Origin of the sequence: Streptomyces sp. NPDC014733 (assembly GCF_043083385.1) — a bacterium.
Taxonomy (GTDB): Bacteria; Actinomycetota; Actinomycetes; order Streptomycetales; family Streptomycetaceae; genus Streptomyces.
Window position 1 is genome coordinate 440,758 of record NZ_JBIBYO010000005.1, and the last position, 57,671, is coordinate 498,428.

General features: G+C 73.1%; 50 protein-coding genes and 1 pseudogene (2 of these 51 only partly in view). 36 read left to right on the top strand and 15 right to left on the bottom strand.

The window, feature by feature from the left end:
• Window positions 1–1,254, bottom strand: the beginning of a protein-coding gene (gene ileS, locus ACF1BH_RS15700) for an isoleucine--tRNA ligase (RefSeq protein ID WP_391643009.1). The gene continues 1,902 nt to the left of window position 1, outside the view; only the first 1,254 of its 3,156 coding nucleotides appear in the window; the start codon lies at window positions 1,252–1,254; the stop codon falls past the left edge of the window.
• A 503-nt stretch (window positions 1,255–1,757) separates the two neighbouring features.
• Between ileS and ACF1BH_RS15705 the strand changes: the two genes are divergently transcribed.
• The 4 genes from ACF1BH_RS15705 (at window position 1,758) to ACF1BH_RS15720 (ending at window position 6,192) form a co-directional block, all read left to right on the top strand.
• Window positions 1,758–2,591, top strand: a complete 834-nt coding sequence (locus tag ACF1BH_RS15705; protein ID WP_391643010.1) for a TraR/DksA family transcriptional regulator — start codon at window positions 1,758–1,760, stop codon at window positions 2,589–2,591.
• 255 nt (window positions 2,592–2,846) lie between these two features.
• A complete protein-coding gene (gene lspA, locus ACF1BH_RS15710) occupies window positions 2,847–3,449 on the top strand; it encodes a signal peptidase II (protein WP_391643011.1) in 603 nt (200 codons plus the stop codon).
• Window positions 3,450–3,528: 79 nt separating this feature from the next.
• Window positions 3,529–4,470, top strand: a complete 942-nt coding sequence (locus ACF1BH_RS15715) for an RluA family pseudouridine synthase (protein WP_391643012.1) — start codon at window positions 3,529–3,531, stop codon at window positions 4,468–4,470.
• Between the two features lie 114 nt (window positions 4,471–4,584).
• A complete protein-coding gene (locus tag ACF1BH_RS15720) occupies window positions 4,585–6,192 on the top strand; it encodes a Na+/H+ antiporter (protein ID WP_391643013.1) in 1,608 nt (535 codons plus the stop codon).
• Window positions 6,193–6,235: 43 nt separating this feature from the next.
• Here the strand turns inward: ACF1BH_RS15720 and ACF1BH_RS15725 are convergent, their stop codons facing one another.
• Window positions 6,236–7,321 carry a mechanosensitive ion channel family protein gene (locus ACF1BH_RS15725; protein WP_391643080.1) on the bottom strand — a complete coding sequence of 362 codons (1,086 nt, stop codon included), beginning with the start codon at window positions 7,319–7,321 and terminating at the stop codon, window positions 6,236–6,238.
• A 164-nt stretch (window positions 7,322–7,485) separates the two neighbouring features.
• Here ACF1BH_RS15725 and ACF1BH_RS15730 point away from each other — a divergent pair, with 164 nt between their 5' ends.
• Window positions 7,486–8,097: a dienelactone hydrolase family protein gene (locus ACF1BH_RS15730; RefSeq protein WP_391643014.1), complete on the top strand. Its 612-nt coding sequence runs from the start codon at window positions 7,486–7,488 to the stop codon at window positions 8,095–8,097.
• An 83-nt stretch (window positions 8,098–8,180) separates the two neighbouring features.
• Here the strand turns inward: ACF1BH_RS15730 and ACF1BH_RS15735 are convergent, their stop codons facing one another.
• From ACF1BH_RS15735 to ACF1BH_RS15750, 4 genes are all read right to left on the bottom strand, one after another.
• Entirely contained in the window at window positions 8,181–9,854 is a 1,674-nt protein-coding gene (locus ACF1BH_RS15735) for an alkaline phosphatase D family protein (RefSeq protein ID WP_391643015.1), read from the bottom strand.
• Between the two features lie 103 nt (window positions 9,855–9,957).
• Complete coding sequence (locus tag ACF1BH_RS15740) at window positions 9,958–10,947, bottom strand: thioredoxin domain-containing protein (RefSeq protein ID WP_391643016.1); 990 nt, start codon at window positions 10,945–10,947, stop codon at window positions 9,958–9,960.
• Window positions 10,948–11,143: 196 nt separating this feature from the next.
• Entirely contained in the window at window positions 11,144–12,013 is an 870-nt protein-coding gene (locus ACF1BH_RS15745) for a thioredoxin domain-containing protein (protein ID WP_391643017.1), read from the bottom strand.
• Window positions 12,014–12,107: 94 nt separating this feature from the next.
• A complete protein-coding gene (locus ACF1BH_RS15750) occupies window positions 12,108–12,782 on the bottom strand; it encodes a hypothetical protein (protein WP_391643081.1) in 675 nt (224 codons plus the stop codon).
• A gap of 213 nt (window positions 12,783–12,995) precedes the next feature.
• Here ACF1BH_RS15750 and dnaE point away from each other — a divergent pair, with 213 nt between their 5' ends.
• Complete coding sequence (dnaE, locus tag ACF1BH_RS15755; RefSeq protein ID WP_391643018.1) at window positions 12,996–16,544, top strand: DNA polymerase III subunit alpha; 3,549 nt, start codon at window positions 12,996–12,998, stop codon at window positions 16,542–16,544.
• 94 nt (window positions 16,545–16,638) lie between these two features.
• Here the strand turns inward: dnaE and ACF1BH_RS15760 are convergent, their stop codons facing one another.
• The gene (locus ACF1BH_RS15760) at window positions 16,639–16,812 is read right to left on the bottom strand and encodes a hypothetical protein (RefSeq protein WP_391643019.1); all 174 of its coding nucleotides are present in this window, start codon (window positions 16,810–16,812) and stop codon (window positions 16,639–16,641) included.
• 272 nt (window positions 16,813–17,084) lie between these two features.
• Here ACF1BH_RS15760 and ACF1BH_RS15765 point away from each other — a divergent pair, with 272 nt between their 5' ends.
• The 4 genes from ACF1BH_RS15765 to ACF1BH_RS15780 all read left to right on the top strand — a co-directional run bounded on the left by ACF1BH_RS15765 (window position 17,085) and on the right by ACF1BH_RS15780 (window position 21,093).
• The gene (locus ACF1BH_RS15765; protein ID WP_391643020.1) at window positions 17,085–18,365 is read left to right on the top strand and encodes an NYN domain-containing protein; all 1,281 of its coding nucleotides are present in this window, start codon (window positions 17,085–17,087) and stop codon (window positions 18,363–18,365) included.
• A 61-nt stretch (window positions 18,366–18,426) separates the two neighbouring features.
• Window positions 18,427–19,437: an ABC transporter ATP-binding protein gene (locus tag ACF1BH_RS15770; protein ID WP_391643021.1), complete on the top strand. Its 1,011-nt coding sequence runs from the start codon at window positions 18,427–18,429 to the stop codon at window positions 19,435–19,437.
• A 34-nt stretch (window positions 19,438–19,471) separates the two neighbouring features.
• Complete coding sequence (locus ACF1BH_RS15775; protein WP_391643022.1) at window positions 19,472–20,326, top strand: ABC transporter permease; 855 nt, start codon at window positions 19,472–19,474, stop codon at window positions 20,324–20,326.
• Window positions 20,327–20,406: 80 nt separating this feature from the next.
• Window positions 20,407–21,093 (top strand): ABC transporter permease, encoded by a 687-nt coding sequence (locus tag ACF1BH_RS15780; protein WP_391643023.1) that lies wholly within the window; start codon window positions 20,407–20,409, stop codon window positions 21,091–21,093.
• A 132-nt stretch (window positions 21,094–21,225) separates the two neighbouring features.
• Here ACF1BH_RS15780 and ybaK read toward each other — a convergent pair whose 3' ends face one another.
• The 3 genes from ybaK to ACF1BH_RS15795 form a co-directional block, all read right to left on the bottom strand.
• Window positions 21,226–21,741, bottom strand: coding sequence for a Cys-tRNA(Pro) deacylase (ybaK, locus tag ACF1BH_RS15785; protein WP_391643024.1), 516 nt, complete (start codon window positions 21,739–21,741; stop codon window positions 21,226–21,228).
• Between the two features lie 72 nt (window positions 21,742–21,813).
• Window positions 21,814–22,560 (bottom strand): LON peptidase substrate-binding domain-containing protein, encoded by a 747-nt coding sequence (locus ACF1BH_RS15790; protein ID WP_391643025.1) that lies wholly within the window; start codon window positions 22,558–22,560, stop codon window positions 21,814–21,816.
• 134 nt (window positions 22,561–22,694) lie between these two features.
• A complete protein-coding gene (locus tag ACF1BH_RS15795) occupies window positions 22,695–24,320 on the bottom strand; it encodes an oxidoreductase (protein WP_391643026.1) in 1,626 nt (541 codons plus the stop codon).
• A 307-nt stretch (window positions 24,321–24,627) separates the two neighbouring features.
• On the opposite strand from ACF1BH_RS15795, the gene hisD reads away from it, so the two are divergent.
• From hisD to hisF, 8 genes are read left to right on the top strand one after another with little or no spacing between them, the layout of a single operon-like run.
• On the top strand, window positions 24,628–25,968 hold the full coding sequence (gene hisD / locus ACF1BH_RS15800; protein WP_391643027.1) for a histidinol dehydrogenase: 1,341 nt from the start codon (window positions 24,628–24,630) through the stop codon (window positions 25,966–25,968).
• On the top strand, window positions 25,965–27,110 hold the full coding sequence (locus tag ACF1BH_RS15805) for a histidinol-phosphate transaminase (protein WP_391643028.1): 1,146 nt from the start codon (window positions 25,965–25,967) through the stop codon (window positions 27,108–27,110). The genes hisD and ACF1BH_RS15805 overlap by 4 nt, the downstream gene beginning before the upstream one ends.
• Window positions 27,107–27,700, top strand: coding sequence for an imidazoleglycerol-phosphate dehydratase HisB (gene hisB / locus ACF1BH_RS15810; protein WP_384599987.1), 594 nt, complete (start codon window positions 27,107–27,109; stop codon window positions 27,698–27,700). The genes ACF1BH_RS15805 and hisB overlap by 4 nt, the downstream gene beginning before the upstream one ends.
• Window positions 27,697–27,861 (top strand): hypothetical protein, encoded by a 165-nt coding sequence (locus ACF1BH_RS15815; protein WP_030281674.1) that lies wholly within the window; start codon window positions 27,697–27,699, stop codon window positions 27,859–27,861. The genes hisB and ACF1BH_RS15815 overlap by 4 nt, the downstream gene beginning before the upstream one ends.
• Window positions 27,852–28,499 (top strand): imidazole glycerol phosphate synthase subunit HisH, encoded by a 648-nt coding sequence (hisH, locus tag ACF1BH_RS15820; RefSeq protein WP_391643029.1) that lies wholly within the window; start codon window positions 27,852–27,854, stop codon window positions 28,497–28,499. Before ACF1BH_RS15815 ends, hisH begins: the two co-directional genes overlap by 10 nt.
• Window positions 28,499–29,227 carry a bifunctional 1-(5-phosphoribosyl)-5-((5-phosphoribosylamino)methylideneamino)imidazole-4-carboxamide isomerase/phosphoribosylanthranilate isomerase PriA gene (priA, locus tag ACF1BH_RS15825; RefSeq protein WP_030281672.1) on the top strand — a complete coding sequence of 243 codons (729 nt, stop codon included), beginning with the start codon at window positions 28,499–28,501 and terminating at the stop codon, window positions 29,225–29,227. Before hisH ends, priA begins: the two co-directional genes overlap by 1 nt.
• A 23-nt stretch (window positions 29,228–29,250) precedes the next feature.
• A complete protein-coding gene (locus tag ACF1BH_RS15830) occupies window positions 29,251–29,652 on the top strand; it encodes a Rid family hydrolase (RefSeq protein ID WP_391643030.1) in 402 nt (133 codons plus the stop codon).
• Window positions 29,653–29,656: 4 nt separating this feature from the next.
• The gene (gene hisF, locus ACF1BH_RS15835; protein WP_391643031.1) at window positions 29,657–30,424 is read left to right on the top strand and encodes an imidazole glycerol phosphate synthase subunit HisF; all 768 of its coding nucleotides are present in this window, start codon (window positions 29,657–29,659) and stop codon (window positions 30,422–30,424) included.
• A 51-nt stretch (window positions 30,425–30,475) separates the two neighbouring features.
• On the opposite strand, the gene ACF1BH_RS15840 is transcribed toward hisF, so the two are convergent.
• Window positions 30,476–31,108: a TIGR03085 family metal-binding protein gene (locus ACF1BH_RS15840; RefSeq protein ID WP_391643032.1), complete on the bottom strand. Its 633-nt coding sequence runs from the start codon at window positions 31,106–31,108 to the stop codon at window positions 30,476–30,478.
• 123 nt (window positions 31,109–31,231) lie between these two features.
• On the opposite strand from ACF1BH_RS15840, the gene hisI reads away from it, so the two are divergent.
• The 14 genes from hisI to ACF1BH_RS15910 all read left to right on the top strand — a co-directional run bounded on the left by hisI (window position 31,232) and on the right by ACF1BH_RS15910 (window position 48,076).
• On the top strand, window positions 31,232–31,645 hold the full coding sequence (gene hisI, locus ACF1BH_RS15845) for a phosphoribosyl-AMP cyclohydrolase (RefSeq protein ID WP_391643033.1): 414 nt from the start codon (window positions 31,232–31,234) through the stop codon (window positions 31,643–31,645).
• Between the two features lie 11 nt (window positions 31,646–31,656).
• The gene (locus ACF1BH_RS15850) at window positions 31,657–33,195 is read left to right on the top strand and encodes an anthranilate synthase component I (RefSeq protein ID WP_391643034.1); all 1,539 of its coding nucleotides are present in this window, start codon (window positions 31,657–31,659) and stop codon (window positions 33,193–33,195) included.
• An 80-nt stretch (window positions 33,196–33,275) separates the two neighbouring features.
• Window positions 33,276–33,923, top strand: coding sequence for a TIGR02234 family membrane protein (locus ACF1BH_RS15855; protein WP_391643035.1), 648 nt, complete (start codon window positions 33,276–33,278; stop codon window positions 33,921–33,923).
• A gap of 85 nt (window positions 33,924–34,008) precedes the next feature.
• Window positions 34,009–34,248 (top strand): HGxxPAAW family protein, encoded by a 240-nt coding sequence (locus ACF1BH_RS15860; protein WP_391643036.1) that lies wholly within the window; start codon window positions 34,009–34,011, stop codon window positions 34,246–34,248.
• Between the two features lie 117 nt (window positions 34,249–34,365).
• The gene (locus ACF1BH_RS15865) at window positions 34,366–34,851 is read left to right on the top strand and encodes a DUF2752 domain-containing protein (RefSeq protein WP_391643082.1); all 486 of its coding nucleotides are present in this window, start codon (window positions 34,366–34,368) and stop codon (window positions 34,849–34,851) included.
• 150 nt (window positions 34,852–35,001) lie between these two features.
• Complete coding sequence (gene trpC, locus ACF1BH_RS15870) at window positions 35,002–35,811, top strand: indole-3-glycerol phosphate synthase TrpC (RefSeq protein WP_345083129.1); 810 nt, start codon at window positions 35,002–35,004, stop codon at window positions 35,809–35,811.
• 16 nt (window positions 35,812–35,827) lie between these two features.
• The gene (gene trpM, locus ACF1BH_RS15875) at window positions 35,828–36,121 is read left to right on the top strand and encodes a tryptophan biosynthesis modulator TrpM (protein ID WP_391643037.1); all 294 of its coding nucleotides are present in this window, start codon (window positions 35,828–35,830) and stop codon (window positions 36,119–36,121) included.
• A 356-nt stretch (window positions 36,122–36,477) separates the two neighbouring features.
• The gene (gene trpB / locus ACF1BH_RS15880) at window positions 36,478–37,740 is read left to right on the top strand and encodes a tryptophan synthase subunit beta (protein ID WP_391643038.1); all 1,263 of its coding nucleotides are present in this window, start codon (window positions 36,478–36,480) and stop codon (window positions 37,738–37,740) included.
• On the top strand, window positions 37,740–38,567 hold the full coding sequence (trpA, locus tag ACF1BH_RS15885) for a tryptophan synthase subunit alpha (RefSeq protein ID WP_391643039.1): 828 nt from the start codon (window positions 37,740–37,742) through the stop codon (window positions 38,565–38,567). The genes trpB and trpA overlap by 1 nt, the downstream gene beginning before the upstream one ends.
• Window positions 38,568–38,689: 122 nt before the next feature.
• Window positions 38,690–39,499: a DsbA family protein gene (locus tag ACF1BH_RS15890; protein WP_391643040.1), complete on the top strand. Its 810-nt coding sequence runs from the start codon at window positions 38,690–38,692 to the stop codon at window positions 39,497–39,499.
• A gap of 114 nt (window positions 39,500–39,613) precedes the next feature.
• On the top strand, window positions 39,614–40,615 hold the full coding sequence (lgt, locus tag ACF1BH_RS15895; protein WP_391643041.1) for a prolipoprotein diacylglyceryl transferase: 1,002 nt from the start codon (window positions 39,614–39,616) through the stop codon (window positions 40,613–40,615).
• A 369-nt stretch (window positions 40,616–40,984) separates the two neighbouring features.
• Entirely contained in the window at window positions 40,985–41,725 is a 741-nt protein-coding gene (locus tag ACF1BH_RS15900) for a VIT1/CCC1 transporter family protein (protein WP_391643042.1), read from the top strand.
• A gap of 290 nt (window positions 41,726–42,015) precedes the next feature.
• A complete protein-coding gene (gltB, locus tag ACF1BH_RS15905) occupies window positions 42,016–46,623 on the top strand; it encodes a glutamate synthase large subunit (protein WP_391643043.1) in 4,608 nt (1,535 codons plus the stop codon).
• Window positions 46,616–48,076: a glutamate synthase subunit beta gene (locus tag ACF1BH_RS15910; protein ID WP_391643044.1), complete on the top strand. Its 1,461-nt coding sequence runs from the start codon at window positions 46,616–46,618 to the stop codon at window positions 48,074–48,076. The genes gltB and ACF1BH_RS15910 overlap by 8 nt, the downstream gene beginning before the upstream one ends.
• A 164-nt stretch (window positions 48,077–48,240) precedes the next feature.
• Here ACF1BH_RS15910 and ACF1BH_RS15915 read toward each other — a convergent pair whose 3' ends face one another.
• Window positions 48,241–48,726: a PPOX class F420-dependent oxidoreductase gene (locus tag ACF1BH_RS15915; protein WP_391643045.1), complete on the bottom strand. Its 486-nt coding sequence runs from the start codon at window positions 48,724–48,726 to the stop codon at window positions 48,241–48,243.
• A 214-nt stretch (window positions 48,727–48,940) separates the two neighbouring features.
• A complete protein-coding gene (locus ACF1BH_RS15920) occupies window positions 48,941–49,459 on the bottom strand; it encodes a hypothetical protein (RefSeq protein WP_391643046.1) in 519 nt (172 codons plus the stop codon).
• A 129-nt stretch (window positions 49,460–49,588) separates the two neighbouring features.
• Between ACF1BH_RS15920 and ACF1BH_RS15925 the strand changes: the two genes are divergently transcribed.
• The 3 genes from ACF1BH_RS15925 to ACF1BH_RS15935 all read left to right on the top strand — a co-directional run bounded on the left by ACF1BH_RS15925 (window position 49,589) and on the right by ACF1BH_RS15935 (window position 54,715).
• A complete protein-coding gene (locus ACF1BH_RS15925; RefSeq protein ID WP_391643047.1) occupies window positions 49,589–50,332 on the top strand; it encodes an MBL fold metallo-hydrolase in 744 nt (247 codons plus the stop codon).
• 215 nt (window positions 50,333–50,547) lie between these two features.
• Window positions 50,548–51,357: a S1 family peptidase gene (locus ACF1BH_RS15930; RefSeq protein WP_391643048.1), complete on the top strand. Its 810-nt coding sequence runs from the start codon at window positions 50,548–50,550 to the stop codon at window positions 51,355–51,357.
• Window positions 51,358–51,631: 274 nt separating this feature from the next.
• Window positions 51,632–54,715, top strand: coding sequence for an endo-alpha-N-acetylgalactosaminidase family protein (locus tag ACF1BH_RS15935; RefSeq protein WP_391643049.1), 3,084 nt, complete (start codon window positions 51,632–51,634; stop codon window positions 54,713–54,715).
• Window positions 54,716–54,760: 45 nt separating this feature from the next.
• Here ACF1BH_RS15935 and ACF1BH_RS15940 read toward each other — a convergent pair whose 3' ends face one another.
• Entirely contained in the window at window positions 54,761–56,527 is a 1,767-nt protein-coding gene (locus ACF1BH_RS15940; protein WP_391643050.1) for a beta-galactosidase family protein, read from the bottom strand.
• Window positions 56,528–56,662: 135 nt separating this feature from the next.
• Here ACF1BH_RS15940 and ACF1BH_RS15945 point away from each other — a divergent pair.
• Window positions 56,663–57,532, top strand: a pseudogene (locus ACF1BH_RS15945) (helix-turn-helix domain-containing protein); the annotation flags it as partial.
• 3 nt (window positions 57,533–57,535) lie between these two features.
• Here ACF1BH_RS15945 and ACF1BH_RS15950 read toward each other — a convergent pair.
• On the bottom strand, window positions 57,536–57,671 hold the 3' portion of the coding sequence (locus tag ACF1BH_RS15950) for an MFS transporter (protein ID WP_391643051.1). It continues 1,283 nt past the right edge of the window; only the last 136 of its 1,419 coding nucleotides appear in the window; the start codon falls outside the window, past its right edge; its stop codon occupies window positions 57,536–57,538.

The following is a 57,671-nucleotide window of genomic DNA, read 5'->3' on the forward strand; positions in this document are numbered from 1 at the left end:
GGCGGTGGTGCGGATGTACCAGGACGGCTGCGCGTAGTAGAGCAGCGCGGTGTGGCAGCGCCAGCAGTGCGGGTAGCTGTGCTCGTAGGCGAGGTGACGGAAGAGCAGGCCGCGGGCGTCGAGGTCGGCGACGAGCGCCTCGTCGGCCTTCTTGAAGAACTCGCCGCCGACGAGCGGCAGCTCCTCGGCGAAGGTGCCGTCGGGGCGGACCGGGTTCACCACCGGCAGGCCGTAGCTCTTGCAGACCTTGAGGTCGTCCTCACCGAAGGCCGGGGCCTGGTGGACGAGGCCGGTGCCGTCCTCGGTGGTGACGTACTCGGCGTTGACGACAAAGTTGGCGCCCTCCAGCTCGACGAGGTCGAACGGGCGGCGGTAGGCCCAGCGCTCCATCTCGCGGCCGGTGAACGACCGGCCGGTGGCGGTCCAGCCCTCGCCGAGCGCCTTCTCCAGCAGCGGCTCGGCGACGACCAGCTTCTCCCGGCCGTCGGTGGCGACGACGTAGGTGACGTCCGGGTGGGCGGCGACCGCGGTGTTGGAGACCAGCGTCCAGGGCGTGGTCGTCCAGATGAGGAGGGCCGCCTCACCGGCGAGGGGGCCGGAGGTCAGCGGCAGCCGGACGTAGACGGACGGGTCGACGACCGTTTCGTAGCCCTGTGCCAGCTCGTGGTCGGACAGGCCGGTGCCGCAGCGGGGGCACCAGGGGGCGACGCGGTGGTCCTCGACCAGCAGGCCCTTGGAGAAGATCTCCTTCAGCGACCACCACACCGACTCGATGTAGTCGGGGTCCATGGTGCGGTACGGGGCGTCGAGGTCGGTCCAGTACCCCATGCGGGTCGTCAGCTCGGCGAAGGCGTCGGTGTGCCGGGTCACCGACTCACGGCACCTGGCGTTGAACTCGGCGATGCCGTACGCCTCGATGTCCTTCTTGCCGTTGAAGCCCAGCTCCTTCTCGACCGCCAGCTCGACGGGGAGGCCGTGGCAGTCCCAGCCGGCCTTGCGGTCGACGTGGTAGCCCTGCATCGTGCGGAAGCGGGGGAAGACGTCCTTGAAGACGCGGGCCTCGATGTGGTGGGCGCCGGGCATGCCGTTGGCGGTCGGCGGGCCCTCGTAGAAGACCCATTCGGGCCGGCCCTCGGACTGCTGGAGGGTGCGGGCGAAGACCTTCTGTTCCTGCCAGAAGTCGAGCACGGCGTGCTCAAGGGCGGGTAGGTCGACCTGCGCGGGCACCTGGCGGTACTGCGGCTGCTCACTCATCGGGTTCCTCCGGCGGACACCTGCTGCGTTCTCCGTCCGGAGGGACGAGAGCGCTGCTCCCGCGGTACCACCCTCCTTGGCGGTGGGCCTGCCACCGCCCCCTCATTGGGGTCGCGCTGCCGGTTCTACTCGCCCACGGCACTGCGCGGGCTTTCTTCCGGCGGCTCCGGGGTGATCTTCACGTCGCGCACGCCTCCGGGCTCCCACCGTCCCCGGATCGCTGCTGGCTGCCTACGACGCTACTCGTCCCATCGACGCCTGTCGCTGCGCCCAGTGTACGGGGCGACCGGAACGGTGACCGACCGGATTTCCGGTGGGCCCGGCCGCCGGGGCCACCCGAACGCGGCCGGGGCGGGCGGGCGGCCGGGTCCCGTGGTGCGCCGGGCGGGGACGGGGCGGAGCGGGGGTACGGGCGGTGCGTCCCATTGCCGCGGCCCGTGCGGCGATTTATCGTTCCCGTCACGATTCGCGAACTAAATCACATATGTGAAGGGGTCGCGGCCATGGTGGCGAAGAAGTCCGCCGCGAAGAAGAGCACGGCACCCGCCGAGGAGCCCGGTACGGCACGTCCCGCGGCTCCCCAGGAGGCCGGTGCGCCCGTTCCGGGCACCCCGGAGAAGCAGGCCCCGGCCAAGAAGGCCGCGGCCGGGAAGAGTACGGCGAAGAAGACCGCGGTGAAGAAGGCCGCGGCGAAGAAGGTCGCAGCGAAGAAGGCCGCGGTGAAGAAGACCGCGGCGGAGAAGGCCCCCGCCGGGAAGGCGGCGGCCGCGAAGAGCACGGCGCGCAGAACGGCCGCGGCCAAGGCCCCGGCGAAGAAGGCGACCGCCGCGAAGGCGACGGCGAGGAAGACGGGAGCCAAGACGGTGGTGGCGAAGAAGAGCGCGGCCGCGGCGCACGGCACGGACCCGGCGGTACCCACGGCGCTCGTGGCCGCCGGCCCCGACGACCTGGCCGTCCGGCCGGGCGAGGACCCCTGGACACCGGAGGAGGTCGACGAGGCCCGGACCGGGCTGCAGGGCGAGGCGGTGCGGCTGCGGGCCGAGATCGCCGCCTCGGAGGACGCCATCGCGGGGCTGATGCGCGACTCCGGGGACGGCGCGGGCGACGACGAGGCGGACACCGGCACCAAGAACATCACCCGCGAGCACGAGCTGGCGCTGGCCTCCAACGCCCGCGAGATGCTGCTCCAGACCGAACGCGCGCTGGGCCGTCTGGACGCGGGAACGTACGGCCTCTGCGAGAACTGCGGCAAGCCGATCGGCAAGGCCCGGATGCAGGCGTTCCCCCGGGCCACCCTCTGCGTGGAGTGCAAGCAGAAACAGGAGCGGCGGGGCTGAGGGGCGCGGGCACCCGGCGCCCCTCGGCGGCCGTCCCGCACACCCCGTGAGCGGCGGCCGCCGGACGCCGGGAGCGGGGCCGGGGCCTGGCCGTGGGGGCCGGGCGCCGTACCCGGACCGCCCCGGTCTCCCCGCCCCGCGCACGCCTGTCGCCCGGTGCCCCCGGCCCCGGCGCCCCGCCAGGTGCGTGTCGTACCCTCGTTCCTCAGCCAGGCGTGGCCTGGCGGGGACGTTACGGGCTGAGGGACGCACACAGTGGCAGAGGCGGAACGCATCACCGGTACGCCGGAATCCGGATCGGGTTCCGGGGTGGAGTCCGACGCGGGTTCGGAGGGGGGACGTCCGGCGGAGCCGGGGCAGGGGGAGCGCCGCGGCAAGCGGCGCATCCCGGCCCTGCTGCTGATCGCCCTCGTCGCGTACCTGCTGGACCTGGGCAGCAAGCTGCTGGTGGTCGCGAAGCTGGAGCACCATGCGCCGGTCGAGGTGATCGGGACGCTGCTGCAGTTCGAGGTGATCCGTAACCGCGGGGCGGCGTTCAGCATGGGGGAGGCGCTGACGATCTTCCTCACCATCATCGCGGTGGCGGTGATCGTGGTGATCTTCCGGATCGCGCGCAAGCTCTACAGCCTGCCGTGGGCCGTCGCACTGGGGCTGCTGCTCGGCGGCGCCTTCGGCAACCTCACCGACCGGCTCTTCCGCTCCCCGGGCGTCTTCGAGGGCGCGGTGGTCGACTTCATCGCCCCGGCGCACTTCGCGGTCTTCAACCTCGCCGACTCCGCGATCGTCTGCGGCGGCATCCTGATCGTGATCCTCTCCTTCCGGGGGCTGGACCCGGACGGCACGGTCCACAAGGACTGAACCGCCTCTGCGGCGGGGCCCCGGCGGCCGCCGCCGGGCGCCGGGCGGGCCACCCCGGTCGGACTGCCATACTCGTGGGGTGAGCACGCTTCCCGATATCCGCACCCTGCCCGTACCGGACGGCCTGGAGGGCGAGCGCGTCGACGCCGCGCTGGCCCGCATGTTCGGCTTCTCCCGTACGAAGGCCGCCGAACTGGCGGCCGCCGGCAAGGTCCGGGTCGACGGCTCCGAGGTGATGAAGTCCGAGCGGGTGCACGGCGGCGCCTGGCTGGAGGTCGAGATGCCGCAGGCCGCGGCACCGGTCGAGATCGTCGCCGAGCCCGTCGAGGGCATGGAGATCGTCCATGACGACGACGACGTCGTGGTGATCGTCAAGCCCGTCGGCGTCGCCGCGCACCCCAGCCCCGGCTGGACCGGCACCACCGTCATCGGCGGGCTGGCCGCCGCCGGCTACCGCATCTCCACCTCCGGTGCCGCCGAGCGCCAGGGCATCGTGCACCGCCTGGACGTCGGCACCTCCGGCCTGATGGTCGTCGCCAAGTCCGAGCGCGCCTACACCCTGCTCAAGCAGCAGTTCCGGGAGCGGACGGTCGACAAGCGCTACCACGCGCTGGTGCAGGGCCACCCGGACCCGATGAGCGGCACCATCGACGCCCCCATCGGCCGTCATCCGCAGCACGACTACAAGTGGGCGGTGACCGCCGAGGGCAAGCCGTCGGTCACCCACTACGACCTCATCGAGGCGTACCGCGCCGCCAGCCTCCTCGACATCAAGCTGGAGACCGGCCGCACCCACCAGATCCGGGTGCACATGTCCGCCCACCGCCACCCCTGCGTCGGCGACCTGACCTATGGCGCGGACCCGACGCTGGCCAAGCGGCTGGGGCTGACCCGGCAGTGGCTGCACGCGATGCGGCTCGGATTCGAGCACCCTTCGGACGGCCGCTGGGTCGAGTTCGAGAGCGCCTATCCCGAGGATCTCCAGCGGGCGCTGGACACCGTGCGGGACGAGAGTTCCTGACGGTCCGACGGGTGCCGGGCCCGGTCAGCAGCGGAAGGTGACCGTCCGCTTTCTGTCCGGGCATGGCAGGCTTGGGGCGGAAAGTGATCGGTTTCGACCCCGGAGCGTAACCCCGTGGATCAGCTCGCCCTGCTGTTCGTGCTTCTCCTGGGGGCGGTGGTCACGGTCCCCCTCGGTGACCGGCTGGGCCTGCCCTCGCCGGTGCTGATGACCCTGGCCGGTGGTGTCCTCGCGCTCCTGCCGTTCGTCCCGAACGTCGACATCCCACCCGAGTACATCCTTCCGCTGGTGCTGCCGCCGCTGCTCTACGCGGCGGTCCAGCGCACCTCCTGGCGCCAGTTCACGGCGAACATCCGCCCGATCTTCCTGCTCGCCGTCGCGCTGGTCTTCGCCACCACCGCGGCGGTCGCCGCGGTCGCCCAGGCCGTGGTGCCGGGGATGCCGCTGGCCGCCGCCGTGGTGCTGGGCGCGCTCGTCGCCCCGCCCGACCCGGTCGCCGCGACCGCGGTCGCCGGCAAGCTGGGACTGCCCCGCCGCATGGTCTCCATCCTGGAGGGCGAGGGCCTCTTCAACGACGTCACCGCGATCGTCCTCTACCACGTCGCCCTCGCCGCGGCCGTCAGCGGCACCTTCTCCGCACCGGGGGCCGTCAGCTCCCTGGTCCTCTCCGCCGTCGTCGCCGTCGCCGTCGGCCTGGTCATCGGCTGGGTCGCCAACAAGCTGATGGGCATACTGGGCGACCCGACGCTGCAGATCGGCCTGACGCTGCTGGTCCCGTTCGTCGGCTACGTCGTCGCCGAGGAGTTCCACGGCTCCGGTGTGCTGGCCGTGCTGACCTGCGCCCTCTTCCTCGCCGAGTACGCGGTCGACGCCGACGACGTGATGGGCCGGCTGGCCGGCTACACCTTCTGGGAGATCGTCGACACCCTCGTCACCGGCGTCGCCTTCGGCCTGATCGGCCTGGAGCTGCACAACGTCGTCGGCGCCGCCTCCGGCCACTGGACCGAACTGCTGCGGGCCGGTGCCGCCGTCGTCGCCGTGGTCGTCGTCGTCCGGTTGCTGTGGCTGCTGCCCGCCGCCTGGCTGGCGAAGCGGATGCACAGACGCCGCGACATCGACGAGGACATCCCGATGTCGTGGCGGGAGACGCTCATCATGTGGTGGTCGGGGATGCGCGGGGTGGCGTCGGTGGCGCTGGCGCTGGCCATCCCGTACACCGTCGACGACGGCGGGGACTTCCCGGCGCGCGAGGAGATCCTCTTCATCGCCTTCGCGGTGGTGCTCACCACCCTCATCGTGCAGGGCCTGACGCTGCCGTGGCTGGTGCGCAAGCTGCGGGTGAAGGCCGACACGGAGGCCGAGGAGGAGCTGGAGCGGGCGCTGGCGCTCCGCGTCATCAAGGCGTCCAAGCACCGCCTCAAGGAGATCCTGGAGGTCGAGGAGCTGCCCGAGGAGGTCAACGAGCAGCTGGCCCGCCGGGCGTACGACATCGGGGCGCGGATCTCGCCGGACATCGTCGACGAGGACCGGCGGGAACACTTCGAGAAGCGCATCACCCGCATGAAGAAGGTGCAGCGCATCCAGAACGAGATGCTCTCCGCCGCGCGCCACGAGGTGCTCGCCGCCCGCAACGAGCCGGGCGCCGACCCGGAGATCGTCGACCGGGTGCTGCGCCAGCTCGACATGCGCAGCCTGCGCAGCACGCCGGAGGTCCACGAGTGATCCCCGCGGGGCCCGGTCCGGGAGCGGCCCGGGCCCCGCGCGGTCAGTCCTCCTCGCGGGTGCGCTGCCGGACCGGCCCCAGCGGGTGGTCGGCGGGCGCCGCCGCCGTGGTGGTGATCCTCGGCAGCGCGTAGGGGTGTTCGGCCGCGAGCCAGGTGACCAGCCGTTCGCGGACCCGGCAGCGCACCTGCCACAGCGCGTCCGAGTCGCGGGCGGTGACCAGCGCGCGGACCACCAGTGTCGACGGGGTCGTGTCCGTCACCAGCAGGCTCCAGGCGCGGCCGTCCCACTCCGGGCACTCCTGGAGGATCTGGTGCAGCTGCTCGCGCATCTTCTCCAGCGGCGCGGTGTGGTCGAGATGGAGGAAGACGGTGCCGGTCAGCTGGGCGCCGCCGCGCGACCAGTTCTCGAACGGTGTGCCGGTGAAGTACGACACCGGCATGGTGATCCGCCGCTCGTCCCAGGTCCGAACGGTCAGGAACGTGAGGGTGATCTCCTCGATCGTGCCCATCTCGCCGTTGACCACGACCGTGTCGCCGATGCGCACCATGTCGCCGAAGGCGATCTGCAGCCCGGCGAAGAGATTGCCCAGCGTGGACTGGGCGGCGACACCGGCGACGATGCCCAGCAGTCCGGCCGAGGCCAGGACGGAGGTGCCGACCGCCCGCATCGCCGGGAAGGTCAGCAGCATCGCCGCGGCCGCCACGATGATCACGATCGCGCTGACCACCCGCTGGATCAGCGTGATCTGCGTCCGCACGCGTCGCACCCGCGCCGCGTCGTGCGCATTGGCGGCGTAGCGCGAGTACGACGACTGGACGATGGCCGCCGCGGCGCGCACCGTCAGCCACGCGGATGCCGCGATCAGCACCAGGGTCAGCGTCCGGCCGATGCCCACACGGTGGTCGCGCACCAGGTCGAGACCGGTCGCGTCGTACGAACCGCGCAGCAGTGCCGCGCAGAGCAGCACCTGGAACGGGATCCGGCAGCGCCGCAGCGCGCCCCACAGCGGGGTCTCCGGATGGGCGGCGTCGATCCGGCGCAGCACGCGGTCGGCGAGCCAGCCCAGGACGGCCGTGACGACGACCGAACCGCCGATGACGCTCAGCGGGCGCAGGACGTCCTCCAAGGACACGTCGCGATTCCTCCTCGGCTCGGGGTGCCCGTCAGCCGTACCCGGGTGGGCCGCGTACGGCATCAGGGCACGGTACGGCACCCGGCGCGGGGCGGCTGTGACGGGGGCCGGGACCCGGCCTGGCAGGATGGGAGGCTGCCGTCCGAGACAGGGAAGTGATGTACGTGCCGCCCACCACCGAGCCCGCCACCAGCGGTTCCTCGACGATTGTGCTGTTCCACTCGGTGTGCGGGCTGCGCCCCGCGGTGCATGCGGCCGCCGACCGGCTGCGGGCCGCGGGCCATGAGGTCGTCGTTCCGGATCTGTTCGACGGGCGGACCGCGGACTCCGTCGGTGGCGGCATGGAGATCAAGGAGGAGATCGGCAAGGAGACGCTGCTGCGGCGCGCGGTCACGGCGGCGGCGCCGTACTCCGACCGCGGGCTGGTCTACGCCGGTTTCTCCTTCGGCGGCGCGGTGGCGCAGAATCTGGCGCTCGCCGACGAGAAGGCCCGCGGGCTGCTGCTGATGCACGGCACCTCGGACATCGCCGAGGACACCACCGCCGACGACCTGCCGGTTCAGCTGCACGTCGCGGACCCGGACCCGTTCGAGCCGCACGACTGGCTGACCGCCTGGTACCTCCAGATGCAGCGGGCCGGCGCCGACGTCGAGATCTACCGCTACCCGGGCGCCGGCCACCTCTTCACCGACCCGGACCTGCCCGACCACGACGAGGAGGCGGCGGAGAGCGCCTGGCGGACAGCGCTCGGCTTCCTGGAGACGCTCTGAGCAGGTAGGCCGAAACGACGCGCCTCGGGCGGGTGCGCGGTCGTGCGTGCGGGGCGCGTCACCACGCCCCGCACGCCCCCGGCTCATCGCACCGGCGTCTCGCTCCGCTCCACCCGCTGGGTGCCCGACAGCGTCCGGTAGGAGCGCACCAGTGTGCTGGTGGCCGCCGGGTCGCGCTTGTCGGAGACCGCGAAGTAGTCCATCTGCGTCCGCTCCGCGTCGACGTCGACGACGCCGTAGCCGTGCGCGTCCATGTCCAGCCACTTCACATGGCGGTTGGCGGCGCGGACGGCGCCCGCCGCGGGCAGCGAGAGCGTCCCCGGGGCGACGTGCAGGATGTCGTCGAGGTTGTCCGAGGTGACGGAGGTGACCACGAACTCCGTCGCCACCGGGGCGGTCGCCGGGTACGTCGCCGCCTTCATCGGGACGTCGTTGGCCCACGCCATGTGGATGTCTCCGGTCAGGAAGACGGTGTTGCCGATGCCGCGGTCGCTGAGGTGGCTCAGCAGCTCGCGGCGGTCGTCGGTGTAGCCGTCCCACTGGTCGGTGTTGACGGCGATGCCCTCCTTGGGCAGGCCGAGGAGTTCGGCGAGCGGCTCCAGCAGATGCGCGGGCACGGAGCCGAACGCCACCGGGGAGATCATCACCGAGGTGCCGACCAGCCGCCATGCGGTGTCCGAGCGCTCCAGCCCCGCCTTGAGCCAGTCCAGCTGGGCCCGCCCGGTGAGGGTGCGGCCCGGGTCGTCGACGGCGCCGCTGCCCGGCTTCGCCTGCTCGTCGCGGAACGACCGCAGATCCAGCAGGTGCAGATCGGCGAGGGTGCCGAAGCGCAGCCGGCGGTAGGTGGTCCCGGCGGTCGACGGGCGGACCGGCATCCACTCGAAGTACGCCTGCTTCGCCGCCGCCATCCGCTGCGCCCAGGGGCCCTCGGAGTCCGGCTGGTGGTTGACCGCCCCGCCCTTCCAGGCGTTGTCGGCGAACTCGTGGTCGTCCCACATCGCGATCACCGGGTGCGCGGCGTGCATCGCCGCGGCGTCCGGGTCGGTCTTGTGGACGCCGTGCCGGACGCGGTAGTCGGCGAGCGTGAGGAGTTCGTGGGCGGGGGAGTGCGGCCGGACGACCTCCTTGAACTCCGGGTACTCGCCGGACTTGTACTCGTAGAGGTAGTCGCCGAGGTGCAGCACCGCGTCCAGGTCCGCGCGGGCGGCGAGGTGGCGGTAGGCCGAGAAGTAGCCGGACTCCCAGTTGGCGCAGGAGACCACCCCGAAGCGGACGTGGCCGGCGGCCGCGTCGGGGGCCGGGGCGGTCCGGGTGCGGCCGACCGGGGAGGTGCGGCCGCCCGCGGTGAAGCGGTAGAAGTACGCGGTGGCCGGGCGCAGTCCGCGGACGTCGGCCTTGACGGTGTGGTCGGTGGCCGCGGCGGTCCGTACCGTGCCGTGCGCCACGATCCGCGCGAAGCCGCGGTCGGTGGCCACCTCCCACGTCACGTCGGTGGCCGCGCCCCGGCCCGAGCCGGGGACCGCGTCCGGGTCGGGCGTGACCCGGGTCCACAGCAGGATGCCGTCGGGCAGCGGGTCGCCGGACGCGACACCGTGCCGGAACTCCGGCGGGGCCGCCGCCGCGCCCTTGCCGGGCGCGGCGGACGGGGCCCGGGACGCGGCGGAGGCGGGCGCGGCCGCGGCGAGCGGCAGCAGGGCGGCGGTGGCGGCCGCGGCCGTCACGGCGGTACGGCGCGAGAGCTGGTCATGATCGGTCACGGCCGCTCACCCTACTGGCCGGTACGGGCGGCGGGGAGCCTCCGGACGCGCCACGGTCGGAAATTCTTTCGCCCGCCGCCTGCCGGACACCCGTCACGCCTGCTCAGCGCGCGTTCGGGTCCTTCTCGCCCTTGGCGATGCCGGGGGCGCCGCCGTCCTTGCCGCTGGGGTCCTTCTCGCCCTTCGCGATGCCGGGGGCGCCGCCGTCCTTGCCGCTGGGGTCCTTCTCGCCCTTGGCGACACCGGGGCCGGCCTCCGCCGGGCCGAACTCCTTGTCGATCATCTTCTTGAAGTTGGCGTCGGCGAGCTGGTCGTACTGCTCCCGCGTCATCCGCTGCTGCGGCACCGGCGGCAGCACCAGCTTCTTGTCGCCGTGCAGGAACGTCGGGGTGCCCTTGACGCCCTTGCGGCCGAACTGCGCGGTCATGTCCATCGCCCAGCGGTCGTAGGTGCCCTTCTTGACCGCCTGCTCGAAGCCCTTGTTGTGCGCCAGCTCCGGCACCTCGGACGCGATCTTGAGGAGGACGGAGTCCTTGGCGAACGCGTCGTCCTGTTCCTCGGGGTGGTTCTTCAGCGAATAGAGCGCCGACTTGTACTTGAGGAACGCCTCCGGGCCGACGTTCAGCGCCGCGCCGAGCGCGCTGAGCGCGTTCTTGGAGCCCTCGCCGCCCTGGGCGCCGTCGAGGAAGGTGTAGATCGTGAAGCGGACCTTGTAGCGCCCGTCCTCGATGTCCTTGATCAGGGAGGCGCCGGAGGACTGCTCGAACGACGCGCACATCGGGCAGCGCAGGTCCTCGAAGACCTCCAGGGTCTGCTTGGCGTTCTTGTCGCCGATCAGGATCTCGGTGCCGTTCTTGCCCTGGGTGTGCGCCGGGGCGACCGACCTGGCCTCCTTCGCGGCCTCCCACCCGGTCGGCGCGGTCGCCTTCACCACGGCGTACCCGGCGCCGCCCGCGACGACCAGCACGCCGGCCACGACGGCGCCGACCGTCAGCTGGCGGCGTATCCGGTCCTTCTTCTTCTGCCGCTCCCGCTCGGCGCGGATCCGCTCACGGGCGGCCGACGGGGCCTTCTGGCTGGTGCCGTTGCTCATCTCTGTCCCGATCCCTCGGTGCTGCGGCTGGCAGTTACGTCGACGGCGTACGCACCGGACGGCGGTGGGCCGCGGTGCGGCAGGCAGCGGATCGGGAAGAGCGTGGGGGGCATGCCGGGAGTCTGCCATGTGCACGGCAGACTCCCGGGTCAAGATTTGGCATCGGGCTACGGACGCGGGCCCGCCGCCCGGCGCGTTACTTCACGCCCTCGTCGACGAGGCGGTTGAAGTCGGCCGGGGTGGACGGGGCGACCTTGTTCGGGCCGCTCTGGATGCCGATCTCCTTGCCGTCGAGCTTGAGCGTCGGGGTGTTGTTGACGTCCTTGTGCGAGTTGAACTCGACGGACATCTCCAGCGCCCAGCGGTCGTAGACGCCCGACTTCACGGCCTTCTCGAAGTTCTTGTTGCCCTTCAGCGCGGGCACCGTGTCGGCGACCTCGATCAGGTAGTTGTCGTCGGCGAACTTGTCCGGACCCGTCTCGTCCGGGTGGAACTCCTTGGAGTACAGGGCTTCCTTGTACTTCAGGAACGCGTCCGGGCTGACGTTCAGCGCGGAGCCCAGGGCGCTCAGCGCGTTCTTGGAGCCGGTGCCCCTGAGGTTGTTGTCCAGGAAGGTCGCCAGGTGGAACCTGGCCTTGTACTTGCCGTCCTTGATGTCCTTCTGGACGGTCTCGCCGACGTTCTGCTCGAAGTTGGCGCAGCCGGGGCAGCGCGGGTCCTCGAACAGCTCCAGGGTGTGCTTGGCGTCCGCCTTGCCGATCACGAGCGTGGTGCCCTTGTCGCCGGAGGTGTTCGCGGGCGTGACCAGCTTGGCCTTGGCCGCCTTGGCCCACGCCTTGTCGTTGCCGGCCATGTCCTTCACGGTGGCGTTGGCGCCGGAGCCGCCGTCGCCGCCGGACTTGGCGACCATGACGCCGATGCCGCCGGCGATCGCCAGCACCGCGACGATCGCGCCGCCGACGGTCAGCTGCCGCCGCATCTTGTCCTTCTTCGCCTGCCGCTCACGCTCGGCACGCAGCCGCTCGCGCGCCGCCTGCTTGTTGGCCTGGGTGTTCCGGTTGCTCATGAGATGTCTCCGTGGAAGTCCGTGGAAAAGGGTGCGGTGCGTCCGGCGCGTACGCCCCGGGGAGGGCGGTACGCGTGCTGTGGCCCCGTGGGGCTCAGGCAGCGAGCACGCAGGGCGGTCCACGGCGGACGACGGAGTGCACCAGCAGCGGCGGACGGGGCGTGGGCGGGCCGTCGGCGGCGCGGCGGGCGGCCGGGCGCTCCGGGGCGGGCACCCGCACCGCCATCGCGACGGCGGCCAGCAGCGGCCGGAACGCGAAGTGGGCGACCGCGCCGAGCAGCTGCGCCAGGGCCGCCTCGCCGCGGCGCAGCCAGGCGGCGGCCACCAGCCCGACCAGCAGATGCGCGACGAGCAGCAGCCAGCCGGACCCGGCGGGGAAGGCGAGCAGCGGCCCGGCGCCGTGGCCGGAGAACTGGGCCAGCGGGGTGCCGACGTCACCGCCGCCGCAGAGCAGATCGATGCCCAGAGTGTGCAGCGGACCGGTCACCGGGCCGCCGGAGCGGCCGTAACAGGCGTGCTGGCCGTAGCTGAAGACCGCGTCGGCGGCCAGTTCCAGCGGCAGCAGCAGCGCGGCGATCCGCCCGAAGCTGCGCTCCCCGCCGGCCAGTGCGTAGGCGAGGGCGAAGACCCCGGCCGAGACGGCGGCGACGGTGGTCAGCGGCAGCGGCATCCGGGTCAGCAGCACATGGGACGCCGCGGACAGCGCCACGCACAGCGCTGTGAAGAGCGCCGCACGCACCGCCCGCAGGTGTGCCGCCGAGATGTCCATTGCCAGCGAGTCTGCCATGAACCCGCGCGGGTGTTCCCCGAGGGTGCGGGGACGGCACCGGAAGGCCTCGCTCCGGGTCGCGGCGGAGCCGCGTTGTCGGCGCCGGGTCGTAGACTTCGAAGCTGCCCACACCATCCGCGGTGCGGCGCCCCGGGCGCCGTCCGTCCCCTCGCCGTGCCCTCGTCCGCCGCCCATCTCCGGAGGTCTACCGCCGTGGCCAAGCCGCCCTTCACGCACCTGCACGTCCACACCCAGTACTCGCTGCTGGACGGTGCCGCGCGGCTCAAGGACATGTTCGCCGCGTGCAACGAGATGGGCATGACGCACATCGCCATGTCCGACCACGGCAACCTCCACGGCGCGTACGACTTCTTCCACTCCGCGCAGAAGGCCGGGGTCACCCCGATCATCGGTATCGAGGCGTATGTCGCCCCGGCCTCCCGTAAGCACAAGCGCAAGATCCAGTGGGGCCAGCCGCACCAGAAGCGCGACGACGTCTCCGGTTCGGGTGGTTACACCCACAAGACCATCTGGGCGGCGAACAAGACCGGTCTGCACAACCTCTTCCGCCTCTCCTCGGACGCCTACGCCGAGGGCTGGCTCCAGAAGTGGCCGCGGATGGACAAGGAGACCATCGCCCAGTGGTCCGAGGGCCTGATCGCCTCCACCGGCTGCCCCTCCGGCGAGCTCCAGACCCGCCTGCGGCTGGGCCAGTACGACGAGGCGAGGAAGGCCGCCGGTGAGTACCAGGACATCTTCGGCAAGGACCGGTACTTCCTGGAGCTGATGGACCACGGCATCGACATCGAGCGCCGGGTCCGCGAGGACCTCCTCAAGATCGGCAAGGAGCTGGGCATCCCGCCGCTGGTCACCAACGACTCGCACTACACCTACGCGCACGAGGCCACCGCCCACGACGCGCTGCTGTGCATCCAGACCGGCAAGAACCTCTCCGACCCCGACCGCTTCCGCTTCGACGGCACCGGCTACTACCTCAAGTCCACCGACGAGATGTACGCCATCGACTCCTCGGACGCCTGGCAGGAGGGGTGCCGCAACACCCTCCTGGTAGCTGAGCAGATCAACACCGACGGCATGTTCGAGAAGCGCGACCTCATGCCGAAGTTCGACATCCCCGAGGGGTACACCGAGGTCACCTGGTTCCAGGAGGAGGTCCGGCGCGGCATGGCCCGCCGCTTCCCCGGCGGCGTCCCCGACGACCGCCAGAAGCAGGCGGAGTACGAGATGGACATCATCATCCAGATGGGGTTCCCGGGGTACTTCCTCGTCGTCGCCGACTTCATCATGTGGGCGAAGAACAACGGCATCGCGGTGGGCCCGGGACGGGGCTCCGCGGCCGGTTCGATCGTCGCGTACGCCATGGGCATCACCGACCTCGACCCGATCGAGCACGGGCTGATCTTCGAGCGGTTCCTCAACCCCGAGCGCGTTTCCATGCCCGACGTCGACATCGACTTCGACGAGCGCAGGCGCGTCGAGGTGATCCGGTACGTCACGGAGAAGTACGGCGCCGACAAGGTCGCCATGATCGGCACCTACGGCAAGATCAAGGCGAAGAACGCCATCAAGGACTCCGCCCGCGTCCTCGGCTACCCGTACGCGATGGGCGACCGCCTCACCAAGGCCATGCCCGCCGACGTCCTCGGCAAGGGCATCGACCTCTCCGGCATCACCGACCCCAAGCACCCCCGCTACAGCGAGGCGGGCGAGATCCGCTCGATGTACGAGAACGAGCCGGACGTCAAGAAGGTCATCGACACCGCCAAGGGCGTCGAGGGCCTGGTCCGGCAGATGGGTGTGCACGCGGCGGGCGTGATCATGTCCAGCGAGCCGATCGTCGACCACGCCCCGGTCTGGGTCCGCCACACCGACGGCGTGACCATCACGCAGTGGGACTACCCCCAGTGCGAATCGCTCGGCCTGCTGAAGATGGACTTCCTGGGCCTGCGCAACCTCACCATCATGGACGACGCCGTCAAGATGGTGGAGGCCAACAAGGGCATCAAGCTGGACCTCCTGGAGATCCCGCTGGACGACCCCAAGACGTACGAACTCCTCTGCCGCGGTGACACGCTCGGCGTCTTCCAGTTCGACGGCGGTCCGATGCGGTCGCTGCTGCGCCAGATGCAGCCCGACAACTTCGAGGACATTTCCGCCGTCTCGGCCCTGTACCGCCCGGGCCCGATGGGCATGAACTCCCACACCAACTACGCCGAGCGCAAGAACGGCCGCCAGGAGATCACCCCGATCCACCCGGAGCTGGAGGAGCCGCTCAAGGAGGTCCTGGGCCTGACCTACGGCCTCATCGTCTACCAGGAGCAGGTGCAGAAGGCCGCCCAGATCGTCGCCGGGTACTCGCTCGGCGAGGCCGACATCCTCCGCCGCGTCATGGGCAAGAAGAAGCCCGAGGAGCTGGAGAAGAACTTCGTCCTCTTCCAGGCGGGCGCGAAGAAGAACGGCTTCAGCGACCAGGCGATCCAGGCGCTCTGGGACGTCCTGGTCCCGTTCGCCGGCTACGCCTTCAACAAGGCGCACTCCTCCGCGTACGGCCTGGTCACCTACTGGACCGCCTATCTGAAGGCCAACTACCCGGCCGAGTACATGTCCGCGCTGCTCACCTCGGTCCGCGACGACAAGGACAAGTCGGCGGTCTATCTGAACGAGTGCCGCCGCATGGGCATCAAGGTGCTCCCGCCGAACGTCAACGAATCGCTGGCCAACTTCGCCGCCCAGGGCGACGACGTGATCCTCTTCGGCCTCACCGCGGTCCGTAACGTCGGCCAGAACGTCGTCGATTCGATCATCCGCTGCCGCAAGTCCAAGGGGAAATACGCCTCGTTCCCCGACTACCTCGACAAGGTCGACGCGGTCGTCTGCAACAAGCGCACCACCGAATCGCTGATCAAGGCGGGCGCGTTCGACGAGATGGGCCACACCCGTAAGGGCCTCATCGCGCAGTACGAGCCGATGATCGACAACGTCGTCCAGGTCAAGCGCAAGGAGGCCGAGGGGCAGTTCGACCTCTTCGGCGGCATGGGGGACTCCGCCGACGGGGGTTCCGACGGCCCCGGCTTCGGTCTCGACGTCGAGTTCTCCGACATCGAGTGGGACAAGACGTACCTGCTCGCCCAGGAGCGCGAGATGCTCGGCCTGTACGTCTCCGACCACCCGCTGTTCGGTCTGGAGCACGTCCTCTCCGACAAGGCGGACGCCGCCATCGCCCAGCTGACCGGCGGCGACTACTCCGACGGTTCGATCGTCACCATCGGCGGCATCATCTCGGGCCTCCAGCGGAAGATGACCAAGCAGGGCAACGCCTGGGCCATCGCCACCGTCGAGGATCTCGCGGGCTCGCTGGACTGCATGTTCTTCCCCGCCACCTACCAGCTGGTCTCCACCCAGCTCGTCGAGGACGCGGTGGTCTTCGTCAAGGGACGCCTCGACAAGCGCGAGGACGTACCGCGGCTGGTCGCCATGGAGATGATGGTCCCCGACCTCTCGGAGGCGGGCGCCAACGCCCCGGTGACGATCACCATCCCGACGCTGAAGGTCACCCCGCCGCTGGTGGAGAAGCTCGGCGAGGTGCTGACCAGCCACCGCGGCTCGACCGAGGTGCGGATCAAGCTCCAGGGCACCCGCAAGACCACGGTCCTCCGCCTCGACCGGCACCGCGTCACGCCCGACCCGTCGCTCTTCGGCGACCTGAAGGTGCTGCTCGGCCCGTCCTGCCTGGCCGGCTGAGCCCGCCGAACCCCTTGAGGGGCGCGCCCGGTGCGGGCGCGCCCCTCAACTTCCGTGCGGCGGCGTCCGTGAGACACCGCCGGCCGCGGCCGGGTCAGTTGTGCCCGAAGCGCCGCTGGTGCTTGCGCGCGACGTCCGCCGGGCTGCCCTGCGCAGCCGGCTGCCGCTGCTGGATCGCCTCGATCGTCGACTTCTGCGCGTCCTCGCGACCCTGCTGGGCCGGGCCGCCCCGCTGCTGCTTACTTCGTTCCTTCTTGTGCTTGGCCATGACCGTGCCTCCTGAGGGGGATCCTGTGATCGGGCCGTGACCAGACTTACACGCGGGACGAAAGCGTGCATTTCCGGCAATTACCATGAGTGAGAAGGGGATCCGCACCCCACGCCCGCGCCCTCCGCACGCGCTTCCGCGCCATCCGCCACGCCGAAGATCGAGTTCCGGCAGTTAACCCCCGTACGGTCGGGCAGACTCGATGGAAAGCCGAAGGAAACTCGCACCGGGGGGCGATCGGACTTCAGCACCTCCAGGGAAGAGGGTGGATCGTGGATCGCTGCGTCGTCCTGGTGGACGCCGGTTACCTGCTCGGCGCCGCCGCCAGCCTGCTTGCCGGAGAGCCGGCCCGGTCCCGGATCACCGTGGACCACGCGGCCCTCATCCAGGGCCTGCGCCGCCGCGCCGAGGCCGACACCGAACGCCCGTTGCTGCGGATCTACTGGTTCGACGGCGCCCCCGACCGCGTCCCCCAGCCCGAACACCGGCGGTTGCGGGTCATGCCCCGAGTCACCGTCCGGCTGGGCGCCCTGACCCGCAGCGACGGCCGCTGGGCGCAGAAGGGGGTGGACGCCGCCATGCACGCCGAGCTGACCGAACTCGCCCGCAACCGCGCCTGCTCCGACATCGTGCTGGTCACCGGCGACGGCGATCTGCTGCCCGGCCTGATGTCCGCCAAGGAACACGGCGTCGCCGTCCACCTCTGGGCCGTCCAGGCCGCCGACGGCGACTACAACCAGTCCGAGGACCTGGTCGCCGAGGCCGACGAGCGCCGGGTCCTGGACCGTGCCTGGATCACCCGCGCGGTCCGCGCCAAGGAGCTGGGCGGCCCCTGCGCCCCGCCGCCGGTGCCCCGCCCGGAGATCGCCGCGATCCTCTCCGCGCCGCTGCCCGAGTCCGCGGTCGCCGCCGCTGCCGCCGCGGCGTCCGCCCCCGACACCGCCGACCGGCCCCGCGACACCGACGGCGCGGCGGCGCCCGCACCCGCCCGGTCCGGCGGCCGCGAGTCCGCCCCCGCCGACACCAACGGCTCGGGCGCCGCCAAGGTCGTCCCCACCCCCAAGGACCTCGCCGGTCTCGGCCGCGCCCACGGCACCGCCGCGTCGTCCGCCCCGCAGCCGCCCACCGCGAGCGCCACCCTCCGCTGGTCGTCCGACCGCGGCTGGGTCGAGCGAGGCGGCCCCGCGGGCGAGCCCTCCGAGACCGCCTCGCTGCCCACCCTCGCCCAGCTCACCAGCGCCGAACAGCGCTGGGCCGACCGGGAGGAGGACATCACCGCCGTCAGCGGCGACCCCTTCGAGGTCGGCCAGGTCTTCGCCCGCCGCTGGACCGACCGCCTCTCCGACACCGTCCACCTCCAGCAGCTCTCCACCGAGTACCCGCGCATCCCGCACCGCATCGACGGTGAACTGCTGCGCTACGCCGCCCGCTTCGGCCTCCTCGCCCACAAGGACGACCAGATCGACGAGCACGACCGGTACGCGATCCGGGCCGGGTTCTGGCGCGAGGTGGACCTGCGCACCGCCGCCGGACACACCGCCGCCGCCGACTGATGCCGCCCGGCCGCCGCCCCGCGGGCCGGGCGCGGCCCGCGGGCGCGTACCCTCGTAGCTCGTGAGCACGGGCACGAAACAGGCGGAGCGCGGCGGAACGGTCTGCGCCGTGCGGGACCTGATCAAGACGTACCCCGCGGTGCGCGGGCGCCGCGGCGCGGCCGGCACGCCCGCTCTGCGCGCCAACGACGGCATCACCCTCGACGTCCACCGCGGCGAGATCTTCGGGCTGCTCGGCCCCAACGGCGCCGGGAAGTCCACCCTGGTCCGCCAGCTCACCGGCCTGCTGCGGCCCGACTCCGGCAGCGTTCACGTCCTCGGCCACGACGTGGCCCGCCACCCCGAGCGCGCCGCCCGCCTCCTCGGGTACCTCGGCCAGGAGGCGACCGCGCTCGACGAGATGACCGTCGCACTGGCCGTGGAGACCACCGGCCGGCTGCGCGGCCTGGGCCCCCGCGAGGCCCGCGCCGAGCGCGACGCCGTCCTCGCCGAACTCGCCCTCGACCCGCTCGCCGACCGCCCGCTGAAGAAGCTCTCCGGCGGTCAGCGCCGCCTCGCCTGCTTCGCCGCCGTCCTCACCGGCGACCGCCCGCTCCTCGTCCTGGACGAGCCGACCACCGGCATGGACCCGGTCGCCCGCCGCGCCGTCTGGGCCGCCGTCGACCGCCGTCGCGCCGAGCGCGGCGCCACCGTGCTGCTGGTGACCCACAACGTCCTGGAGGCCGAGACCGTCCTGGACCGCGTCGCGGTGATCGACCGCGGCAAGGTCATCGCCTGCGACACGCCCGCCGGGCTGAAGGAGCGGGTCAGCGACGAGGTCCGCCTCGATCTGGTCTGGCGTGACCGGCCGCCGCTCGACGTCCCCGAGGTCGCGGCGCTGGAGCCCGCCGCCCACGTCGCGGGCCGCCGCTGGACCCTGCGGCTCCCCGCCGACCGGGCCCGCGCCGCCGTCGCCGACGTCACCTCCGGCGCGGCCTTCGCGGCGCTGGACGATTTCACCCTCGCCACCCCGAGCCTGGAGGATGTCTACCTCGCACTCGGCGGCCGCGCCGAGGGACTGGTCAAGGCGTGAAGGGCCGCGCCGCACCGAAAGGCAGAGTGAACGCGTGAGTGGGGTTTCGGCGCAGGCCGTGGCCGGGGCGGCAGCGACGGACGGGCGGGCCCGGCCCGGCGCCGCCCCGGACGCGCCCGACCGGGAGGCGTGGCCCGCCCCGCTGGCGCCGCGCGCCCGGCTGCTGCCCGCGCTCGGCGCCGTCTACCGCGCCCAGCTCTCCCGCGCCCGGGTCGCCCGCATCCCGCTGCTCTTCGTCGCCACCTTCCAGTCCGTCGGGATCATGGTCCTGATGCGCGGGGTGGCCGACGGGCCCACCGAGGCGCGCGCCGTGGTCGCCGGCTCCAGCGTGCTGGTCGTCGCGTTCGTCGCCCTCAACCTCCTCGCCCAGTACTTCGGACAGCTGCGGGCCGGCGGCGGGCTCGACCACTACGCGACGCTGCCGGTGCCGCCCGCCGCGGTGGTCCTCGGCGCGGCCGCCGCGTACGCGTCGTTCACCGTCCCCGGCACGGTCGTCACGGCGGTCATCGGCTGTCTGCTGTTCCAGCTGCCGATGGCGCATCTGTGGGTGCTCGCCGCCGTCCTGCCGCTGGCCGGTGCGGCGCTCGCCGGGCTCGGCGCGTTCCTCGGGCTGCTCGCGCCGCGCCAGGAGCTGGCGACGCTCTGCGGCCAGCTCGGCATGTCGGCGGCGCTGCTGCTCGGCGTGTTGCCGGCCGAGCGGCTGCCCGCGCTCCTGGACCTCGCCCGTGACCTGCTGCCGTCGACGTACGGCGTGGAGGCGCTGATCCGTACCTTCGACGCGGACCCGGACTGGCTCGCGGTCGCCGCCGACCTGGGCGTCTGCGCCGGGGTGGGGCTGCTCGCGCTGACCGCCGCGACCTGGGCGTTCCGCCGCGCGGCGACCCGCTGACCGGCGGCCGGCGGGCCGTCGGCGCACCCACGCACCGTCCTGCCGCCGGAGTCACCCCGCCCACCTGGCACGATGACGGGGTGACCGCACCGCTGACGCCACGCGACAACCAACCGTCCGAAGAGCCGCACACCCCGCCGACCGCCTCCGGCGCCGGCTCGTCGGCCGAGCCGCCCGCGCATCCGCCGACCGACGAGGCGCCGGTCGATCCGCCGCTCGGCCAGGAGCTGCGGGAGGCCGCGCTGACCGTGCTCGTGCTCGCGCTCGTCGGCGCGCTGCTCGGCCTGCTCTGGCTCTGGCTGGCCCCCCGGATCCCGCTGGTCGCCGACGCCCACAACGTCTATCTCAAGGACACCGAGGGCGAGGAGGCGATCGGCGCCGACGGCGTCTTCCTGCTGCTCGCGGCCGGTTTCGGCATCGTCTCCACCGCCGTGCTCTTCCGGCTGCGCCGCCGCGGCGGCGTCCCGCTGGTGGTCTCGCTGGTGGTCGGCGGACTGCTCGGCTCCGTCCTGGGCTGGCAGCTCGGCATGGTGCTGGGCCCGACCGACGACCTCGCCGCCCACGCCGCGCAGGTCGGCCCCGGCGTCGTCTTCGACGGGCCGCTGCGCCTCCAGGCCATGGGCGTGCTGCTGGCCTGGCCGATCGCCGCGATGGCGACCCAGCTGGCGCTGACCGGCCTCTTCGGGCCGCGCGACGAGGAGCCGCAGCTGCCGGGCACACCGGTGCCGGGCGCGCCGGACCTGACGAAGGACGACCCGACGGCCTGACGCGCGCGGGCACCGGCGAGCACCGGCCGGAAACCGCCGCTCCCGGGACGGGGCGCCGCGCGACCGGGAGCGGCCGGACGCGGCGCCCCGGTTCCGTGGCGCCCGGCCCCGTAGAGCCCCGCCCGGCTCCGCTCAGTCCCGGCCGATCGGCGCGATCACGGCGCCGGTGAGGGTGACGAGATCCGCCGGGGCCAGTTCGACCTCCAGGCCGCGGCGGCCGGCCGAGACGCAGATCGTGGGGCGGCCCTCGGCCGAGGCGTCCACGACCGTCCGCAGCCGCTTGCGCTGGCCCAGCGGGGAGATGCCGCCGCGGACGTAGCCGGTGGAGCGCTCGGCGGCGGCCGGATCGGCCATCGCCGCCCGCTTGCCGCCCACCGCGGCGGCCAGCGCCTTGAGGTCGAGGGAGCCGGAGACCGGCACCACCGCGACGGTCAGCGCACCGTCGACATCCGCCAGCAGCGTCTTGAACACCTGCTCGGGCGCGACCCCGAGCGCCTCGGCGGCCTCCTCGCCGTACGAGGCGGCGGCCGGGTCGTGGGTGTAGGCGTGCACGGTGAAGGGCACGCCCGCGGCGGTCAGGGCGACCGTCGCCGGGGTACCGCCCGCCGCGGACTGCGCACCCTGGGCCTTCTTCGACTTCTTGGACAACTCGTCGGCGCCTTGCGTCTCGGGAACGGGGGACGGGCCGGCGGACCGGTGCCGGGGCCGCGCGGCCCGGTGTCAGTTGGGGCTGGTCGGCCCGCGGGTCAGCTCCACGGCCGGCAGCGACGGGAGCTTACCGAGCACCGCCGACTCCTGGCGCAGCATTTTCAGCTCCTGAGCGAGCCGGTCCGCGGTGTCCGGCGCCGCCAGCAGCCGCTGCTTGGCCGGGACGTCCAGCACCGCCGCCGCGGCGACCAGGTACGACAGCACCGACGGATCGCCGGGCAGATCCTGCCCGCCCGCCAGCGTCCGCTCGTTCGCCCAGGCCAGCCGCTTCTGATAGGTGCGGAACGCCCGGACCACACCGGAGGCGAGCGCCCCGGCGCCCTCGCCGCCCTCCTCCGTCAGCTCCTCCACCTCGGCGGTCAGATACTCCCCGGAGGCGTCGACCGAGAGCAGCCGGAAGCGGGTGGTGCCGGTGGCCAGCACCTCGTAGCCGGAGTCCGCCTCGTCAGACTTGGCCCGGATCGTCGTCGCGTCGGCGACACAGCCGATGGTGTGGAACGCGGCCATCGGGTCGTCGCCGAACCCGGCGCCGGGCCCGCCCGCGGCCGGCAGCGTGGCGTCCGGCATGCCCTGGGCGGTCGGCGCGACCTCACGGCCGTCGCGGATCGCGATCACCCCGAACCGGCGCTCGTCCTCGGGCCGCTCGCCGAGGTCGCGCATCAGCGCCCGGTAGCGCGCCTCGAAGACGTTCAGCGGGAGAACGAGTCCGGGGAAGAGCACCGAGTTGAGCGGGAACAGCGGCAGGCGTACGGAGGTCACAGCCGGTAAGCCTAGAGGCTGGGCCGTGCCGCCCGGAGGCTGGGGCGTGTCCGCAAAGTCCCGGCCCCGTGTCACCGGGGCGAAACCCCCGGTGACACGGGGCCCGGGCACCGCCCGCCCGCCGTCCCGCCCCGCTACTGCCGCCGCAGCAACCGCGAGGCGCCCGCCGCCACCGTCGTCGCCAGGATCCACCCCGCGATGACCAGCACCGCCGCCACCCACTGCGCCCCGCCCCGCGGGTTCCACGCCCCGCGCTGGTTCAGGTCGATCACCGGGACCAGCAGATCCAGGACGTACAGATACGGATTCCACGGCGGCGCCTCGTCGGCCTTGAGCGGCGGGGGCGGCGAGGAGGTGAAGAAGACCGTGCCCAGCGCCCACAGGATCGCCATCCACAGCGTGGCCCGCCCCGGGCGGTAGCCGTACGCCACCGTCCAGTCCTGGAGGTAGCCCCACGCCTTCCCGGCCACCGGCAGCGTCTCGCGCCGCCGCCGCTGCTTGGCCAGCAGCACCACCCGGGCATCCGCGTCCTCGCCGCTGGAGCGCAGCGCCGTGGCCAGCATCTCGTACGGCTCCGGCGCGTACTCCGGCGTCGCCGCGGCCACCCACTGCAACCGCGCCGCCAGCGGGAAGTGCCCCCGGGGTATCAGCGTCTCGTAGGTGAACCCGGCCATCTGGAGGCCGCCGGCGCCGGGCCAGCTGGCGGAGCGGTCGACGAGGTTGACGACCCGGGCGCCCGAGACGATCACCCGTCCGCGCTGCGGCCGCTCCCCGAGGAAGCGCAGCTCGGGCGTCTGGATGCGGCGCAGCGACAGCTCCTGGTCGGACTCCATCACGAACCGCGCGTGCTCCAGATCGACCGCGTCGCCGAACCGCCCGTCGTCCAGCCGCATCCCGCCCTCGCACTCGAACCGCTGCATCCGCGTCCCGCGCGGCGGGGTGGTGACCGTGCCGTACGCCGGGGTGTGGACGGTGCCGAACGGGGGAGTGGCGCCGGAGGCGAACGGGGAGTTGGCCAGGCCCGCGGCGGTCAGGTGCAGGGTGCGCTCGACGGTCAGCTGCGGGGCGTTCAGCGCGCGGCGGCCGAAGGGGTTGCTCAGCCGGCTGCCGCGCAGGCTCAGCGACCCGCCGATGGTCGCCCCGCGCAGCGACAGCTCGCCGTACGACTCCAGCATCTCGGCCTGGAGGTCCTGGGTGACGGTCAGTCCGTCCGCCACGATCGAGCGGCCCTGGCGGTCCTTGTGCACCACCGCCTGGCTCAGCAGCAGATCCGTGCCGATGTGCGCGTCGGTCAGACGGACGCCGGAGAGCACCACGCACCGCGGCAGATGGAGATCGCCCTCGGTGGTCAGCCGCGCCGCCTCCAGCCGGGGCAGCGCGCAGTTCACCAGCCGCACCGTCGTGAAGTGCGCCTCGGGTAAGACGACCTCGCCCTCGAACCGGCAGTCCCGCAGCTCCACGTATGGCTTGATCGCGCCCCCGGCGACGTCGAGGATGTCGGTGATGTACGCGCCGGTGACCTTCAGCGCCGAGACCCGCCCGGGCTGCGCCGGCGGCCCGTCGAGCAGCAGCAGTGCCAGCACCCGCGCGCGTATCCGGCGCTCCGGGCCCCACAGGTACCGGCCGTGCGGATCGTCCCGGGCCGGATCTCCGATGTGCAGGTCGCAGGTGCTGCCGTTGCGGAACGCCTGCCACATGCTCCATTCCGCCGATGTCAGCTGCAGGTCCGCCGGTGCGTCCCCGTCCCCGGGCTCGATCACTGTCGTGTCCCCCCTCCGTCTCTGTCTTTCCGTCTCTGTCCGGATGCGCCCGCGTGTCGGCCGCCGTCCGCGCGCCACACCGGTCCGCGGAGCGCGCCACACCGGTCCGCGGAGCGGGAACCGGAGGGCGGGCGGCGGGACACGCCGAAGCCGTCACCGGGCCTTTGCCCGCCCCGTGACCTGTTGAACACGCGTGGTCAGGGCCAACTCCGGTCAACTTCACGGGCCCGTCCGGAGCGCATTGTGCGGTGTATCACTGGGTGATACGGCGGGCCGGACCCGGGGGCGGGTCTGAGACACTGGGAGGGTGATCTCCCGAATCGATCTGCGCGGTGCCGCCCTTCCCGAGGGTGGCGCCCTGCGCGACCTGCTGCCCCGTGCCGAGTTCGACGTGGAAGCCGCCCTGGAGAAGGTGCGGCCCATCTGCGAGGACGTGCGCCATCGCGGCACCGCCGCGCTGATCGAGTACGCGCGGCGGTTCGACGGTGTCGAGATCGAGCGGGTCCGGGTCCCCGCCGAGGCGCTGGAGCGCGCCCTGGCCGAGCTGGACCCGGCGGTCCGCGCCGCACTGGAGGAGTCCATCCGCCGCGCCCGCCTCGTCCACCGCGAGCAGCGCCGTACGGACACCACCACCAAGGTCGTCCCCGGTGGCACGGTCACCGAGCGCTGGGTGCCGGTCGAGCGGGTCGGGCTGTACGTCCCCGGCGGCCTCGCGGTCTACCCGTCGTCCGTCGTGATGAACGTCGTCCCGGCCCAGGAGGCGGGCGTCGAGGGCGTCGCGGTGACGTCCCCGCCGCAGAAGGCCCCTTTCAACAGTGAGTGGGGCGGCGGCCTGCCGCACCCGACGATCCTCGCCGCCTGCGCGCTGCTCGGCGTCGACGAGGTCTACGCCGCCGGCGGTGCCCAGGCCATCGCGATGTTCGCGTACGGCACCGACGAGTGCCGCCCGGTCAACCTCGTCACCGGCCCCGGCAACATCTTCGTCGCCTCCGCCAAGCGCCTGCTCAAGGGCCGGATCGGCATCGACGCCGAGGCCGGCCCCACCGAGATCGCGGTGCTCGCCGACGCCACCGCCGACGCCCGCCACGTCGCCGCCGACCTGATCAGCCAGGCCGAGCACGACACGCTCGCCGCCGCCGTCCTCGTCACCGACTCCGCCGAGCTGGCCGAGGCGGTCGAGGCCGAGCTGAAGACGCAGACCGCCGCGACCAGGCACGTCGAGCGGATCACCGAGGCGCTGGCCGGCCGGCAGTCCGCGATCGTCCTGGTCGACGGTCTCGACGAGGGCCTGACGGTCGTCGACGCGTACGGCGCCGAGCACCTGGAGATCCAGACCGCCGACGCCTCCGCCGTCGCCGCCCGGGTCCGCAACGCCGGAGCGATCTTCGTCGGCCCCTACGCCCCGGTCTCCCTGGGCGACTACTGCGCCGGCTCCAACCACGTCCTGCCGACGGGCGGCTGCGCCTGCCACTCCTCGGGGCTGTCCGTGCAGTCGTTCCTGCGCGGCATCCATGTCGTGGACTACTCCCGCGACGCGCTGGCCGAGGTCGCCCACCATGTGGTGACCCTCGCCGAGGCCGAGGACCTCCCGGCCCACGGCGCCGCGCTGAAGGCCCGGTTCGACTGGAAGGTCCCGCAGAGCAAGTGACGAACAGCTCCGACGCGTTCCCCTGGGACGCGCTCCCCATCCGGGACGAACTGCGCGGCAAGACCCCGTACGGCGCCCCGCAGTTGGACGTACCGGTCCGGCTGAACACCAACGAGAACCCCTACCCGCTCCCCGAGGAGCTGGTCCGGCGGATCGCCGAGCGGGTCGCCGACGCCGCCCGCGACCTCAACCGCTACCCGGACCGCGACGCCGTCGAGCTCCGCACGGAGCTGGCCCGTTACCTCACCCGCACCGGTGGCCACCCGGTCACCGCGGAGCAGGTCTGGGCGGCCAACGGCTCCAACGAGGTCCTCCAGCAGCTGCTGCAGACCTTCGGCGGCCCCGGCCGCGCGGCCCTCGGCTTCGAGCCCTCGTACTCCATGCACGGGCTGATCTCCCGCGGCACCGGCACCGAATGGATCTCCGGACCCCGCAACGACGACTTCACCGTCGACGTCGCGGCGGCGACGGCGCTGATCGCCGAGCGCCGTCCCCATGTGGTCTTCGTCTGCTCGCCGAACAACCCGACCGGCACCGCCGTCGACGCGGAGACGGTCCTCGCGCTGTACGACGCCGCGCAGGCCGCGCGGGCGGAGAGCGGCGGCGCGCTGGTGGTGATCGACGAGGCGTACGGCGAGTTCAGCCACCGCCCGTCGCTGCTGCCGCTGATCGGGGGACGGCGCAACCTCGTCGTCTCGCGGACGATGTCCAAGGCGTTCGGCGCCGCCGGGCTGCGCCTGGGCTACCTCGCCGCCGACCCGGCCGTGGTCGGCGCCGTCCAGCTGGTCCGGCTGCCGTACCACCTCTCCGCGGTGACCCAGGCGACGGCGCTGGCCGCCCTGGAGCACACCGACACCCTGCTGAAGTACGTCGAGCAGCTGAAGGCCGAACGCGACCGCCTGGTGACGGAGCTGCGCGCGGCGGGCTGCGAGGTCGTCGACTCCGACGCCAACTTCGTGCAGTTCGGCCGGTTCGACGGCCCGGGCGGTGCGCACGCCGCGTGGCAGGCCCTCCTCGACCGGGGCGTCCTGGTCCGGGACAACGGCGTGCCGGGCTGGCTGCGGGTGACCGCGGGCACCCGGGACGAGAACGACGCGTTCCTCGAAGCGGTACGCGAACTGATGAAGGAGCAGAGCGCATGAGCCGCGTCGGACGCGTCGAGCGCACCACCAAGGAAACCTCGGTGCTCGTCGAGATCGACCTCGACGGCACCGGCCAGGTCGATGTCGCGACGGGTGTGGGTTTCTACGACCACATGCTCGACCAGCTCGGCCGCCACGGCCTCTTCGACCTCACCGTCAAGACCGACGGCGATCTGCACATCGACACCCACCACACCATCGAGGACACCGCCCTCGCGCTCGGTGCCGCCTTCCGGCAGGCGCTCGGCGACAAGGTGGGCATCTACCGCTTCGGCAACTGCACCGTCCCGCTCGACGAGTCCCTCGCGCAGGTCACCGTCGACCTCTCCGGCCGCCCGTACCTCGTGCACACCGAGCCGGAGAACATGGCGCCGATGATCGGCACCTACGACACGACGATGACCCGCCACATCTTCGACTCGTTCGTCGCCCAGGCGCAGATCGCCCTGCACATCCACGTCCCGTACGGCCGTAACGCCCACCACATCGTGGAGTGCCAGTTCAAGGCGCTGGCGCGGGCGCTGCGGTACGCCAGCGAACGCGATCCGCGCGCCGCCGGAATTCTCCCGTCCACGAAGGGTGCCCTGTGAACGGCCTGTCGACCGCCTTCATCCTGGTCGGTCTCTTCCTCGTCGGCGGCATCTACTCCTTCTGGAAGCAGAAGATGCCCCGCAGCCTGATCACGCTGCTGTCCATCGGCGCGGCGATGTGCCTCGTCGCCGGCGTGATGCGGCTGGAGGTGTGGAATTGACGGCCGCGAAGAAGGTCGTGGTCTTCGACTACGGCTTCGGTAACGTCCGCTCCGCCGAACGCGCGCTGGCCCGCACCGGGGCCGAGGTGGAGATCACCGGCGACTACGACCGCGCGATGAACGCCGACGGGCTGCTGGTCCCCGGCGTCGGCGCGTTCGCCGCCTGTATGCGGGGGCTGCGCGACGCCCGCGGCGACTGGATCGTCGGCCGCCGGCTCTCCGGCGGCCGACCGGTGATGGGCATCTGCGTCGGGATGCAGATCCTCTTCGCCCGCGGCATCGAGCACGGTGTGGAGACCGAGGGCCTGGACGAGTGGCCCGGCACGGTCGGTCCGCTCAAGGCCGACGTCGTCCCGCACATGGGCTGGAACACCGTGGCGGCGGCCGAGGGCTCCCGCCTCTTCGCCGGTCTGGACGCGGACGCCCGCTACTACTTCGTCCACTCGTACGCGGCGCACGACTGGGAGCTGGAGATCGGCAACCCGCACATCGCCGCCCCCAAGGTCAGCTGGGCCACTCACGGTGCGCCCTTCGTGGCCGCGGTCGAGAACGGCCCGCTGTGGGCCACGCAGTTCCACCCCGAGAAGTCCGGCGACGCCGGAGCCCAGCTGCTGAGCAATTGGATCGAGACCCTGTGATGGCCCACCCGAAGCTCGAACTCCTCCCCGCCGTCGACGTCCGCGACGGCCAGGCCGTCCGTCTGGTGCACGGCGAGTCCGGCTCCGAGACCGCCTACGGCGACCCGCTCCAGGCGGCGCTGGCCTGGCAGCAGGCCGGTGCCGAGTGGCTGCACCTCGTCGACCTCGACGCGGCGTTCGGCACCGGCGACAACCGCGCGCAGATCGCCGAGGTCGCCCGCGCCATGGACATCAAGGTCGAGCTGTCCGGCGGCATCCGCGACGACGCCTCGCTCGCCGCGGCGCTCGCCACCGGCTGCCGCCGCGTCAACCTCGGCACCGCCGCGCTGGAGTCCCCCGAGTGGGTCGCCAAGGTCATCGCCGAACACGGTGACAAGATCGCGGTGGGTCTGGACGTCCGCGGCACCACGCTCCGCGGCCGCGGCTGGACCCGCGACGGCGGCGACCTCTACGAGACGCTGGCCCGCCTCGACTCCGAGGGCTGCGCCCGCTACGTCGTCACCGACATCAACAAGGACGGCACGCTCCAGGGCCCCAACGTCGAGCTGCTGAAGAACGTCTGCGCGGCCACCGACCGCCCGGTCGTCGCCTCCGGCGGCGTCTCCTCCCTCGACGACCTGCGGACGCTCGCGTCGCTGGTGCCCGAGGGCGTGGAAGGTGCGATCGTCGGCAAGGCGCTCTACGCGAAGGCGTTCACCCTGGAAGAGGCACTGGCAGCAGTGGCCTGACCGGACGACCGAAAGGCGGCGTGATGACCATCGAGCGGGTACGGACCAGAAGTCCCTGGGAGGAGACGATCGGCTTCGCCCGCGCGGTGGCCGTTGGTGACCGGGTGCTGGTCGCCGGCACGCTGCCCTTCACCGACGACGGTGTGCTCCAGGGCGAGGGCGACCCCTACGAACAGGCCGCGGCGGCCTTCGGGAACGCCCTGGCGGCCCTGGAGCCGTTCGGCCTGGACGCCTCCGCCGTCCTGCGCACCCGGATGTATCTGACCCATGTGCGGGACGTGGACGCGGTGGCCCGCGCCCACCGGGAGATCTTCGGCGCCGCGCCGCCGGCCGCGACGCTGGTCGTGGTCTCCGGCTTCGTCGACCCCCGCGTGCTGGTCGAAGTAGAACTAGAAGCCTTCAAGCAACCCTCCGAAGGAGCCTGACGCCATGACCCTGGCGGTCCGTGTCATCCCCTGCCTGGACGTCGACAACGGCCGGGTCGTCAAGGGCGTGAACTTCCAGAACCTGCGCGATGCGGGCGACCCCGTCGAGATGGCCCGGATCTACGGCGAGGAGGGCGCCGACGAGCTGACCTTCCTCGACATCACCGCCTCCTCCGGCAACCGCGAGACCACCTACGACGTGGTCCGCCGCACCGCCGAGCAGGTCTTCATCCCGCTGACCGTCGGCGGCGGCGTGCGCAGCGCCGAGGACGTCGACAAGCTGCTGCGGGCCGGTGCGGACAAGGTCGGGGTGAACACCGCGGCGCTGGCCCGGCCCGAGCTGATCCGGGAGATCGCCGAGCGGTTCGGCAGCCAGGTGCTGGTGCTCTCCGTGGACGCCCGCCGGGTGGTCGCGGCCGACGGCACCACCTCCTTCGAGGTGACCACGCACGGCGGGCGCCGCTCCGCCGGGGTCGACGCCGTCGAGTGGGCGCACCGCGCCGCCGAGCTGGGTGCCGGGGAGATCCTGCTGAACTCCATGGACGCCGACGGCACCAAGGACGGCTACGACACGGAGATGATCGAGGCGGTCCGCAGGCATGTCTCCGTACCGGTCATCGCCTCCGGCGGCGCCGGCCGGCTCGCCGACTTCGCGCCCGCGGTCGCCGCGGGCGCCGATGCGGTGCTCGCCGCCTCCGTCTTCCACTTCGGTGACCTGCGCATCGGCGAGGTCAAGGGGGCGTTGCGGGAGGCCGGGCACCCCGTTCGCTGACGAGGGGCGCGAGGGCGGGACCCGCGGTCCGGCCCTCGCGCGGCCCGTGCCTCAGATCCCCAGCGCCGCCTGCCGGGCCCCCGCCACCGCCTCCGGGTCGCCCTCCAGCTCCACGTCCGCGTTCTGCTGGCGGCCGTAGGCGAAGAGGGTCAGCTCACCGGGCTCGCCGACGACCGTCACCACCGGTGCGCCGCGCTGGGCGACCGCGGTGCGGCCGTCCGGGCGTCGCAGCACCAGGCCCACCGGCGACTTCCGGCCCAGCAGCTTCGCCATCTTCTCCAGCCGGGACCACAGCGCGTCCGCGAAGACCGGGTCCAGCTCCCGCGCCGACCAGTCCGGCTGCGCCCGCCGCACGTCCTCGGTGTGGACGTAGAACTCGACGGTGTTCGACGCCTCGTCGATCTGCTTCAGGGAGAACGGCGACATCCGCGGCGGACCGCTGCGGATCAGCCCCAGCAGCTCCTCGTACGGCTTCGCGGTGAACTCCGCCTGGACCCGCTCCAGGCGGGCCGCCAGCGGCTTGAACAGCAGGCCGCCCGCCGCGTCCGCCCGGCGCTCGCGCACCACCACATGGGCGGCCAGATCGCGGGTGCGCCAGCCCTCGCAGAGCGTCGGCGCATCGGGGCCGACGCTCTCCAACAGGTCGGCGAGCAGGAGCCGTTCACGCTTCGCATGGGTCGACATGCGGCCAGCCTACGGCCGGCCCCGCCGCCCTGCCACGCCGCGGCCCGCCCTCCGGGGCGGTTTCCCGGCCTCCCCGGGGCCGCGGCGCCCCGCCTCCCGTCCCCCGCACGGCACAATGGCCCCATGACCAGCCGCGCCACCGACACCACAGCCCTCGCGCCGGACGGCCCCGCCGCCCCCGGCAGCACCGCCCTCGACCCCGCCGTCGCCGCCCGCCTCAAGCGCGACGCCGACGGTCTCGTCCCGGCCATCGCCCAGCAGTACGGCACCGGCGAGGTCCTCATGCTGGGCTGGATGGACGACGAGGCGCTGCACCGCACCCTCACCACCGGCCGCTGCACCTACTGGTCGCGCAGCCGCCGTGAGTACTGGGTCAAGGGCGACACCTCCGGCCACGTCCAGCGCGTCCGTTCGGTGGCCCTGGACTGCGACGCCGACACCATCCTGGTCACCGTCGAACAGACCGGCGCCGCCTGCCACACCGGGGCCCGCACCTGCTTCGACGCCGACGTACTGCTCACGGACGGCGACCAGTAGGCTCCGCTGCCATGACCACGGGAACCACCGGAACCGCCACACCGGACCTCGACAGCTTCCGCACCCTCGCCAAGGACCGCCGGGTCGTCCCCGTCACCCGGCGCCTGCTGGCCGACGGCGACACCCCGGTGGGGCTCTACCGCAAACTCGCCGGTGAGCGGCGCGGCACCTTCCTCCTGGAGTCCGCGGAGAACGGCCGTACGTGGTCGCGGTACTCGTTCATCGGCGTGCGCAGCGCCGCCACCCTCACCGTCCGCGACGGTCAGGCGCACTGGCTGGGCACCCCACCGGTCGGCATGCCCACCGGCGGCGACCCGCTGGCCGCGCTCCGCGCCACCGTCGAGGCGCTGCACACCCCGCGTGACCTGCTGGAGGACGCCGGTCTGCCGCCGTTCACCGGCGGCATGGTCGGCTACCTCGGCTACGACGTCGTCCGCCGCCTGGAGAAGATCACCGAGCGGACCGAGGACGATCTCGGGCTGCCGGAGCTGACCATGCTCCTCACCTCCGACCTCGCCGTCCTCGACCACTGGAACGGCACCGTCCTGCTGATCGCCAACGCGATCAACCACAACGACCTCGACACCGGCGTCGACGAGGCGTACGCGGACGCCGTCGCCCGCCTCGACGCGATGGCCGACGACCTCGCCCGCCCGGCGCCCGCGAGCGCCGCGGCGCTGCCGCCGTCCGCGCTCCCGCCGTTCACCGCCGAGTGGGGCGGCGCCGCGTACCAGGACGCCGTCGAGGACATCAAGGAGCGCATCCGCGCCGGTGAGGCGTTCCAGGTGGTGCCCTCGCAGCGCTTCGAGACGGCGTGCACCGCGAGCGCCCTGGACGTCTACCGGGTGCTGCGGGCCACCAACCCCAGCCCGTACATGTACCTCTTCCGCTTCGCGGGCGACGGTGAGCGCAGCGGTTTCGACGTGGTCGGCTCCAGCCCCGAGGCGCTGGTCAAGGTCGAGGACGGCCGGGCCATGGTGCACCCCATCGCCGGGACCCGCCCGCGCGGCGCCGGTGTCCAGGAGGACCAGGCCCTCGCCGACGAGCTGCTGGCCGACCCCAAGGAGCGCGCCGAGCACCTGATGCTCGTCGACCTGGGCCGCAACGACCTGGGCCGGGTCTGCGAGCCGGGCAGCGTCGAGGTCGTCGACTTCATGTCGGTGGAGCGCTACAGCCACGTCATGCACCTGGTCTCCACCGTCACCGGCACCGTCGCCGAGGGCCGCACCGCCTTCGACGTCCTCACCGCCTGCTTCCCCGCGGGCACCCTCTCCGGCGCGCCCAAGCCGCGCGCGCTGCAGATCATCGAGGAGCTGGAGCCGACCCGCCGCGGGCTGTACGGCGGCTGCGTCGGCTATCTGGACTTCGCCGGCGACTCCGACACCGCCATCGCCATCCGCACGGCGCTGCTGCGCGACGGCACCGCGTACGTCCAGGCCGGTGCGGGCGTCGTCGCCGACTCCGACCCGGTCGCCGAGGACACCGAGTGCCGCAACAAGGCCGCCGCCGTGCTGCGCGCCGTGCACACCGCCAACCACCTCGGCGGCTGACCCCGGTGCCTTCCGCACCGCCCGCGGCGACCGGCCACCCCGTGGCCCGGCCACCGCGGGCGGTGCGCGATAGTGGGGGAGTGAGTGCCGCAACCCAGCCCCCCGCCGCCACCGCGCCCGCGCCGTCCGCCCGGCCCCGCAGCGCCCGGCGCAGCCTCGCCGCCGCACTGCTGCTGGGCGCCGCCGGTTCCGCCCTCGCCCTGCTGGCGTCCGGCCGCGTCTGGTCCCGCGGCACCGCCGCCCTCGCCCAGGGCGATCTGCCGCGCCAGGTGACCGGCTCCGACGTCACGGGCGTCCCCGCCGCGCTGGCCGTCGTCGGCCTCGCCGCGCTGGTCGCGGTCTTCGCGGTGCGGCGCGTCGGGCGGTACGCCGTCGCCGCCCTGCTCGCCCTCAGCGGCGCGGGCACCGCGCTCGCCGCGGCGGCCGGTTACGGCGACACCTCCGCGCTGCGCGAGCAGGCCGCCACCGCCGTCGGACTGAGCGGCACCGATGTGCATCACGTCACGCACAGCGTCTGGCCGTGGGTCTCCGTCGCGGGCGGTGTGCTGCTGCTGATCGCCGGCCTCCTCGCGCTGTTCTCCGGCCGCCACTGGCCCGCGATGTCGGGCCGTTACGAGCGCACGCCGGGCGGCGCCCGCACCCCGCGCCGGGCCGCCGCGCCGGTGGACCCGGACCGCCCGGAGGAGCTGTGGAAGTCGCTGGACCGCGGTGAGGACCCCACCCGGTAACGGTGTTTCCCCCGGCATCGGTGACAATGGACGGCGAGGTATCACCGCGCCCCGATCCGGCGCGACAGAGCTACGAGGAGCACTCATGTCGAGCAGTGGCCACGGACACACCCCCGCCGCCTGGACCGGCGTCATCATCTCGTTCATCGGCTTCTGCGTCGCGGGGGCCTTCATGGTGCTGGGGAACGTGCCCGGCTTCTGGGCCGGCATCGTCCTCACCGGTCTCGGTGCGGTCGTCGGCGGTGTGATGCGTCTCGCCGGTCTCGGCTCGGAGCCCAAGCGCTCGGCCGCCCCGGCCGCCGTGGCCCAGCCTCAGGAGGGCTGACCCCGTGGCGCCGGCTCCCGGCGCCACCCCCGCAACTCCGAAGGCGCCGCCTCCCGGTCGCCGTCCGTACCCCGTACGGAGCCCGGGAAGCGGCGCCTTCGCGTATCCCCCGGGACAATCGGCGGGGTGAACGCACCCGTGGCCGCGCCCCGGCCCGCCGCCCCGCGCCCCCCGGCGCCGCCCGCCGGCCGTGGCCGGGGGCGGCGACCGCTGCGCCGGCTCGCCGCCCCGCTGGGCACGGCCGCCGCGGCGGTCGCCGCCTTCGGCTACGTCGGCGCGGTCGACCCGAACCACCCCGGCCACTACCCGGTCTGTCCGCTGCTGCATCTGACCGGCATCTTCTGCCCGGCCTGCGGCGGTCTGCGCAGCGCCCACGCGGTGGCCCACGGCGAGCTGTCCGCCGCGCTCGGCGCCAACGCCGTGGCCGTCCTCGGGTACGCCGCCTGTGCGGTGTTCTGGGTGGTCTGGACGGTCCGCGCGGCGCGCGGGCTGCCGACCGCCGGGCCGTGCCCGCGCCCCGTCCACCGGTGGGCGCTCACCGCCCTCCTCACCCTCTTCACCCTCGTCCGCAACCTCCCCTTCGGCGCCTTCCTGCACCCCTGACCTGGGCGGCCGCTGTCCAGCTGATGGGACCGACGGCGGCCGGGTGCGGGACCTCGGGCCCCGGCCGGATACCATCGGGAGTGCCAACGGTGAGCAGCGCTCACCGCCCGGCGCCCGTCCCCTCCACCGCTTCAGAAGGAGGCCGCTCGCGTGAGTGTGCTCGACGAGATCATCGACGGAGTCCGCGCCGACCTCGCCGAGCGACAGGCGCGCGTCAGCCTCGACGAGCTGAAGGAGCGCGCCCGCGCCGCCCGCCCGGCCAAGGACGGCGTCGCCGCCCTCAAGGGCGAGAGCGTGACGGTCATCTGCGAGGTCAAGCGCTCCAGCCCGTCCAAGGGCGCACTCGCCGCCATCGCCGACCCGGCGGGCCTCGCCGCCGACTACGAGGCCGGTGGCGCCGCGGTCATCTCCGTCCTCACCGAGCAGCGCAAGTTCGGCGGCTCGCTCGCCGACCTCGAAGCGGTCCGCGCCCGGGTCGACATCCCGGTGCTGCGCAAGGACTTCATCGTCACCGCCTATCAGCTGTGGGAGGCCCGTGCGTACGGTGCCGACCTCGCGCTGCTGATCGTCGCCGCGCTGGAGCAGGAGGCGCTGGTCTCGCTCATCGAGCGGGCCGAGTCGATCGGCCTGACGCCGCTGGTCGAGGCGCACGACGAGGAGGAGGTCGCCCGCGCGGTCGACGCCGGCGCCAAGATCATCGGCGTGAACGCGCGCAACCTCAAGACCCTGGAGGTCGACCGCGGCAACTTCGCCCGGATCGCCCCCGAGATCCCCGACCACATCGTCAAGATCGCCGAGTCGGGCGTCCGCGGCCCGCACGACCTGATCGCGTATGCCAACGACGGCGCGGACGCCGTCCTCGTCGGCGAGTCCCTGGTCACCGGCAAGGACCCGCGCACCGCCGTCGCCGATCTGGTCGCGGCCGGCTCGCACCCCGCCATCCGGCACGGCCGGGCCTGAGGACGGACGCGCCCCCATGACCGCCACCGGCAGCCACCGCACCGCCCGGGACCCGTTCCCGGGCGCGTCCGGCGTGCCCGCCGGTGCGCCCGCCGGGCCGGACGACCTGCCCGGCCACGGCCCCGCCGCCCTGACGTCCCGGGCCCGCCGTGCCCCGCGCCGCGCGGCGGTCCGCTGCGCGCTGCCGCCCTGGCACCGCGGCTGCCGGGCCCCCGCCCGCCGGGTGCGCGGCCGCCGGGTCAGGTACCACATCGGCTCCGAGCCCGGTCAGACCAACGGCATGCGATGGCGCCGGGGGCCCGTGCGCTGATGCGTGCGCGCCCCGGCGGACGGTGCGGCGGTGTGCCGCTCCGGCCTGCCGGGACACCGTCCGGCGGGCGGCCGTAACGATCATCAGGTCGGCGGCCCTCAACCGGTGCCCTCGCGGGCCGGTTGCTCGTTAGGCAGGGCGCGGCGCTCCCACGGCCCGGCGGATGGTCAACGGCCGTACGGCGACCGGAGTCTCCGGCGGCCGGATCCGCCGGCGTACCGCGCGCCCCGCGCAACGCCCGCGCGGGCGGCGCACGCCCCCCTTGCTTCTCCACACCCCTCCCACCCTTCCCATCCCTTTCTCACCTTTCCGACAGACCCAGTCCGGGGCGAGGCCCCGGCAGAGGAGTGCGTCAGATGTCCTCCGATTTCTTCGTGCCCGACCCGGAGGGGCTGGTTCCCGGCCCCTCGGGTTACTTCGGCGCCTTCGGCGGCAAGTTCATCCCCGAGGCGCTGGTCGCCGCGGTCGACGAGGTGGCCGCCGAGTACGAGAAGGCCAAGGCCGACCCGGCGTTCGCCGCCGAGCTGGACGAGCTGATGGTCAACTACACGGGCCGGCCCAGCGCCCTCACCGAGGTGTCGCGGTTCGCCGAACACGCCGGTGGCGCCCGGGTGTTCCTCAAGCGCGAGGACCTCAACCACACCGGCTCGCACAAGATCAACAACGTGCTGGGGCAGGCGCTGCTCACCAAGCGCATGGGCAAGACCCGCGTCATCGCGGAGACCGGCGCCGGTCAGCACGGCGTCGCCACCGCCACCGCCTGCGCCCTCTTCGGCCTCGACTGCACCATCTACATGGGCGAGATCGACACCGAGCGGCAGGCGCTGAACGTCGCCCGGATGCGGATGCTCGGCGCCGAGGTCATCGCCGTGACCTCCGGCAGCCGCACCCTGAAGGACGCCATCAACGAGGCGTTCCGCGACTGGGTCGCCAACGTCGACCGCACCCACTACCTCTTCGGCACGGTCGCGGGCCCGCACCCCTTCCCCGCGCTCGTCCGCGACTTCCACCGCGTCATCGGCGTCGAGGCGCGGCGGCAGATCGTCGAGCGCGCCGGGCGGCTGCCGGACGCCGCGGTCGCCTGCGTCGGCGGCGGCTCCAACGCCATCGGCCTCTTCCACGCCTTCCTGCCCGACGAGAGCGTGCGGCTGGTCGGCTGCGAGCCCGGCGGCCACGGCATCGCCACCGGCGAGCACGCCGCGACCCTCACCGAGGGCAGCCCGGGCATCCTGCACGGCTCGCGCTCGTACGTCCTCCAGGACGAGGACGGGCAGATCACCGAGCCCTACTCGATCTCCGCCGGTCTCGACTACCCGGGCATCGGCCCGGAGCACTCGTACCTCAAGGACAGCGGGCGGGCCGAGTACCGCGCGGTCACCGACGACGCGGCGATGCAGGCGCTGCGGCTGCTCTCGCGCACCGAGGGCATCATCCCGGCCATCGAGAGCGCCCACGCGCTGGCCGGCGCGCTGGAGCTGGGCCGTGAGCTGGGCCCCGACGGCCTGCTGCTGGTCAACCTCTCGGGCCGGGGCGACAAGGACATGGACACCGCGGCCCGCTACTTCGGGCTGTACGACAACGCGGGCGGCCACGCCGGCACCGGCGAGGGGGAGAAGTGATGACGGGCACGACGGGCAACATCGCCCTGCTGGACTCGGTGCTGGCGACGGCGCGCGCGGAGAACCGTGCCGCGCTGGTCGGCTACCTCCCCGCCGGTTTCCCGACCGTGGACGGCGGCATCCGGGCGGCGACCGCGATGCTGGAGGGCGGCTGCGACATCGTCGAGGTGGGCCTGCCGCACAGCGACCCGGTCCTCGACGGGCCGGTCATCCAGACCGCGGACGACATCGCGCTCCGCGGCGGCGTGCGGATCCCCGATGTGATCCGCACGGTCGGCGAGGCACACGCGGCCACCGGCGCGCCGGTGCTCTGCATGACGTACTGGAACCCGGTCTACCGCTACGGCGTCGAGCGGTTCGCCGCCGAGATGGCCGCCGCGGGCGGCGCCGGGTGCATCCTGCCGGACCTGCCGGTCCAGGAGGCCGCCGAGTGGTGTGCGGCGGCGGAGAAGCACGGTCTGGCGACCGTCTTCGTCGTCGCGCCCAGCACCCGTGACGCCCGCCTCGCCGAGATCACCGCGGCGGGCAGCGGCTTCGTCTACGCGGCGTCGCTGATGGGCGTCACCGGCACCCGTGAGTCGGTCGGCCACGAGGCGCAGGAGCTGGTCCGCCGCACCCGCGCCACCACCGACCTGCCGGTCTGCGTCGGCCTCGGGGTCTCCAACCCCGAACAGGCCGCGGAGGTCGCACAGTTCGCCGACGGCGTCATCGTCGGCTCGGCGTTCGTGCAGCGGATGCTGGCCGACGAGCACGATCTGGAGGCCGGGCTCGCCGGGGTCCGGACGCTGGCCGGGGAGCTGGCCGCCGGGGTACGCAAGCGCTCCTGAGGCCGCCGTCGGCCGGGGCGGGCCGCGGGCACGTGTGTGCGGCGCGGCGGGTTCCGTCCCCCGATAGGGCGAACATCGGTGCGGAGGGGTGCGGCAGCGCCCCTCCGCTTCGTTTTCCTGGGGTGAGCCAGAAGAACGATGACGGTAAGAGCAACGCCCGTGAGCGGCTGAAGGCACAGCGTGAGAAGGAGAAGGCCCGGGCCCGGCGCAACCGCCAGGCGATCGTCGGCGGAGCGGTGGTACTGGTCCTCGCGGTGGCCGGCGGCATCGCCGCCTGGGTGTCCAACTCCGGCGGGGACGAGGAGAGCGCCAAGCCGCTGGCGGTGCCGAAGGGCGCGCGCGGCGGCGACAGGCCGGCGGTGCCGGTCGGCTCGGCCGGTGCCCCCTCCACGCTGACGGTCTGGGAGGACTTCCGCTGCCCCGCCTGCCAGCAGTTCGAGACCGGCTTCCGCCCGGTCATCCACGAACTGGAGGACACCGGGCAGCTGAAGAGCGAGTACCACCTCGTCACGATCATCGACGGCAACGGAGGCGGCACCGGCTCCCTCAACGCCGCCAACGCCGCGCTCTGCGCCCAGCACGCCGGTCACTTCCGCGCGTACCACGACGTCCTCTACAGCAACCAGCCGCCGGAGCAGCAGGACGCGTTCGCCGACAAGAAGAAGCTGATCCAGCTCGCGGACAAGGTTCCGGGGCTGGCCGGCGACGCGTTCACGCGGTGCGTCGAGTCCGGTACGTACAACGACTTCGTCAAGCGGTCCAACGACGCGTTCACCAAGACCGGGTTCCGCGGCACCCCGACCGTGCTGCTCAACGGCAAGGATCTGGCAAAGGAGAAGAACGGCCAGTTCACGCCCGCGGACTTCAAGAAGATGGTGCTCGACGCCAACAAGGGCAAGCAGCCGGCGAAGCCCGCCACGCCGGTGCACTGACCGCGCGGCGCCGGGGCCCGCCCGGGTCGGTCGCAAAGGTGTGACGGTCGTTACGCAGCCGTTGCCGGGCGGGTTGCCGCCGACCCCGTCCGGCGGGGTAGCGTCGTGACTGCCATGGACCTCGCATTCATTCCCAGCCCGTCGGTCGGCGTCGTGCACCTCGGCCCGATCCCGCTCCGGGGCTACGCGTTCTGCATCATCATCGGTGTCTTCCTGGGCGTCTGGCTCGGCAACAAGCGCTGGGTGCAGCGCGGCGGCCGGTCCGGCACGGTGGCGGACATCGCCGTCTGGGCGGTGCCCTTCGGCCTCGTCGGCGGACGGCTCTACCACGTCATCACGACGTACGAGCCGTACTTCGGCAAGGGCGGCCACCCGCTCGACGCCTTCAAGGTGTGGGAGGGCGGTCTCGGCATCTGGGGCGCGGTGGCGCTCGGCGCGGTCGGCGCCTGGATCGGCTGCCGCCGCCGCGGTATCCCGCTGCCCGCCTACTGCGACGCGCTCGCCCCCGGCCTCGCCATCGGCCAGGCCATCGGCCGCTGGGGCAACTGGTTCAACCAGGAGCTGTACGGCCGTCCGACCGATGTGCCGTGGGCGCTGAAGATCAGCGACGACCCGGCGATCGGCCGCATCGGCGGCACCTACCACCCGACGTTCCTCTACGAGTGCCTGTGGTGCCTGGGCGTCGCCGCGCTGGTGATCTGGGCCGACAAGCGCTTCCGCCTCGGCCACGGCCGCGCCTTCGCGCTGTATGTCGCGGCGTACTGCGCGGGACGGGCCTGGATCGAGGAGATGCGGGTCGACGAGGCGCACCACATCCTGGGCCTGCGGCTCAACGTCTGGACCGCGCTGATCGGCCTGGTCCTCGCCGTCCTCTACATGATCATTTCGTCCCGGCGGGTCCCGGGCCGCGAGGAGGTCGTCGAGCCGGGCGCCCAGGAAGCCCTGGCCGGCGCGGACGCCGACGGTGCGCCGGAGGGCGCGAAGGAGGCGGCGGACGGCTCCGTGGAGAAGGAGCCCGATACCGCAGGCAAGGACGCCGAGGCCGAGGGGGAGGACGCGACGTCCGGCGCCGAGGGCGGGGCGAAGACCGCCGGGAGCGGCGGCAAGAAGAGCTGAGACCGCGCCGTCGCCCCGGGCGGCGGCCGTACCCCTCCACCGCGCCGGGCGGAACCGTGACAGGTTCCGCCCGGCGCGGTGTCGTGTGCGCCCACGGCGGTGCGCGCCGCCCGCGCCCGGCGCCCGCCCGCACTCGGTGCTGCCGCCGCTCACGCCACCCGAACAGCGTCGCGCGGGGCGTCGCAACGGTGCGCCCGTAGCGGCCTGTGAGCGGGATCTCATGACCGCCGTCCGGACAAAACCGCAGGTCAGATAGGTAAGTTCGGCCTTCCTTGCTAGCGGTGGAGGGGGCGTCACACATAGTTTCGAGGCGTTGGAGGGGAAAGTGCCGAACAGCGGCCCACACCTCGTCGAAGGGAGTAGGTCCCTATGTCCGTCACCGATGTCATGGATGCCTCGGCGCCGACCCACGTCGCCCACCGGGACAACCACACCCACCGCGATGTCAACGGCGGCTGGCTGCGTCCCGCCGTCTTCGGCGCCATGGACGGTCTCGTCTCGAACCTCGCGCTGATGACCGGCGTCGCCGGCGGCGCGGTCTCCCAGCAGACGATCATCATCACCGGGCTTGCCGGGCTGGCCGCCGGCGCCTTCTCGATGGCCGCCGGTGAGTACACCTCGGTCGCCTCCCAGCGGGAGCTGGTCCTCGCCGAGCTGGACATCGAACGCACCGAGCTGCGCAAGCATCCGAAGGACGAACGGGACGAGCTGGCGGCCCTCTACGTCTCGCGCGGGGTGGAGCCGGAGCTGGCCCGGAAGGTCGCCGAACAGCTCTCCCGCGACCCCGAGCAGGCGCTGGAGATCCATGCCCGTGAGGAGCTGGGCATCGATCCGTCCGACCTTCCGTCGCCCACCGTGGCGGCCGTTTCCTCCTTCGGATCCTTTGCGCTGGGCGCGCTGCTGCCCGTACTTCCTTACCTGTTGGGCGCCTCCGTGCTCTGGCCCGCGGTGGTGCTGGCGCTGCTCGGACTCTTCGCGTGCGGCGCCGTCGTGGCGCGGGTGACGGCCCGTTCGTGGTGGTTCAGCGGGGTGCGGCAGCTGCTCCTCGGTGGCGCGGCCGCGGGTGTGACGTACATCCTGGGAACGGTGTTCGGAACCGTCGTAGGGTGACGCTCCCATGCGGGGGCTCGCATAATTATTGAGTTACCCGGCGGTTTCGTATAGCTGACCGCCGGGCATAAGGCCGGGGCGCCACACGGGCAATGTCGCTCGGTGGGCGCCCCGTTTCCGGACCGGGTTGTCCGTCCGCGACCTCGCACACCGCACTCGCGGTGTCCGCATGTTGGAAGGCTCTATCCGCTTCCCGAGAAGCGAGCCATCCTGTAACCTGCACGAAATTTCGCGGAGGGCCAACGTCGTCCCTCGGCAGTTCCTATGCCACGACGACGTTGGGAGAGCCGATGCGTTCCGCGTCCACGCACTCCGCGGCCATCGCCGGCGCCACCCGCGCCGCCTGGTCGCCCACGGACGGGCGCCCCGCCCCGCAGGGGATGTACGACCCGCGCAACGAGCACGACGCCTGCGGCGTCGGCTTCGTGGCCACCCTCACCGGCGAGCCCGGTCACGCGCTGGTCGAGCAGGCGCTCACGGTGCTGACCAACCTGGAGCACCGCGGTGCCACCGGCTCCGAGCCCGATTCGGGCGACGGTGCGGGCATCCTCCTCCAGGTGCCGGACGCGTTCCTGCGCGAGGAGGTCACCTTCGATCTCCCCGAGGCCGGCGGATACGCCGTCGGCATCGCCTTCCTGCCCGCCGAGGCCCAGCAGGCGGCCGCTGCCGTCTCGCAGATCGAGACGATCGCCGACGAGGAGGGCCTGACGGTCCTCGGCTGGCGCGTCGTCCCCGTCGCCCCGGCGCTCCTCGGCAACGGCGCCCGCGCCACCATGCCGGCCTTCTCCCAACTGTTCGTCTCGGACGGCGAGAGCACCGGCCTGGCGCTGGACCGCAAGGCGTTCGCGCTGCGCAAGCGCGCCGAGCGCGAGGCGGGCGTCTACTTCCCCTCGCTCTCCGCCCGCACCCTCGTCTACAAGGGCATGCTCACCACCGGGCAGCTGGAGCCGTTCTTCCCGGACCTCTCCGACCGCCGTTTCGCGTCGGCCATCGCGCTGGTCCACTCGCGGTTCTCCACCAACACCTTCCCGAGCTGGCCGCTGGCCCACCCGTACCGCTTCGTCGCGCACAACGGTGAGATCAACACCGTCAAGGGCAACCGCAACTGGATGCGGGCGCGTGAGTCGCAGCTTGCCTCCAAGCTCTTCGGCGACCTGGACACGGACCGGCTCTTCCCGGTCTGTACGCCGGACGCCTCCGACTCCGCCTCCTTCGACGAGGTCCTGGAGCTGCTGCACCTGGGCGGCCGGTCGCTGCCGCACGCGGTACTGATGATGGTCCCCGAGGCGTGGGAGAACTCCCCGTCGATGGACCCGGCCCGGCGCGCGTTCTACCGCTACCACTCCACGATGATGGAGCCCTGGGACGGCCCGGCGTGCGTCACCTTCACCGACGGCACGCAGGTCGGCGCGGTCCTCGACCGCAACGGGCTGCGCCCCGGCCGCTACTGGGTCACCGACGACGGCCTGGTCGTGCTCTCCTCCGAGGTCGGCGTCCTCGACATCGACCCCGCCAAGGTCGTCCGCAAGGGCCGCCTCCAGCCGGGCCGGATGTTCCTCGTCGACACCGCCGAGCACCGCATCATCGAGGACGACGAGATCAAGGCGGAGCTGGCCGGCGCCCACCCGTACCAGCAGTGGCTGGACGAGGGGCTGATCGACCTCGCCGACCTGCCCGAGCGCGAGCACATCGTGCACACCCACGCCTCGGTCACCCGCCGTCAGCAGACCTTCGGCTACACCGAGGAGGAGCTGCGGGTCCTGCTCGCGCCGATGGCGAAGTCCGGCGCCGAGCCGATCGGTTCGATGGGTACGGACTCGCCGATCGCCGCGCTCTCGGCCCGTCCGCGGCTGCTCTTCGACTACTTCACCCAGCTGTTCGCGCAGGTCACCAACCCGCCGCTGGACGCCATCCGCGAGGAGCTGGTCACCTCGCTGATCTCCTCGCTCGGCCCGCAGGGCAACCTGCTGGAGCCGACCGCGGACTCCTGCCGCAGCGTCACCCTGCCGTTCCCGGTGATCGACAACGACGAGCTGGCCAAGCTCATCCACATCAACGCCGACGGCGACATGCCCGGCATGAAGGCCGTGACGCTCTCCGGCCTCTACCGCGTCGGGGGCGGCGGTGAGGCGCTCGCCGCACGGCTGGCGGAGATCTGCGCGGAGGCCGCCGCCGCCATCGAGGCCGGCGCCCGGCTGATCGTCCTCTCCGACCGGCACTCCGACGCCGAGCACGCCCCGATCCCGTCGCTGCTGCTCACCTCGGCCGTCCACCACCACCTCATCCGCACCAAGCAGCGCACCCAGGTGGGGCTGCTGGTCGAGGCCGGGGACGTCCGCGAGGTGCACCATGTCGCGCTGCTGATCGGCTACGGCGCCGCCGCGGTCAACCCGTACCTGGCGATGGAGTCCGTCGAGGACCTGGTCCGCGCCGGGACCTTCCTGCCCGCGGGCACCGACCCCGAGGACGCCATCCGCAACCTCATCAAGGCGCTCGGCAAGGGCGTCCTGAAGGTGATGTCCAAGATGGGCATCTCGACCGTCGCCTCCTACCGAGGCGCGCAGGTCTTCGAGGCGGTCGGCCTGGACGACGCGTTCGTCGACACCTACTTCCACGGCACCACCACCAAGATCGGCGGCGCGGGCCTGGACATCGTCGCCGAGGAGGTCGCAGCGAGGCACGCCAAGGCGTACCCGGCGTCCGGCATCGCCGCCAGCCACCGCGCGCTGGAGATCGGCGGCGAGTACCAGTGGCGCCGCGAGGGCGAACCGCACCTCTTCGACCCGGACACCGTCTTCCGGCTCCAGCACTCCACCCGCGCCCGCCGCTACGACATCTTCAAGCAGTACACGGACCGGGTGAACGAGCAGTCCGAGCGGCTGATGACGCTGCGCGGCCTCTTCGGCATCAAGGCGGACCGCCCGGCGGTGCCGATCGAGGAGGTCGAACCGGCCTCCGCGCTGGTCAAGCGGTTCTCCACCGGTGCCATGTCGTACGGCTCCATCTCGCAGGAGGCGCACGAGACGCTGGCCGTCGCGATGAACCGGCTGGGCGGCAAGTCCAACACCGGTGAGGGCGGCGAGGACCCGGAGCGGCTGTACGACCCGGCGCGCCGCTCGGCCATCAAGCAGGTCGCCTCCGGCCGCTTCGGTGTGACCAGCGAATACCTCGTCAACGCCGACGACATCCAGATCAAGATGGCCCAGGGCGCCAAGCCCGGCGAGGGCGGTCAGCTGCCCGGCCACAAGGTCTACCCGTGGGTGGCGAAGACCCGGCACTCGACGCCCGGCGTCGGCCTGATCTCCCCGCCGCCGCACCACGACATCTACTCCATCGAGGACCTCGCGCAGCTGATCCACGACCTCAAGAACGCCAACCCGGCGGCGCGGATCCACGTGAAGCTGGTCTCCGAGGTCGGCGTCGGCACCGTCGCCGCGGGCGTCTCCAAGGCGCACGCGGACGTCGTCCTCATCTCCGGCCACGACGGCGGTACGGGCGCCTCCCCGCTCACCTCCCTCAAGCACGCCGGTGGCCCCTGGGAGCTGGGTCTCGCCGAGGCGCAGCAGACGCTGCTGCTCAACGGGTTGCGCGACCGGATCGTGGTACAGACCGACGGGCAGCTGAAGACCGGCCGGGACGTGATCATCGCGGCGCTGCTGGGCGCCGAGGAGTTCGGTTTCGCGACCGCGCCGCTGGTCGTCTCCGGCTGCGTCATGATGCGCGTCTGCCACCTCGACACCTGCCCGGTCGGCATCGCCACCCAGAACCCGGTGCTGCGCGAGCGGTTCAGCGGCAAGGCCGAGTACATCGTCAACTTCTTCGAGTTCATCGCCGAGGAGGTCCGTGAACTCCTCGCCGAGCTGGGCTTCCGCACCCTCGACGAGGCGATCGGCCACGCCGAACTCCTCGACACCACACGGGCGGTGGACCACTGGAAGGCCCAGGGCCTCGACCTCGCGCCGCTGCTGCACGTCCCCGAGCTGCCCGAGGGCGCGGTGCGCCACCAGGCCACCACCCAGGACCACGGACTGGCGAAGGCGCTGGACAACGAGCTGATCCGGCTCGCCGCCGACGCGCTGTCCGCGGAGACCGCCGAGGAGGCGCAGCCGGTCCGGGCCCAGCTCGCGATCCGCAACATCAACCGCACCGTCGGCACCATGCTCGGCCACGAGGTCACCAGGAAGTTCGGCGGCGCCGGACTGCCCGACGACACCATCGACCTCACCTTTACCGGCTCCGCGGGCCAGTCCTTCGGCGCGTTCCTGCCGCGCGGCATCACGCTGCGCCTGGAGGGCGACGCCAACGACTACGTCGGCAAGGGCCTCTCCGGCGGCCGCGTCGTGGTCCGCCCGGACCGCGGCGCCGACCATCTCGCGGAGGACTCCACCATCGCCGGCAACACCCTCGCCTACGGCGCCACCGGCGGTGAGCTGTACCTCCGTGGCCGGGTCGGCGAGCGGTTCTGCGTCCGCAACTCCGGCGCCACGGTGGTCTCCGAGGGCGTCGGCGACCACGGCTGCGAGTACATGACCGGCGGCAGCGCGGTCGTCCTCGGCGAGACCGGCCGCAACTTCGCCGCCGGGATGTCGGGCGGGTCCGCCTACGTCGTCGACCTCGACCCCACCCACGTCAACAAGGAGCTGGCCGGGGCGGTGCGTCCGCTGGACGACGCCGACAAGGAGTGGCTGCACACGGTGGTGCGCCGCCATCAGGAGGAGACCGGCTCGACCGTCGCCGCCACCCTCCTCGCCGACTGGGACGCCGCCGCTGCCCGCTTCAGCAAGGTCGTCCCGCCCACCTACCAGGCAGTGCTCGCCGCCAAGGAAGCCGCCGAGCAGGCCGGACTCTCCGAGTCCGAGACCCACGAGAAGATGATGGAGGCGGCGACCCATGGCTGACCCGAAGGGCTTCCTCAACCACGACCGCGAGGTCGCCACGGCCCGCCCCGTCGGCGAGCGCGTCCAGGACTGGAACGAGGTCTACCGGCCCGGCGCCCTGCTGCCGATCATCAGCGAGCAGGCGTCGCGCTGCATGGACTGCGGCATCCCGTTCTGCCACAACGGCTGCCCGCTGGGGAACCTCATCCCCGAGTGGAACGACTACGCCTGGCGCGACGACTGGAGCGCCGCATCCGAGCGGCTGCACGCCACCAACAACTTCCCGGAGTTCACCGGGCGCCTGTGCCCGGCGCCCTGTGAGGCGGCGTGCGTGCTCGGCATCAACCAGCAGCCGGTGACCATCAAGAACGTCGAGGTCACGATCATCGACAAGGCCTGGGACAGCGGCGACGTCACCCCGCAGCCGCCCGAGCGGCTCTCCGGCAAGACCGTCGCCGTCATCGGCTCGGGCCCGGCGGGCCTCGCCGCCGCCCAGCAGCTGACCCGCGCCGGGCACACCGTCGCCGTCTACGAGCGGGCCGACCGCATCGGCGGGCTGCTGCGGTACGGCATCCCCGAGTTCAAGATGGAGAAGCGGCACATCAACCGCCGGATCGAGCAGATGCGGGCGGAGGGCACCAAGTTCCGTACCGAGACGGAGATCGGCCGCGACATCGACGCGAAGAAGCTGCGCAAGCGGTACGACGCCGTCGTCATCGCCGCGGGCGCCACCACCTCCCGGGACCTGCCGGTGCCCGGCCGGGAGCTGAACGGCATCCACTTCGCGATGGAGTACCTGCCGCTCGCCAACAAGGTGCAGGAGGGCGACCTGACCGTCGCCCCGATCACCGCCGCGGGCAAGCACGTCGTCGTCATCGGCGGCGGCGACACCGGCGCGGACTGTGTCGGCACCGCCCACCGGCAGGGCGCGGCGTCCGTCACCCAGCTGGAGATCATGCCGCGACCGGGCGAGGAGCGTTCCGCGGGCCAGCCCTGGCCGACGTTCCCGATGCTGTACAAGGTCACCTCCGCGCACGAGGAGGGCGGCGAGCGCCTCTACTCGGTCTCGACGACCCACTTCGAGGGCGACGAGGACGGCAACGTCCAGTGGCTGCACCTGACCGAGGTGGAGTTCACCGACGGCAAGCCGGCGCAGAAGCCCGGGACCGAGCGGAAGATCCCGGCGCAGCTGGTCACCCTCGCGATGGGCTTCACCGGCACCGACCGGGAGAACGGGCTGGTCGAGCAGTTCGGCCTGGAGCTGGACGCCCGCGGGAACATCGCCCGCGACGCGGAGTTCGCCACCAACGTCCCCGGCGTGTTCGTCGCCGGTGACGCGGGGCGCGGCCAGTCGCTCATCGTGTGGGCCATCGCCGAGGGCCGCTCGGCCGCCCGCGGGGTGGACCGCTTCCTCACCGGCGCCAGCGCCCTGCCGGCGCCCATCAAGCCGACGGACCGCGCACTCGCCGTGTGACGGTACGTCCCTTCCTGTCCCGTACAACGGCGTACGGCGGCATGGGTCCCGGGAGCGATACCGGGGCCCATACCGCGACGCCTGCCTGATTCCCCGACCGGCAGGCGGGCGTCGCGCGTCTCTTGGCGGGCGGCCCGCCCCGGCGCGGGGCGGGCCGCCCGTACTCACTGCCCGGACTCACCGTCCCCGGCGGCCAGCCGGGCGGGGAAGCCGCCGGTGGCGACCGGGCCCCAGCGCCGCGGGACCACCCGGATCAGGGATTTGCCCTGGTCACGCATTGCCTGGCGGTACTCGTCCCAGTCCGGGTGCTCACCGGCGATGTTGCGGTAGTACTCGACCAGCGGCTCGATGGACTCCGGTACGTCGAGCACCTCGGCCTCGCCGTCGATCTGCACCCACGGACCGTTCCACTCGTCGGACAGCACGATCACGCTGACCGACGGCGCCCGGCGGGCGTTGCGCACCTTGGCGCGCTCGGGATACGTCGACATGACCAGCCGTCCGTCGTCGTCCACCCCGCAGGTCAGCGGCGAGCCCTGCGGAGTGCCGTCGGAGCGGCGGGTCAGCAGGATCGCGCGGTGCCGGGGGCGGACGAACTCCAGCAGCTCGGGCAGTTCGACTCGGGTGTTACGGGCGATGGAGGGGCTCATGGCGCGAGCCTAGGGGGTGTCCTCCCGATCCGCGTGGAGCAGGCCGTGGCGTCCGGTGCCGGACCCCGTCGCCCCCGGAAAAAGGGGCCGGGGCGGGCCGGTGGGGGTACCGCGGCGCCCCACACGCCGCGGTGCCCCTACCGCCCCGCCCCGGCCCGGCGTCCGCCGCGGCGCCGCGGGGAGTGGCGCGCCGCCGTGCGGACGGTCGGGGGTTTCAGCGGTGCGAGGCCAGCGGCTTGCCGGTGGCCGCGTCGACGAGGGTGCGGTGCCCCAGCGGCTTCTTGAGGTCCAACGTCACCTTGTCGGTGGCCAGTTGGGCGGTGCACATCTTCTTGTCGTCCTTCTTACGGCTCCAGCCGGAGACCACGACCAGCTTCTCCGACTCCCGCACGTGCGCGCCGTACTTCGCGTCGCAGGCGCCGTGGCCGACGGTCACCGTCACCTTCCGCGCCGAGACGCCCGGCCGGTCCGCCCCGGCCAGCGGCAGCAGCGCCTCCTTGTGTCCGGACACCGGCTCGACCTTCGGCCAGTCCCGCACGATGGTGTCGGCACGCTGCTCGAACGCGTCCTGCTTGCCGGGCGGTGCGGCCCCGACCTTCTGCTCGGCCCCGCCGCACCCGGCCAGCGCCGTACCGGCGGCGGTCAGGGCGATCAGGGCGGCCAGGGTGCGCCGCGCGGTACGGCTCTTCCCGGCGGGGGTGCGGGTGGTCCGCTGTGCTGTGGTGGTCCACATGTCTGCCTCCTCGGGTCACGCATGGGACGGAGCCGGGGCCGATCGGGTTCCGCTTCTTTCGCCGGCCGGGCGATCTGCCCACGGCAGAAGGCGTTTCGCGGGCCCGCCCCGATCCGTAGCGTCGCCGGTATGACCCCTCCTCGTACGGAACTCCGCCGGCTCACCGGCACCGTCCGGCAGCTGCCGTTCGCCCTCGGGCACGTCCACCTCGTCGCGCTGCCCGGCGACGGCTTCGCCGCCGTCGACACCGGTATGCCCGGCTCCGCCCCCGCGATCCTGGAGGCGCTCGGACAGCTCGGCGCCGGGCCCGGCGCGCTGCGCCAGATCGTGCTGACCCACTCCCACATCGACCATGTCGGCGCGGCCGCCGCGCTGGTCGCCGCCACCGGCGCCACCGTGCTGGCGGGCGCCGACGACATCCCGTACATCACCGGCGCCCGCCCCGAACCGCAGGCGCCGCACACCCCGGCGGAGGCGGCGCTCCGGGCGCAGATCGACGCGGGGCTGCCCGGCGGGGCGCTGCCGGAGCGGGAGCCCGTCGCGGTGGACGTCGCGCTGCACGAGGGGGACACGCTCGACGGCTGGGGCGAGCCGGTGCGGGTGCTGCATGTGCCCGGGCACACCCCGGGCGGCATCGCGCTGCATCTGCCGCGCTCGCGGGTGCTGTTCCCCGGCGACCTCATCGGTACGGTCGGCGGCCGGGTGGTGCTCGGTCCGTTCAACGTCGCGCGGGAGCAGGCCGAGGCGTCGTTCCGCCGGCTCGCCGCGCTCGACGATGTCGAGACGGTCTGTGTCCCGCACGGAGAACCCCTGGTGGAGGGCGCGCGCCTCGCTGGCCGCCGCCACGCCGGAGCGCGACTGGCGGTGAGGTGACGTCTGGGGCGGTGGGGGCAGGGGGAGTTGGCGGTCCTGGCACCCTTGTCACGCTGAGCGTCCGCTCACATAATCACAGAGCGCTTTACGGACTCATCCCCCACTGGGTCCGCAGGCCGCACGGCAGGCTGCCCTTTTCTAGCCGTGTCGCGCACCGGCTCCGGTGGGGCACGCGTCCGTCGTCGACGTGCAACCCCCCCACGAAAGGAAGCCCGTTGCGCAGCTCCCTGAAGCACCTCAAGAGAACCACCGCCGCCGGCGCCGTCGCCCTGGCCGCCTTCAGCCTTCTGCCCGGCACCGCCTTCGCGGCGCCCGCCCCCGACGCGTCCGGCTCGGTGAGCACCAAGGTCGTCGGCGGCACCAAGGCCGACCAGGGTGAATTCCCCTTCATGGTCCGGCTGTCGATGGGCTGCGGCGGCGCGCTGTACGCCAAGGACATCGTGCTGACCGCGGCGCACTGCGTCGACGGCAGCGGTGCCAACACCGACATCACCGTCACCGGTGGCGTCGTCGACCTGGAGGACTCGGCCGCCGTCAAGGTCAAGTCCACCGAGGTCCTCCAGGCCCCCGGCTACAACGGCAAGGGCAAGGACTGGGCGCTGATCAAGCTGGAGAAGCCGATCGACCAGCCCACCCTGAAGATCGCCCAGGACGACAAGTTCAACAACGGTGACTTCACCATCGCCGGTTGGGGCGCCGACAAGGAGGGCGGCGACCAGCAGCGCTACCTCCTGAAGGCGACGGTGCCGTTCATCGACGACGCCACCTGCCAGAAGGCGTACGGCGACGACCTGACCCCGGGCGACGAGATATGCGCCGGCAAGCTCGACACCGGCGGCGTCGACACCTGCCAGGGCGACTCCGGCGGCCCGATGTTCCGCAAGGACGACGCGGGCGAGTTCATCCAGGTCGGCATCGTCTCCTGGGGTGAGGGCTGCGCCCGTCCCGGCAAGCCCGGTGTCTACTCCGAGGTGAGCACCTTCGCCGCGGACATCGCGAAGGCCGCGGGCGAGCTGGGCGCCTGACCCGCCGGGGCACGTCCCCACCGCGCGGCGGCGGACTTCCCCCGGGCCCGCCGCCGCACCCCGACCGCCCCGGTACCGGCCCGCCCCGCCGGTACCGGGGCGGTGTGCGTGGCGGCGCGGCCCGGGCGGCCCCGCACCTCCCGGCGCCTCCGCCGCCCTCCCGCCTCCGTTAGTCCAACTGCTCTCCCTCCTTTGTCCATAGGCGCGTCCGCCCCACCGGCCGCACGCTGTCCGGCAACAGCCCGAGGGCCCGGCGTCAGGGAGGACAGTGCGCGTGAACGAAGAGAGAACGGACCCGGGCGGACCCCGCAGGCGGACGGTCGTCGCCGCCACCGCCCTCGCCTCGGCAGCCACCGCGCTGCCCCTCGGCGCGGGCACCGCCCTCGCCGCGCCCGGTGCCCGCGGCGGCGAGGCGGTGCTGCGCTCGGCGGCGCTGGAGGTCCGGGTCGCCACCGGGTTCCCGCAGATCGTCGCGTACACCGACCGGGCCACCGGCGCCGTGCTGCACGGGCGGCGGGACGCGGTGCGCGAGGTACTGATCGACGGGCGGGCCCACACGCCCGACGTCACCCACCGCCTCGCCGCCGACCGCGCCACGTACACCCTCGACCTCGGCTCCGGCACCCGGATCGGCGTGGAGATCGCGATGGCCGGACCGACCGTCACCTGGCGGGTCACCGGCATCGAGGACACCGCGGCGCTGCCCGTCGGCACGCTGGAGATACCGGGGCTCGCGCTGCTGAGCGTGCGCAGCGACCAGCCGGGCGCGCAGTTGCTCGCCGCCCGGATCGACCTCGACAAGTCCCGCAGCGGCGACACCCTGGTCACGCCCCGGCCGGACACCGCGCCGGACCCGGAACCGGTCGGCTGCGCCTACGCGGTCGTCGCCACCGGGCAACTGGCCGCCGCCGTCGAGACCAACACCGTCCAGGACCTCCCGACCGCCGCGACGACCTGGGAGAACGGCCGGCTGTGGCGGCAGACCGTCCGTGACGACGGCGTCGTCGCGGCGCAGGTGGGGCCCGGGCAGTGGACCCACCGGGCGAAGGGCGCACCCCGCGACGCCACCGAACCGCTGCCGTACGCGACCGTCGTCGTCACCGGCGACCGCAACGGCGACGGCGTGGCCGACTGGCAGGACGGGGCCGCCGCGCTGCGCGACATCATGACCGAACCGGCCGGCGCCGACGCCCAGCATCTGCGGGTCGTCCCGCACATCCCGTTCAACTTCGCCAGCCAGGCCACCAATCCGTTCCTCGCCACCCTCGACGACGTCAAGCGGATCGCGCTGGCCACCGACGGGCTGCGGCAGTTCACCCTGCTCAAGGGCTATCAGTCCGAGGGCCACGACTCCGCGCACCCCGACTACGCCGGGAACTACAACGTCCGCGCCGGCGGTCTCGCCGACCTCAACGCGCTGCTGCGCGCCGGGAAGAGCTGGGGCAGCGACTTCGCGGTGCACGTCAACGCCACCGAGTCGTACCCGGAGGCGCACGCCTTCTCCGAGGAGCTGGTGGACACCGCCGACCCGCAGTGGGACTGGCTCGACCAGTCGTACCGCATCGACGCCCGCCGCGATTTGCTCTCGGGGGACATCGCGGCCCGGCTGGCGAGGCTGCGCGCCGAGACCGACCCGGGCCTGACCACCCTCTACTTCGACGTCTTCCGCGAATCGGGCTGGAACTCCGACCGCCTCCAGCGCCATCTGCGCGACCAGGGCTGGCAGGTCGCCTCCGAATGGAGCCACGGCCTGGAACGCTCCTCGCTCTGGTCGCACTGGGCCAACGAGACCGACTACGGGCCCGACACCTCCCGCGGCATCAACTCCCGGCTGATCCGCTTCGTCCGTAACCACCAGAAGGACGTCTTCGCCGACAAGTGGCCGACGCTGCTGGGCGCGCCCCGGATGGGCAACTTCGAGGGCTGGACCGGCAAGACCGACTGGTACGCGTTCCTCGACATCGTCTGGCGCGACGCGCTGCCGGCCAAGTACCTCCAGGCGTATCCGATCCGCACCTGGGGCGCGCACGAGATCACCTTCGAGGGTCCGGGCCGCACCACCGTCTCCGACGAGGGCGGCGTCCGCCGGATCACCACCGACGGGCGGCTGGTCCTCGACGGCGGCCGCTATCTGCTGCCCTGGGAGCCGCGCCGCGCCACCGACCCGGCGAAGCTCTACCACTACCACCAGGACGGCGGCGCCTCCAGCTGGCGGCTGCCGCGCGGCTGGGCGGACGCCACCGCCGTGTACGCGTACCGGCTCACCGACCGGGGCCGCGCCGAGGAGCGGCGGCTGCCGGTGCGCGACGGCCGGCTCACCCTCGACGCGGAGCCGGGGACCGCGTACGTGGTGTACCGGCGGAAGGCGCCCGCGGTCCGTGACCCGCGCTGGGGCGAGGGCACCGCCGTCGCCGACCCCGGCTTCCACGGCGGCACCGTCCACTGGCACACCGAGGGCCCGGTCTCCGTCGTCACCAGTGCGCTCGGCGACCCGGAACTCGTCGTCGGGGCGGGCGCGGCGGCCACCGTCTCCCAGCGGCCGGACCGGCTGCCGCCTGGCGACTACGCGGCGTCCGTGCAGGTCGAGGTGGGGGAGCGGGCCGGGCAGCGGCGCCGCGCCACCCTGGAGGTACGGACCGCCGACGGCACTCGCGCCGCCAACTGGACGGAGACGTCAACGGCCGTGAACCACGTCGCCGCCGACCGCAAGCACGGCACCCGCTTCCAGCGGCTGACCACCCGCTTCACCGTGCCGGAGGGCGGTGGTCCGGTCACCCTGGCGCTGACCGTGGCGGCCGGTACGCCGCGGGTGCGGTTCGACAACGTCCGGGTGGTGCGCGCCGGACGCAGCGCCCGGCCCGGGACGCTGGTGTACGAGGATTTCGCGCACGTCCCGCAGGGCTGGGGCGTCTTCGTCAAGGGCGACGCGGGCGGCGCCACCGACCCCCGCACCCACCTCAGCGAGCGCCATGCGCCGTACACCCGCCGGGGCTGGAACGGGAAGGCGGTCGACGACGTCCTCGACGGCGCCGCCTCGCTGAAGTCCCGCGGCGAGAACCCGGGCGTGGTGTACCGCACGGTGGCGCACACCGTCCGCTTCCGCCCCGGCCACCGCTACCGCGTCTCCTTCTCCTACGTCAACGAGAAGGCCGGGCAGTACGCCTGGCTCACCGCCGTCGACGAGCCCGCACCCCGCGAACTGGACCGCCGCCCGCTGCCCGCGGCGACCGCACCGGCCACGTTCACGTACGAGTTCACCGCACCGGACGACGGTGAGACCTGGGTGGGGCTGCGGAAGACCGGTGACGACGACAAGGCGGAGTTCGTGCTGGACGGGTTCGAGGTGCGGGAGGTGTGAGGACGGCCCCGGAACCGCCCGTCTCAGGCGCGGTTCCGGGGCCGCTCACGGCACCAGCCGCACCGCGCCTGCCTCCTGCGCTCCGCCCAGCTCCAGCAGCAGCACCTCGTGGGGGCCCTCGCGCAGCACCGGGCCCGGGACGTACAGGGTCCGCTGCGGGCCCCGCGACCAGTAGCGGCCGAGGGGGAAGCCGCCCAGCCAGGCGAAACCCCGGTTCCAGCCGGGGAGTTCGAGCCGGGCGTCGCCGGCGGCGCCGGGCGGGACGGTGACCGTGCCGCGGTGCAGCCCCCGCGCCCCGGGCCGGGCCGGGCCGAACGGCAGCCGGGCCACCGCCGCCGTGTCCTCCACCGCGTCCAGCCGCAGGCCCTGCGCCCGTACGCCGTGCAGATACTGGCGCTCGTGCAGCGCCCCGCCCGTGAGGCCCTTGGACTCGCCGAGGCGGGGACCGTAGTTGACCCGGCCCAGGGACTCCACCCACAGCTCCACCTCCGCCGGGCCCGGTACGTCGCCGAGCACCGCGTCCTCGGTGTCCAGCTCCGGGCCCGGCACGCCGTCCACGAACGTCACCGCGCGGTCCCGCAGCCCCCGCAGCCGCAGCGGATACGGCCGGCGGGGGCCCGGGACCCGCAGCCGGTAGCGGACCAGCCCGCGGTCCACGTCCAGTTCCTCGAAGGTCGCCGGGACGGGCGTCGTCACCTCCGGGCCGCCCAGCGTGTCCAGCACCGCGCCGGGCGCCGCCCACCGGTCGAGGCGGACGTCCACCGGGGCGGCCAGCACCGGCCAGGGGGCGGGCGGCGGGGGCGGCGGGGTCTCCGTGTACGGGGCCAGGATCTCGCGGAAGAGGGCGAACTTGGCGGTGGGGCGGCCGCGTTCGTCGACCGGGGCGGCGTAGTCGTAGGAGGTGACGGTCGGCTGGAGCGGGCCGTCGTGCAGCGCACCGGCGCGGTTGGCGCCCGCGTGGCCGCCGAAGCTGGTGCCGCCGTGCGCCATGTAGAGGTTGACGGATGCCCCGCACTCCAGGGTGGCGCGCAGCTCCCGCGCCGCCCGCTCCGCCCCGTCCGGTGCGGGCGCCTCGCCCCAGTGCGCGAACCAGCCGCACCACAGCTCCGCGCAGAACAGCGGGCCGGACGGCCGGTGGCGGCGGAGCGCGGCGAACGCCTCCGGGGCGCCCGAGCCGAAGTTCACCGCGGCGAGCACGCCCGGGAGCGAACCGCCGGTCAGCATGTGGTCCTCCGGCCCGTCGGAGGTGAACAGCGGCACCGTCACGCCCCGGTCGCGCAGCAGCTCCGCCAGCCACGCCAGGTACCCGGTGTCCGACCCGTAGGAGCCGTACTCGTTCTCCACCTGGACCAGCACCACCGGGCCGCCGGCGGTGCACTGGCGGGGGACGAGCTGCGGCAGCAGCGCCGTGAACCACCGCTCCACCGCCGCCAGATACGCCGGGTCGGTGGTCCGTACCCGGCCGCCCAGCGGCCCGGTCAGCCAGTGCGGCAGCCCGCCGTTCTCCCACTCGGCGCAGATGTACGGACCGGGCCGCACGATCGCCCGCAGCCCGGCGCGCCCGGCCGCGTCCAGGAACCGGCCCACCGCGGCGACGTCCCGCAGCTCACCGGGGCGGGGTTCGTGGAGGTTCCACGGGACGTACGTCTCCACGCAGTTGAGGCCCAGGGCGCGCAGCATCGCCAGCCGGTGGTCCCACTGCGCCTCGTGGACGCGGAAGTGGTGCAGCGCCCCGGACAGCAGCCGCAGCGGCCGCCCGTCCAGCAGGAAATCCCGCTCGCCCACCGCGAACGCGGCCGCCTCGCCTGTCACCGTGGTGCCCGCCCTCCGCCGTCGCCGTCCGTGCCGCTCACCCTCGCCCCCTGGCGGGGCGGCGGTCCATGGACAAAGATCGGCGCTGTTTGGACGGAGCGGCGGACGGCGGCGGACGCACCGGGGAGGCCGGAGATGTACCACACCTGGATGCGCTACTTCACGCCCACACCGGCCCACCACCGCCTCGGGCTGGTCTGTCTGGGCGTCGGCCTCCAGCACGGCACGCTGCCGCCGGTCGGGCCGCGCATCCTCGACCACCATGTCGCGCTGGTGATCAGCGCCGGGCGCGGCTGGTACGCGGGGACCGACGGCCGCATCCGGGAGATCACCGCGCCCGCCCTGCTGTGGCTGCTGCCGGGCGTCGTCCACCACTACGGCGCGGACCCGGACAGCGGCTGGGACGAGAGCTTCGTCGACTTCACGGGACCGGCCGCCGCCACCTACCGGGAGCTGGGGTACATCGAGGCGGACCGCTGCCTGGTGCCGCTCACCGACACCGTCGCCCCGCGCGCCGCCGTCGGCCGGATCGCCCGCGCCGCGCGCCGTGACAACCCGCTCCTGGAGGTGGAGACCTCCGCCGCCGTCCACGAACTCCTCGTGGCGCTGCGCCGGGCCCGCGCCGGGACCGGGACGGACGGCGATCCGGTGCTGCGGGCGCTGGCCCGGGACGCCTTCGCGCCGCTGACGGTGGCCGGGCACGCGGCCCGTAACGGACTGACGCCCGCCGCGCTGCGTGCCGCGGTGCGCCGGGCCGCCGGGTGCACGCCCAAGGACTATCTGCTGGGCATCCGGCTGGGCCGGGCCAAGGAGCTGCTGGCGGCGACGGAGCTGCCCGTCGCCGCCGTGGCCCGCCGGGTCGGCTACGACGATCCGGCGTACTTCAGCCGGCTGTTCACCCGCCGGGTCGGCACGCCCCCGGTCCGCTTCCGCGAGCGGCAGGGGCGCACCGTGCCGGGCGGCTGGTCCGACACGGTGCCCGACCCGGACGATCCGCCGGTGCTGCGGTCAGGGGGAGACCTCCTCCAGCGGCCGGTCGCGGGTCTCCTCGGCGAAGAAGGCGGCGGCCAGCGCACCGGCGGCGGCGACCGCGGCGAGTACCGCGAACACCGCGGGCAGTCCGGACGCGGCGTACACCGCGCCG

What these genes read in the sequence shown, in the direction of transcription:
- ACF1BH_RS15705 (WP_391643010.1), top strand. Translation starts at nt 1,758, where the DNA reads ATGGTGGCGAAGAAGTCCGCCGCGAAGAAGAGCACGGCACCCGCCGAG.
- ACF1BH_RS15730 (WP_391643014.1), top strand. Translation starts at nt 7,486, where the DNA reads ATGTACGTGCCGCCCACCACCGAGCCCGCCACCAGCGGTTCCTCGACG.
- ACF1BH_RS15740 (WP_391643016.1), bottom strand. Translation starts at nt 10,947, where the DNA reads ATGAGCAACGGCACCAGCCAGAAGGCCCCGTCGGCCGCCCGTGAGCGG.
- ACF1BH_RS15745 (WP_391643017.1), bottom strand. Translation starts at nt 12,013, where the DNA reads ATGAGCAACCGGAACACCCAGGCCAACAAGCAGGCGGCGCGCGAGCGG.
- ACF1BH_RS15750 (WP_391643081.1), bottom strand. Translation starts at nt 12,782, where the DNA reads ATGGACATCTCGGCGGCACACCTGCGGGCGGTGCGTGCGGCGCTCTTC.
- ACF1BH_RS15760 (WP_391643019.1), bottom strand. Translation starts at nt 16,812, where the DNA reads ATGGCCAAGCACAAGAAGGAACGAAGTAAGCAGCAGCGGGGCGGCCCG.
- hisB (WP_384599987.1), top strand. Translation starts at nt 27,107, where the DNA reads ATGAGCCGCGTCGGACGCGTCGAGCGCACCACCAAGGAAACCTCGGTG.
- priA (WP_030281672.1), top strand. Translation starts at nt 28,499, where the DNA reads ATGGCCCACCCGAAGCTCGAACTCCTCCCCGCCGTCGACGTCCGCGAC.
- ACF1BH_RS15830 (WP_391643030.1), top strand. Translation starts at nt 29,251, where the DNA reads ATGACCATCGAGCGGGTACGGACCAGAAGTCCCTGGGAGGAGACGATC.
- hisF (WP_391643031.1), top strand. Translation starts at nt 29,657, where the DNA reads ATGACCCTGGCGGTCCGTGTCATCCCCTGCCTGGACGTCGACAACGGC.
- ACF1BH_RS15840 (WP_391643032.1), bottom strand. Translation starts at nt 31,108, where the DNA reads ATGTCGACCCATGCGAAGCGTGAACGGCTCCTGCTCGCCGACCTGTTG.
- hisI (WP_391643033.1), top strand. Translation starts at nt 31,232, where the DNA reads ATGACCAGCCGCGCCACCGACACCACAGCCCTCGCGCCGGACGGCCCC.
- ACF1BH_RS15850 (WP_391643034.1), top strand. Translation starts at nt 31,657, where the DNA reads ATGACCACGGGAACCACCGGAACCGCCACACCGGACCTCGACAGCTTC.
- ACF1BH_RS15860 (WP_391643036.1), top strand. Translation starts at nt 34,009, where the DNA reads ATGTCGAGCAGTGGCCACGGACACACCCCCGCCGCCTGGACCGGCGTC.
- trpM (WP_391643037.1), top strand. Translation starts at nt 35,828, where the DNA reads ATGACCGCCACCGGCAGCCACCGCACCGCCCGGGACCCGTTCCCGGGC.
- trpB (WP_391643038.1), top strand. Translation starts at nt 36,478, where the DNA reads ATGTCCTCCGATTTCTTCGTGCCCGACCCGGAGGGGCTGGTTCCCGGC.
- trpA (WP_391643039.1), top strand. Translation starts at nt 37,740, where the DNA reads ATGACGGGCACGACGGGCAACATCGCCCTGCTGGACTCGGTGCTGGCG.
- lgt (WP_391643041.1), top strand. Translation starts at nt 39,614, where the DNA reads ATGGACCTCGCATTCATTCCCAGCCCGTCGGTCGGCGTCGTGCACCTC.
- ACF1BH_RS15900 (WP_391643042.1), top strand. Translation starts at nt 40,985, where the DNA reads ATGTCCGTCACCGATGTCATGGATGCCTCGGCGCCGACCCACGTCGCC.
- gltB (WP_391643043.1), top strand. Translation starts at nt 42,016, where the DNA reads ATGCGTTCCGCGTCCACGCACTCCGCGGCCATCGCCGGCGCCACCCGC.
- ACF1BH_RS15910 (WP_391643044.1), top strand. Translation starts at nt 46,616, where the DNA reads ATGGCTGACCCGAAGGGCTTCCTCAACCACGACCGCGAGGTCGCCACG.
- ACF1BH_RS15915 (WP_391643045.1), bottom strand. Translation starts at nt 48,726, where the DNA reads ATGAGCCCCTCCATCGCCCGTAACACCCGAGTCGAACTGCCCGAGCTG.
- ACF1BH_RS15920 (WP_391643046.1), bottom strand. Translation starts at nt 49,459, where the DNA reads ATGTGGACCACCACAGCACAGCGGACCACCCGCACCCCCGCCGGGAAG.
- ACF1BH_RS15925 (WP_391643047.1), top strand. Translation starts at nt 49,589, where the DNA reads ATGACCCCTCCTCGTACGGAACTCCGCCGGCTCACCGGCACCGTCCGG.